The sequence below is a fragment of the Pseudomonas sp. HMSC076A11 genome (assembly GCF_001810205.1).
Lineage (GTDB): Bacteria > Pseudomonadota > Gammaproteobacteria > Pseudomonadales > Pseudomonadaceae > Pseudomonas > Pseudomonas aeruginosa.
On sequence record NZ_KV800315.1, the window covers coordinates 151,635 to 204,217 of the forward strand.

Sequence of the window (52,583 nt, forward strand, 5' to 3'; positions counted from 1 at the left end):
GAGCACCTGCCCGAGCAGGTGCTCGCCGACCGCCACGCGATGCATGCCGCCGGTAGGGCTGACTTCGGTGTTGGAGGAAACCCCGAGCATCTCGCCGAGCGGGGTGAGCAGCGCCTGGTGCTGCTGGAAGCCGATGACCTCGGCGAGCAGCGCCAGGCTCTGGTCGGGATTGCGCAACTGGCAGAGTTCGCCGATGCGCACGCCGGGCACCACGGCCTTGAGCAGGGTTCCGGTGACCTGGGTGACCCGCCCGCGGATCTGGATCGGCCGGCAGCCTTCGATGGCGTGGCGCATCCGGACGATGAGAGGAGAGAGAGGCGCGGGCATGGCGGATCGGTTCGGCTGGAGTCGGCGCGCACTATAGAGAAAGCCTCGCGCGACGAATTTCAGTGCCAGCCGGGAGTTTTTAGAAATCGGTTGCCGCCGCGGCTAAAAAAAACCGGCCGATATTGGCATCGGCGCCGCCGGGCCGGTTCCTATACTGCGCCGCCTTTGCAGACCAGGAGCCACAGCCACGATGGACATCCTCCAGAGTTCCTCCGCCGCGCCCCTCGCGCCGCGGGAAGCGGCCAACGCCCCCGCGCAGCAGGCTGGCGGCAGCTTTCAGGGCGAGCGCGTCCACTACGTTTCCGTTTCGCAGTCGCTGGCCGATGCCGCGGAAGAGCTGACCTTCGCCTTTTCCGAGCGCGCCGAGAAATCCCTGGCCAAGCGCCGCCTGAGCGACGCCCATGCGCGCCTGAGCGAAGTCCAGGCCATGCTGCAGGAGTACTGGAAGCGCATTCCGGACCTGGAAAGCCAGCAGAAGCTCGAGGCGCTGATCGCCCACCTGGGCAGCGGCCAACTGAGCAGCCTGGCGCAGCTCAGTGCTTACCTGGAGGGCTTCTCCAGCGAGATCAGCCAGCGCTTCCTGGCGCTGTCGCGGGCGCGCGACGTCCTGGCCGGGCGGCCGGAGGCGCGGGCGATGCTGGCGCTGGTCGACCAGGCGTTGCTGCGGATGGCCGACGAGCAGGGCCTGGAGATCGAACTCGGCCTGCGCATCGAGCCGCTGGCCGCCGAGGCTTCCGCCGCCGGTGTCGGCGATATCCAGGCGCTGCGCGATACCTACCGTGACGCGGTACTCGACTACCGGGGCCTGTCGGCGGCCTGGCAGGACATCCAGGCGCGCTTCGCCGCGACGCCGCTGGAGCGGGTCGTGGCCTTCCTGCAGAAAGCCCTGAGCGCCGACCTGGACAGTCAGTCGAGCCGGCTCGATCCGGTGAAGCTGGAGCGGGTCATGAGCGACATGCACAAGCTGCGCGTGCTCGGCGGCCTGGCGGAGCAGGTGGGGGCGCTCTGGCAGGTGCTGGTGACGGGGGAGCGGGGCCATGGCATACGGGCCTTCTGAATTGACCGGCGCAGTCATCGCCTTGCTCGAGAAGCGCTGGGTCGGCGTCGCCGAGGTGCAGGCGTTGCTCGAGCCGTTGCCGCTGGCCGACGTCGCCCGGCAGATCCATTTCTTCCGCGAACTGAAGCGTCTCTACCGCCTGTTGCCGGTCGAAGTGTTCGGCGACGACGAGCAGCGCCAGAATCTTTTGAATGCCTGCCAGATGGCACTCGACCTGGCGATCGAGCGCGAAGAGGAGCAGCAGCATGGACTGGGTTGAGCTGGCCGTCGCGCAGTTCTGCCAGGACCTGCGGGTGAGCGTACCGGCGCCGCTGGCGCGCGTGGTGCAACTGGATTTCGAGGACAGCGGCACCTTGCAGCTGGAACGCCATGGCGAACAGTTGTCGCTCTGGCTGGCCTGTGACCTGGCCTGGCATCAGGCCTATCGCGGCACCCTGCGGGCGTTGCGCCTGTGCCATGCGCGCGCGGCCGGGAGCCTGCCGCTGCGTTGCGCCTGGAGCGGCGAATCGCGCCTGCTGCTGTGCATCACCCTGGAAGCCCGGCAGGTCGGCATCCCGACGTTGCACCAGGCCTTGCAGGCGCTGCGCTCGGCGCGCAGCGAAGTGCTCGCCGCATGAGCCGGGTCGGTGCCTGGCACATCGGCATCGAACGACTCGACCTGGCGCATGCCGAGCCGTTCGCGCCGCCCCTGCCGGAGCGCCATCTGCTGGCGCCCGACGGCCGGCCGGTGGAGACCCACGTCGCCAGCCTGTATCCCGCGCAGCAGGCGCAACAGCGCCTGTTCGACTACGCCCGGCCCCAGCTGGAGTTCCACGGCCTGCTGCGCCCCGGCGACTTCCGCCAGGCGCTGCGCGATCTCCGCCTGGCCCTCACGCTGCCCCGCCAGCCGGCCCTGCAGGCCGCGGCCTGCCTGCTCGGCGAGCGCGATGAAGACGAGCGACTGCTGCAAATGGCCCTGAACCTGTTGCACAAGGTATGAATCGATGACGTTGAAACCGACGCAACAGCGCCTGTTGCTGATGCTGGGCTGGTTGCACCTGCAATGCGGCCAGCCGCGACGCGCCCAGGTGTTGCTGGAGGCCTTGCTGAGCGTTGCGCCGGAGCGCCGCGACGGGCGCCGCGCCTTGCTCCTGGCGTTGCTCCAGCAAGGCCTCGGCGAGCCCGCCGTGCGCCTGTGCCGGCAGTTGCAGGAGGATGGCGAGGAGGAGCCCGGTCTGTGGCTTTGCCTGAGCCGTGCCGAACAGCTCGCCGGGCGTCTCGACGCGGCGCGTGCCGCGCACGCCCGGGCGCTGGAGCTGGAGGCGCGGGAATGAACGACCTGAGCGGGCTTCTCGGCCGGGTCGGCGAGCGCAAGGACATCCTGCTGGTGGTGTTGCTGCTGGCGGTGGTGTTCATGATGGTGCTGCCGCTGCCACCGCTGCTGCTGGACATCCTCATCGCCGTCAACATCACCATCTCCGTGGTCCTGCTGATGATGTCGGTGTACATCGGCTCGCCGTTGCAGTTCTCGGTGTTCCCGGCGGTGCTGCTGATCACCACGCTGTTCCGCCTGGCGCTGTCGGTGAGCACCACGCGGATGATCCTGCTGCAGGCCGACGCGGGGCAGATCGTCAACACCTTCGGCAGCTTCGTGGTCGGCGGCAACCTGGTGGTGGGCATCATCATCTTCCTGATCATCACCATCGTGCAGTTCCTGGTGATCACTAAGGGTGCCGAGCGGGTCGCCGAGGTCAGCGCGCGCTTTTCCCTGGATGCCATGCCAGGCAAGCAGATGAGCATCGACGGCGACATGCGTGCCGGCGTGATCGATGTCAACGAGGCGCGGGCGCGGCGCGCGGTGATCGAAAAGGAAAGCCAGATGTTCGGCTCCATGGACGGCGCGATGAAGTTCGTCAAGGGCGACGCCATCGCCGGGCTGATCATCATCGTCGTCAACATCCTCGGCGGCATCGCCATCGGCGTCACGCAGAAGGGCCTGAGCACCGCCGACGCGCTGCAACTGTACGCGGTGCTGACCGTCGGCGATGGCATGGTCTCGCAGGTGCCGGCGTTGCTGATCGCCATCACCGCCGGGATCATCGTCACCCGGGTGTCTTCCGACGAATCGGCGGACCTCGGCAGCGACATCGGCGAACAGGTGGTGGCGCAGCCCAAGGCGCTGCTGATCGGCGGCCTGTTGCTGGTGCTGTTCGGCCTGATTCCCGGTTTCCCGACCCTGACCTTCCTGGCTCTCGCGCTGCTGGTTGGCGGCGGCGGCTACTTCATGCTCTGGCGCCAGCGGGCCCAGGCCAGCGCCGGTTCCCGCGACCTGCCGGCGCTGCTCGCGCAGGGCGCCGGAGCGCCATCGGCCAAGGCGCGTGGCAAGGCTGGCGGCGGCAAGCCGAAGGCCGGGCGTCTCGCCGAGCAGGAAGAATTCGCCCTCACCGTGCCGTTGCTGATCGACGTCGATGCCAGCCTCCAGGAACGTCTCGAGGCGATGTCGCTGAACGAGGAGCTGGTGCGGGTACGACGCGCGTTGTACCTGGATTTCGGCGTGCCGTTCCCGGGTATCCACTTGCGCTTCAACGAAGCGATGGGCGATGGCGAATACCTGGTGCAGCTACAGGAGGTCCCGGTCGCGCGCGGATGCCTGCGGCCGGGCTGGTTGCTGGTGCGCGAACGCGCCGCGCAGCTGGAACTGCTCGCGGTCCCCCACGAGCCGGCAGAGCTGCAGGTGCCGGGAGAAGAGGCGAGCTGGGTGGAGCAGGCGCATCAGGATCGCCTGGAGCGTTCCGGCTGTGCCTGCCTGGGCCTGGAGCAGGTGCTCACCTGGCACCTGTCCCATGTGCTGCGGGAGTACGCCGAGGATTTCATCGGCATCCAGGAGACGCGCTACCTGCTGGAGCAGATGGAGCAGGGTTACGGCGAGCTGGTGAAGGAGGCGCAGCGGATCGTTCCCCTGCAGCGGATGACCGAGATTCTCCAGCGCCTGGTCGGCGAGGACATCTCGATCCGCAACATGCGGGCGATCCTCGAGGCGATGGTGGAGTGGGGGCAGAAGGAGAAGGACGTGGTGCAGCTCACCGAGTACATCCGCAGCAGCCTCAAGCGCTACATCTGCTACAAGTACTCCAGCGGCAACAATATCCTTCCCGCCTATCTGCTGGACCAGGCGGTGGAGGAGCAGATCCGCGGTGGCATCCGCCAGACCAGCGCCGGCAGCTACCTGGCCCTCGACCCGGCGATAACCCAGGCCTTCCTCGAGCGCGTGCGGCAGACCGTCGGCGATCTCGCGCAGATGCAGAACCGGCCGGTGCTGATCGTTTCCATGGATATCCGCCGCTACGTGCGCAAGCTGGTGGAGAGCGACTATGCCGGGCTGCCGGTGCTGTCCTACCAGGAGCTGACCCAGCAGATCAACATCCAGCCGCTTGGCAGGATCGTGTTGTGAGCGCCGATCCGCTGATTCCCTGGTTTCTCGCCCGCGGCCTGGCGGTGCGTCCGCATTGCCTGCGCGACACCTCGATCGCGCTCGGCTGGCAGGTCCTGGCCCATGGCTGCGAACTGGCCTGGCGCTGCGACGGCGAGCGGGTCTGGATCGTGATGTTGCGTCGGCGGCAGGCGCGCAGCGGATTGGCCAATCCATTCGCCGCGCTGTACCTGCTGGCGGAGGCCACGCTCGATACGCTGGGGCCGCGCCAGCGTCTCTACGGCAAGGTCCTGGCGCTGGCCGGCAGCCCACTGCCTGGCGAGCGCATGGCGCGCTTCTATCGCCGCTGGACCGGCGCCGCCGAGCCCGCCGACGGCTGGTTCGAGCTGGAGGCCGGGCGGGTGGTGACGCAGCGAAGCCTGCGAAAACGACAAAAACCCGACCGTGCCTGACAGGCTCCGGCAACGTCGATCCCTACCATGGGCGACATGAACGAATACACCGAAGACACCCTGCGGGCGACCGTCCAGGCCGCCGAACTGGCGATTCGCGACAGCGAGGAACGCGGCCGCCTGCTGGCGGAAATGTGGCAAGGCCTGGGGCTTGCCGCGGACGCCGGCGAGCTGCTGTTCCAGGCGCCGGAGCGAGAGCTGGCGCGAGCTGCCGAAGAGGAGCTGCTGGCCGAACTGCGGCGCATGCGCAGTTCCCAGCCGACGCAGGGCGAGCAGGGTACCCGGCCGCGGCGTCCGACGCCGATGCGTGGCTTGTTGATCTGAGGAATCACGATGGAAGTCAGAAACCTTAATGCCGCTCGCGAGCTGTTCCTGGACGAGCTCCTGGCCGCGTCGGCGGCGCCTGCCAGTGCCGAGCAGGAGGAACTGCTGGCCCTGTTGCGCAGCGAGCGGATCGTGCTGGCCCACGCCGGCCAGCCGCTGAGCGAGGCGCAAGTGCTCAAGGCGCTCGCCTGGTTGCTCGCGGCCAATCCGTCCGCGCCTCCGGGGCAGGGCCTCGAGGTACTCCGCGAAGTCCTGCAGGCACGTCGGCAGCCCGGTGCGCAGTGGGATCTGCGCGAGTTCCTGGTGTCGGCCTATTTCAGCCTGCACGGCCGTCTCGACGAGGATGTCATCGGTGTCTACAAGGATGTCCTGCAGACCCAGGACGGCAAGCGCAAGGCGCTGCTCGACGAGCTCAAGGCGCTGACCGCGGAGTTGAAGGTCTACAGCGTGATCCAGTCGCAGATCAACGCCGCGCTGTCGGCCAAGCAGGGCATCAGGATCGACGCTGGCGGTATCGATCTGGTCGACCCCACGCTCTATGGCTATGCCGTCGGCGATCCCAGGTGGAAGGACAGCCCCGAGTATGCGCTGCTGAGCAATCTGGATACCTTCAGCGGCAAGCTGTCGATCAAGGATTTTCTCAGCGGCTCGCCGAAGCAGAGCGGGGAACTCAAGGGCCTCAGCGATGAGTACCCCTTCGAGAAGGACAACAACCCGGTCGGCAATTTCGCCACCACGGTGAGCGACCGCTCGCGTCCGCTGAACGACAAGGTCAACGAGAAGACCACCCTCCTCAACGACACCAGCTCCCGCTACAACTCGGCGGTCGAGGCGCTCAACCGCTTCATCCAGAAATACGACAGCGTCCTGCGCGACATTCTCAGCGCGATCTAGAGGTATCCATGAACCAGCAAGCGACCCCTTCCGACACCGACCAGCAACAGGCGCTGGAGGCCTTCCTGCGCGACGGCGGCACCCTGGCGATGCTTCGCGGACTCAGCGAGGACACCCTGGAGCAGCTCTATGCGCTGGGCTTCAACCAGTACCAGGCGGGCAAGTGGGACGACGCGCAGAAGATCTTCCAGGCACTGTGCATGCTCGACCACTACGACGCCCGCTACTTTCTCGGCCTGGGCGCCTGCCGCCAGTCCCTCGGTCTCTATGAGCAGGCCCTGCAGAGCTACAGCTACGGCGCGCTGATGGACATCAACGAGCCGCGCTTTCCCTTCCATGCCGCCGAGTGCCACCTGCAACTGGGTGATCTCGACGGAGCCGAGAGTGGCTTCTACTCGGCCCGGGCCCTGGCCGCGGCACAGCCGGCGCACGAGGCCCTGGCCGCGCGTGCCGGCGCCATGTTGGAAGCCGTAACCGCGAGAAAGGATCGAACATATGAATCCGATAACGCTTGAACGCGCCGGACTGCCCTACGGGGTGGCCGACGCCGGGGATATCCCGGCGCTCGGCAGGCCGGTCGCGAGGGATGTCGAGAGTCTGCGGGTGGAGCGCCTGGCGGCGCCGGCCGCGGCTTCCGCGAGCGGCACGGGGGTGGCGCTGACGCCGCCGTCCGCAGCCAGCCAGCAGCGCCTGGAGGTCGCCAATCGTGCGGAGATCGCCAGCCTGGTGCAAGCAGTGGGCGAGGATGTCGGACTGGCGCGGCAGGTTGTGCTGGCCGGCGCTTCGACGCTGTTGTCCGCCGGCCTGATGTCGCCGCAGGCGTTCGAGATCGAGCTGGCGAAAATCACCGGCGAAGTCGAGAACCAGCAGAAGAAACTCAAGCTGACCGAAATCGAGCAGGCGCGAAAGCAGAACCTGCAGAAGATGGAGGACAACCAGCAGAAGATCAGGGAGTCGGAAGAAGCCGCGAAAGAAGCCCAGAAGTCCGGTCTGGCAGCCAAAATCTTTGGTTGGATCAGTGCAATAGCTTCGATCATCGTCGGCGCAATCATGGTGGCAACCGGCGTCGGCGCGGCCGCGGGTGCACTGATGATCGCGGGCGGTGTCATGGGAGTGGTCTCCCAGTCGGTACAGCAGGCAGCCGCGGACGGATTGATCAGCAAGGAAGTGATGGAAAAGCTCGGCCCGGCACTGATGGGTATCGAGATCGCCGTCGCGCTGCTGGCGGCGGTGGTCAGCTTCGGCGGCTCAGCGGTCGGCGGGCTGGCCAGGCTGGGCGCGAAGATCGGCGGCAAGGCGGCCGAGATGACCGCCAGCCTGGCGAGCAAGGTCGCCGACCTGGGCGGCAAGTTCGGCAGTTTGGCCGGCCAATCGCTGTCGCACTCGCTGAAACTCGGCGTGCAGGTTTCCGACCTGACCCTGGACGTCGCCAACGGCGCGGCCCAGGCCACTCATTCGGGATTCCAGGCGAAGGCCGCGAACCGCCAGGCCGACGTGCAGGAATCGCGTGCCGACCTGACCACCCTGCAGGGCGTGATCGAGCGCCTGAAGGAAGAGCTGAGCCGCATGCTGGAAGCATTCCAGGAAATCATGGAGCGGATCTTCGCCATGCTCCAGGCCAAGGGTGAAACCCTGCACAACCTGTCCAGCCGACCGGCAGCGATCTGAGGAGACGTCACATGATCGACACGCAATATTCCCTGGCGGCTACCCAGGCCGCGATCCCCTCCGAGCCGATCGCTCCCGGCGCCGCCGGGCGTTCCGTCGGCACGCCGCAAGCGGCTGCGGACCTGCCGCAGGTGCCGGCCGCGCGGGCCGACCGGGTCGAACTGAACGCTCCGCGCCAGGTGCTCGACCCGGTGCGCATGGAAGCGGCCGGCAGCGAGCTGGACAGCAGCGTCGAGCTTCTGCTGATTCTCTTCCGCATCGCGCAGAAAGCGCGCGAGCTGGGCGTGCTCCAGCGCGACAACGAGAACCAGTCGATCATCCACGCGCAGAAGGCGCAGGTGGACGAGATGCGCAGCGGCGCCACGCTGATGATCGCCATGGCGGTGATCGCTGGCGTCGGCGCATTGGCCTCGGCGGTGGTCGGCAGCCTCGGCGCGTTGAAGAACGGCAAGGCCATCAGTCAGGAGAAGACCCTGCAGAAGAACATCGATGGGCGCAACGAACTGATCGACGCGAAGATGCAGGCGCTTGGCAAGACCTCCGACGAGGATCGCAAGATCGTCGGCAAGGTCTGGGCGGCGGACCAGGTGCAGGACAGTGTGGCGTTGCGTGCGGCGGGCCGTGCCTTCGAGAGCCGCAACGGCGCCCTGCAGGTGGCCAACACGGTGATCCAGTCCTTCGTCCAGATGGCCAACGCCTCGGTCCAGGTGCGCCAGGGCGAGTCGCAGGCGAGCGCCCGGGAAGGAGAGGTCAACGCCACCATCGGGCAGAGCCAGAAGCAGAAGGTCGAGGACCAGATGAGCTTCGATGCCGGCTTCATGAAGGACGTCCTGCAGCTCATCCAGCAGTACACCCAGAGCCATAACCAGGCCTGGCGTGCGGCGGCCGGAGTGGTCTGAGCCGTCTCCGCGCGGGAGGAAAAGGCCACAGCGATGTGGCTTTTTTCTTAAAAGAAAAGTCTCTCAGTGACAAAAGCGATGCATAGCCCGGTGCTAGCATGCGCTGAGCTTTAGGAGGCGCCCCCATGGATTTAACGAGCAAGGTCAACCGACTGCTTGCCGAGTTCGCAGGCCGTATCGGTTTGCCTTCCCTGTCCCTCGACGAGGAGGGCATGGCGAGCCTCCTGTTCGACGAACAGGTGGGCGTCACCCTGTTGCTGCTCGCCGAGCGCGAGCGTCTGTTGCTGGAGGCCGATGTGGTGGGCATCGATGTGCTGGGCGAGGGGATCTTTCGCCAGCTCGCCAGCTTCAACCGCCATTGGCACCGTTTCGATCTGCATTTCGGCTTCGACGAGCTGACCGGCAAGGTCCAGTTGTATGCGCAGATTCTCGCAGCGCAACTGACCCTCGAATGCTTCGAGGCGACCTTGGCCAACCTGCTCGATCACGCCGAGTTCTGGCAGCGCCTGCTGCCGTGCGACAGTGATCGCGAGGCGGTCGCTGCGGTCGGCATGAGGGTTTGAGCGGCCCCATGAAAATCGAATCGATTTCGCCGGTGCAGCCGTCCCAAGACGCTGGAGCTGAGGCGGTGGGGCATTTCGAGGGGCGTTCGGTGACCCGCGCGGCCGTTCGCGGCGAGGACCGTTCCAGCGTGGCCGGGCTGGCGCGCTGGCTGGCGCGCAACGTGGCTGGCGATCCGCGTAGTGAGCAGGCCTTGCAGCGTCTCGCCGACGGTGACGGCACGCCGCTGGAGGCGCGCACGGTCCGGCGCAGGTGAGGTGCTGGATGCTGTTGCCGCTGGCGTTGCTGCTCGGCGGTTGCGTCAGCCAGCCCGCGCCGATGTCGCCGAAGGTGACGGTGGGTGGTTCGGTGGGCGGCGTTTCCCTGCAGGCGCGCCAGGCGCAACTCAGGCTGCGCCTGTATGCCGTCGTTCAGGGAAGGATGCAAACGATTGCCGAGCGGCGCTACCGGGTGTCCGGGTTGCCGTTGCGCTATGCCTTCGATCTGGAGGTCGACAGGTTGGAGGGCGAGGCATTGTACCTGCGTACCGAGCTTTCCTGGGTGGGCGTCGCGGCGGTCCAGGCGAGTGCCTGGCAACAGGTGGCGGCGGGCGTCGATGAGCGGGTCCGGCTGGTTCGGCGCGACTGTTTTCCGAATTGTACGGCCGCTCGCCCGGAAGAAAGATCTGGCAACGATTGATACATTGCCTGCTGTTTCGGAAAGTGCGTATGGAGATTAAAGAAGTGCAAGTCTCGTTCGTTTTCAGGGAAGGCCTCGAATAATAAAACTGGTACTTTTGTTCCGCTTCTAAAGAAGGCTGGATTAATTGGCGGAAGCCGACTCGCTCTGCGAATCAGCGCACGTCGGATAATCCTGATTATTATAAAATCGACTCCGTGCTCATGGCTTTGAAAATCAATAAAACGGAGCGTATTCATGCCTCTCCGCTCGGTGGGGCATTCAAGGTACGACGGGAAGTGTTGGGGTTCTTATAATATGCAAGGAGCCAAATCTCTTGGCCGAAAGCAGATAACGTCTTGTCATTGGAACATTCCAACTTTCGAATACAGGGTAAACAAGGAAGAGGGCGTATATGTTCTGCTCGAGGGCGAACTGACCGTCCAGGACATCGATTCCACTTTTTGCCTGGCGCCTGGCGAGTTGCTTTTCGTCCGCCGCGGAAGCTATGTCGTAAGTACCAAGGGAAAGGACAGCCGAATACTCTGGATTCCATTATCTGCCCAGTTTCTACAAGGCTTCGTCCAGCGCTTCGGCGCGCTGTTGAGTGAAGTCGAGCGTTGCGACGAGCCCGTGCCGGGCATCATCGCGTTCGCTGCCACGCCTCTGCTGGCCGGTTGCGTCAAGGGGTTGAAGGAATTGCTTGTGCATGAGCATCCGCCGATGCTCGCCTGCCTGAAGATCGAGGAGTTGCTGATGCTCTTCGCGTTCAGTCCGCAGGGGCCGCTGCTGATGTCGGTCCTGCGGCAACTGAGCAACCGGCATGTCGAGCGTCTGCAGCTATTCATGGAGAAGCACTACCTCAACGAGTGGAAGCTGTCCGACTTCTCCCGCGAGTTCGGCATGGGGCTGACCACCTTCAAGGAGCTGTTCGGCAGTGTCTATGGGGTTTCGCCGCGCGCCTGGATCAGCGAGCGGAGAATCCTCTATGCCCATCAGTTGCTGCTCAACAGCGACATGAGCATCGTCGACATCGCCATGGAGGCGGGCTTTTCCAGTCAGTCCTATTTCACCCAGAGCTATCGCCGCCGTTTCGGCTGCACACCGAGCCGCTCGCGGCAGGGGAAGGACGAATGCCGGGCTAAAAATAACTGACGTTTTTTGAAAGCCCGGTAGCGGCTGCATGAGTAGAATCGGCCCAAATTGCAGGCTCTGACGAGCGCGCAATGTAGTGAGGAAGCCAAGGCAGAGAATGGAGCAGGAAGACGATAAGCAGTACTCCCGAGAAGCGGTGTTCGCCGGCAGGCGGGTATCCGTGGTGGGCTCGGACGCCCGCTCGCGGGGTCGGGTGCCGGGTTACGCATCGAGCAGTTTGTATCGTGAGTCCGGAATCATCAGTGCGCGGCAACTGGCGTTGCTGCAGCGGATGCTGCCGCGCCTGCGGCTGGAGCAACTGTTCCGCTGCGAGTGGTTGCAGCAGCGCCTGGCGCGCGGCCTGGCGCTGGGGCGCGAAGAGGTGCGGCAGATTCTCCTCTGCGCGGCGCAGGACGACGACGGCTGGTGCTCCGAACTGGGCGACCGGGTCAACCTCGCCGTGCCGCAGTCGATGATCGACTGGGTCCTGCTGCCGGTCTATGGCTGGTGGGAAAGCCTGCTCGACCAGGCGATCCCCGGCTGGCGCCTGTCGCTGGTGGAGCTGGAGACCCAGTCCCGGCAACTGCGAGTCAAGTCCGAATTCTGGTCCCGCGTGGCCGAGCTGGAGCCGGAGCAGGCCCGCGAGGAACTGGCCAGGGTCGCCAAGTGCCAGGCGCGCACCCAGGAACAGGTGGCCGAACTGGCCGGCAAGCTGGAGACGGCTTCGGCACTGGCGAAGAGCGCCTGGCCGAACTGGCAGCGGGGCATGGCGACGCTGCTCGCCAGCGGCGGGCTGGCCGGCTTCGAGCCGATCCCCGAGGTCCTCGAATGCCTCTGGCAACCTCTCTGCCGGCTGGACGACGACGTCGGCGCGGCGGACGCCGTCAAGGCCTGGCTGCACGAACGCAACCTGTGCCAGGCACAGGATCACTTCTACTGGCAGAGCTGAGCGGCCGGCGAAAGCCGGCCCTACCGAGGAATCATGGATCATCTGTTGAGCGGATTGGCCACTCGCCTGGGCCAAGGGCCCTTTGTTGCCGATCGGACGGGTTCGTACCACCTGCGCATCGACGGACAGAGCGTCCTGTTGCTGCGCCAGGGCGACGACCTGCTGCTGGAAAGCCCGCTGGAGCACGCCCCCCTGGACCCGCAGCGCGACCAGCAGGGGTTGCTGCGGGCGCTGTTGTCGCGGGTCGCCAGTTGGAGCCGGCGCTATCCCCAGGCCATCGTCCTGGACGCGGACGGGCGCCTGCTGTTGCAGGCGCGGCTGGGCCTCGACGGCCTCGATCCCGAGCGACTCGAACGGGCCCTGGCCGCCCAGGTGGGGCTGCTCGAGGCGCTGGCGCCGGAGCTGGAGCCGCTGCCCCGCGGGTTGCCGCCGCAGGCTCCGGTGTGGCGTCCCTGATGCGCCGCCTGCTGATCGGCGGACTGCTGGCGCTGCTGCCTGGCGCGGTCTTGCGCGCGCAGCCGCTGGACTGGCCCAGCCTGCCTTACGACTATGTGGCGCAGGGCGAAAGCCTGCGCGACGTGCTGGCCAACTTCGGCGCCAACTACGATGCCTCGGTGATCGTCAGCGACAAGGTCAACGACCAGGTCAGCGGTCGCTTCGACCTGGAAAGCCCGCAGGCCTTCCTGCAGTTGATGGCCTCCCTCTACAACCTCGGCTGGTACTACGACGGCACCGTGCTGTACGTATTCAAGACCACCGAGATGCAATCGCGGCTGGTGAGGCTGGAGCAGGTCGGCGAGGCCGAGCTGAAGCGCGCGCTGACCGCCGCCGGCATCTGGGAACCGCGCTTCGGCTGGCGTGCCGACCCTTCCGGGCGGCTGGTGCACGTGTCCGGTCCGGGGCGCTATCTCGAACTGGTCGAGCAGACCGCCCAGGTGCTGGAGCAGCAATACACCCTGCGCAGCGAAAAGACCGGCGACCTCAGCGTGGAGATCTTCCCGCTGCGCTATGCGGTCGCCGAGGACCGCAAGATCGAGTACCGCGACGACGAGATCGAGGCGCCGGGCATCGCCAGCATCCTCTCGCGGGTGCTCAGCGATGCCAACGTGGTTGCGGTGGGCGACGAGCCGGGCAAGCTGCGCCCGGGACCGCAATCGAGCCATGCGGTGGTCCAGGCGGAACCGTCGCTGAATGCGGTGGTGGTGCGCGACCACAAGGACCGGTTGCCCATGTATCGCCGCCTGATCGAAGCCCTCGACCGGCCCTCGGCGCGGATCGAGGTCGGCTTGTCGATCATCGACATCAATGCCGAGAACCTCGCCCAGCTGGGCGTCGACTGGAGCGCCGGGATTCGCCTGGGCAACAACAAGTCGATCCAGATCCGCACCACCGGCCAGGATAGCGAGGAGGGCGGCGGCGCCGGTAGCGGGGCGGTCGGCAGCCTGGTGGACAGTCGCGGGCTGGATTTCCTGCTGGCCAAGGTCACCCTGTTGCAGAGCCAGGGACAGGCGCAGATCGGATCCCGGCCGACCCTGCTGACCCAGGAGAATACCCAGGCGGTGCTCGACCAGAGCGAAACCTACTATGTGCGGGTCACGGGCGAGCGGGTGGCCGAGCTGAAGGCGATCACCTACGGCACCATGCTGAAAATGACGCCGCGAGTGGTGACTCTCGGCGATACGCCGGAGATCAGCCTCAGCCTGCACATCGAGGACGGCAGCCAGAAACCCAATAGCGCCGGCCTGGACAAGATCCCCACGATCAACCGCACGGTGATCGATACCATCGCCCGCGTGGGCCATGGCCAGAGCCTGCTGATCGGCGGCATCTACCGCGACGAACTGAGCCAGAGCCAGCGCAAGGTACCCTGGCTCGGCGACATTCCCTATCTCGGCGCGCTGTTCCGCACTACCGCGGACACCGTGCGCCGCTCGGTGCGGCTGTTCCTCATCGAGCCGCGGCTGATCGACGATGGCGTCGGCCATTACCTGGCGCTGAACAACCGTCGCGACCTGCGCGGCGGCCTGCTTGAAATCGACGAGTTGTCGAACCAGAGCCTGTCGTTGCGCAAGCTGCTCGGTAGCGCCCGCTGCCAGGCGCTGGCGCCGGCCAGGGCCGAACAGGAGCGCTTGCGCCAGGCCGGCCAGGGATCGTTCCTCACGCCCTGCCGGATGGGTGCGCAGGAGGGCTGGCGGGTGACCGACGGCGCCTGTCCCAAGGACGGCGCCTGGTGCGTCGGCGCGGAGCGCGGGAATTAGCATGGCCTGGAAGATCCGCTTCTACAGCGGGCTGAACCAGGGCGCCGAAGTCTCGCTCGGAGAGGGCCGGGTGGCGCTTGGCAGCGATCCGTTGCAGGCCGACCTGGTGTTGCTCGACGAGGGCATCGCGGCAATCCACCTGGTGCTCGAGGTCGATGCCCAGGGCGTGCGCCTGCTGGAGTGGGCGGAGGGCTGCGAGCCTCGCCAGGACGGCCAGGCGCAAGTCGCCGGAGCGATCCTGCAGGCGCTTGCCGGGCAGACCTGCGGCCCGCTGCGCTGGGCATTCTGCGACCCGCAGCGGAGTTTTCCCGAGCGTTTCCCCGAAGCCGAGGTGCAGACCGCGCCAGTGCGCCGCAAGTCGTCCGCCCGTGCCGGCGGGGCCTGGCTGCTCGGCGTCAGCCTGGCGCTGGCGCTGTGTCTGCTGGGCATGCTCGTCGAACCCTGGTCGGCCCGCCAGCACGGCATGGCCGGCGAGGAGCCCCTGGCGAAGGTGCGCGCCTACCTGCGCGAGCAGGGCATGAGCGAGGTGGATGTGCAGCGCCAGGGCGACAGTCTCCTGCTCGGCGGCTACCTGGAGGACAACGCCCGGCGCCTGGCGCTACAGCGCTACCTCGATGGCAGCGGCGTGGACTACCGACTGGAAGCACGGAGCATGGAAGACATTCGCCAGGGCGTGGATTTCATCCTGCAGAAATTCGGCTATCGGCAGATCCTCAGCAGCAACGCGGACAAGCCTGGCTGGGTCCGGCTCAACGGCGAACTGGCGGAACAGGACGAACGCTGGGCGCGGATCGACGCATTGCTGGAGTCCGAGGTGCCGGGCCTGCTCGGGGTGGAAAACCAGGTCCGGGTGGCCGGCTCGCACCTGCGCCGCCTCGAGCGCCTGCTGGCGGACGCCGGCCTCGACCGGCAACTGAGTTTCCGCGAGCGCGGCGAGCGCATCGAGTTGAGCGGTACGCTCGACGAGGTCCAGCTCAGCGCCTTCTACCGCCTGCAGCGCGAGTTCCAGCAGGAGTTCGGCAACCGCCCGAGCCTGGAGCTGCTCAGTCGCGGCAAGCGCGCCAGCGGCGACGAACTGGAGTTCACGATTCGCTCGGTGTCGCTGGGGCGGGTGCCCTATGTAGTGCTCGGCGACGGCCAGAAATACCCGGTGGGCGCCTCGACATCCCGCGGTGTGCGAATCCTCGCCATCGAGCCGGAGTCGATCCTGGTGGCCCGCGGCAAGCAGCGTTTCATCATCAATCTCAAAGGGGAGGTGCTCCATGATGACAGCCTTGGAAACGCGACTGTCGGTCGCTGACGGCACGCATGCCGCAGCGCTCCGGCAGCGTCTGCAGGCGGCGCTGGCGGAGTGTCGCCGGGAACTGGCCAGAGGCGCTGGCCCGGAGCGCTTCCAGTTCCTGCAACAGCAGGCCCGGGCCCTCGAAGGCGGTCTCGGCATTCTTTCGCAGCTCACAGAGGACTAAGCATGGCGCAGATATTCAACCCCAACCCGGGGAATACCCTCGATACCGTGGCCAATGCCCTGAAGGAGCAGGCCAACGCAGCGAACAAGGACGTCAACGACGCGATCAAGGCCTTGCAGGGGACCGACAATGCCGACAACCCGGCGCTGCTGGCCGAGCTGCAACACAAGATCAACAAGTGGTCGGTCATCTACAACATCAACTCGACGGTGACCCGTGCGCTGCGCGACCTGATGCAAGGCATCCTGCAGAAGATCTGAACATGGACACTTCACTGATACGCGAATTGGCGGAACTGGCGCTGGCCGGCAGCGGGCAGCACTGCCACGAAGAGGCGCTGTGCATCGCCGAGTGGCTGGAGCGCCTCGGACAGGACGAAGCGGCGCGGCTGATCCGGATTTCCAGCCTGGCCAACCAGGGGCGCTATCAGGAAGCCCTGGCCTTCGCCCATGGCAATCCCTGGCCGGCGCTGGAGCCCTGGTTCGCCTTGTGCGAGTGGCACCTGGGGCTGGGCGCCGCGCTGGACCGCAGGCTGGCCGGGCTGGGCGGCAGCAGCGATCCTGCCCTGGCCGACTTCGCCGCCGGCATGCGCGCCCAGGTGCGGACATGAGCCGCATCGACACGCCGCCGGGATTCGCCGTCTATCCGTCGGCCAGTCCAAAGGCGGCGAACCTGCCGGCTGTCGATCAGGTGCTGGCTTTCGAGCAGGCCCTCGGCGGCGAGCCGCCGGCGGCCGGACGCCGCCTGGCCGGGTTGGAGAACGGCGCTCTCGGCGAGCGCCTGCTGCAGCGCTTTGCCCAGCCGCTGCAAGGGTTGGAGGCGGACCGCCTGGAGCTGAAGGCGATGCTCCGTGCGGAACTGCCGCTGGGACGCCAGCAGCAAACCTTTCTCCTCCAGTTGCTCGGTGCAGTCGAGCATGCGCCGGGCGGCGAATACCTGGCGCAACTGGCGCGTCGAGAATTGCAGGTGCTGATCCCGCTCAACGGCATGCTCGACAACCTCGTGCGCAACAGCCACAAACTCGACCTGGAGTCATGATGGATATCTCTCGGATGGGCGCCCAGGCGCAGATCACCAGTCTCGAAGAACTCTCCGGCGGCCCGGCCGGCGCGGCCCACGTCGCCGAGTTCGAACGGGCGATGGGCGGTGCCGGCAGCCTGGGAGGCGACCTGCTCAGCGAACTGGGGCAGATCAGGGAGCGTTTCAGCCAGGCCAAGCAGGAGTTGCAGGTGGAGCTGTCGACGCCCGGCGACGATCCCAACAGCCTGATGCAGATGCAGTGGTCGCTGATGCGCATCACCATGCAGGAAGAGCTGATCGCCAAGACCGTCGGGCGCATGAGCCAGAACGTCGAAACCCTGATGAAGACCCAATGAGGCGAACGGTGAAAGGTCTGTCGCGCATGGCGCTCCTGGCGCTGGTCCTGGCGTTGGGCGGGTGCAAGGTCGAACTCTATACCGGGATCAGCCAGAAGGAAGGTAACGAGATGCTGGCGCTGTTGCGTTCGGAGGGTGTTTCCGCGGACAAACAGGCGGACAAGGATGGCACCGTGCGCCTGCTGGTGGAGGAATCGGATATCGCCGAGGCGGTGGAGGTGCTCAAGCGCAAGGGCTATCCGCGGGAGAACTTCTCCACACTGAAGGATGTGTTTCCCAAGGACGGGCTGATTTCCTCGCCCATCGAAGAGCGCGCGCGGCTCAACTACGCCAAGGCCCAGGAGATTTCCCATACCCTTTCCGAGATCGATGGCGTGCTGGTGGCGCGGGTCCATGTGGTGCTGCCCGAGGAGCGCGACGGACTGGGCAGGAAGTCCTCGCCGGCATCGGCCTCGGTGTTCATCAAGCACGCCGCCGACGTGCAACTGGATGCCTACGTGCCGCAGATCAAGCAACTGGTGAACAACGGCATCGAAGGACTCAGCTACGACCGCATCAGCGTGGTCCTGGTGCCGTCGGACGGGGTCCGCCAGGTCCCGCTGGCGCCACGCTTCGAGAGTGTCTTCTCGATCCAGGTGGCGGAGCACTCGCGCGGACGCCTGCTCGGTCTGTTCGGCCTGCTGCTGGCGTTGCTGCTGGCGAGCAACCTGGCGCAGTTCTTCTGGCACCGGCAACGGGGCTGAGCGGCGCGATGCCATTGACGGCCTACCAGTTGCGCTTCTGCCCGGCCCGCTACATCCACGAGTCGCACCTGCCCGCGGTATTGCTGCGGTTGCTGCCGGCGCTGCCGGACTGGCGGCGACAGAGCGTTCTCAACGCCTGGCTGCTGGAGCAACTGGAATTGGACTGCGCGTTCCGCATGCCCGCGCAACTGGGCGGGCTGGCCCTTTACCCGCAGGCGGCGCTGGAACGGACCCTGGGCTGGCTCGGCGCGTTGCTGCACGGCCAGGCCTTGCGGCAGGTGCTGGACGGTGCGCGGGTACGGCGCATCCGCGCGCAGATCGGCGAACAGGGCCAGCGTTTCTGCCTGGAGCAGCTCGACCTGCTCATCGGTCGCTGGCCACCCGGCTGGCAGCGGGCCTTGCCGGAAAACCCGGAAGAAGGCTATTTCCGGCGCTGCGGCCTGGCTTTCTGGCTGGCCGCCTGTAGCGATGCCGACTGCGGTTTCTCGCGGCGCCTGCGCCTGCGCCTGGAGGCCATGTCGGCCCCGGCGGACTGGACCTTCGACGAACAACGGCGATCCCTGGCGCGGACCCTGTGCCTGAAGGTCGCCCGACAAGCGAGCGATGAATGCTTCCATTTGTTGAACTAGACGCCAGTCGCGTACGGCTGGCCCCTGGGCAGGCCCTGTTGCGCGCCCGCGACTACCAGGACTACCTCAGCGCCAACCGCCTGGTGGAAGCGGCCCGCGAGCGTGCCGCCGAAATCGAGCGCGAGGCCCACGAGGTTTACCAGGAGCAGAAGCGCCTGGGCTGGGAGGCCGGACTGGAGGAGGCGCGTCTGCGCCAGGCCGGGCTGATCCAGGAAACGCTACTGCGCTGCAATCGCTACTACCGGCAGGTCGATCGCCAGCTTGGCGAGGTGGTGCTGCAGGCGGTGCGCAAGGTGTTGCGCCACTACGACGCTGTCGAGCTGACCCTGGCGGCCACGCGCGAGGCACTGGCATTGGTGAGCAACCAGAAGCAGGTGATCCTGCACGTCCAGCCGGAACAACTGGCCGCGGTGCGCGAGCAGGTCGCCCGGGTGCTCAAGGATTTCCCCGAGGTGGGCTACCTGGAAGTGGTCGGCGATGCCCGGCTGGACCAGGGCGGTTGCATCCTGGAAACCGAGATCGGGATCATCGACGCTTCGCTCGACAGCCAGTTGGCGGCGTTGCAGGCCGCATTGACGGAGAGCGTGGCGCGGAGCGGCGAGGAGGAAGGGGACGCCGGTTGAGGGAACCAGGCGCCGCCCCCGGCCCGGGCGTTGGCTCCGGGCCGAGGGCTGAGACGCTGCCGTTCGCCCGCGGCGGCGACGCTGGCGGTGCGGTCGGCGCCTTCAGAGCAGGGTGAAGCTGCGGCTTTCGGTTTGCGCCGAATCCAGGCCGACGAAGACCTTGAACTCGCCCGGCTCGGCCGTGTGCCTGAGCTGACTGTCGTAGAACTTCAGGTCTGCCTCGCCGAGGCGGAAGACGATCTCCCGCGATTCGCCGGGCTCCAGCATCACCTTGCGGAACCCGCGCAGTTCCTTCACCGGACGGCTGAGGCTGGCGACCGGGTCCTGCAGATAAAGCTGGACCACCGTGGCGCCGGCGCGCTTGCCGCTGTTATTGAGCGTGACCCGCGCTTCCAGGGTAGCGCCGCGGGCCAGCCGTTCGCTGGACAGGCGCAGGGGCGAGAGACTGAACTCGGTGTAGCTGAGGCCGTAGCCGAACGGGTAGAGCGGGCCGTTGGCTTCGTCGAAATAGCGCGAGGTGTATTTGCCGGGGTTGTCGTGGTCCATCGGCCGGCCGGTGTTCAGGTGGTTGTAGTAGACCGGAACCTGGCCCACCGAGCGCGGGAAGGACATGGTCAGCTTGCCGCTGGGGTTGTGCTCGCCGAACAGCACGTCGGCGATGGCGTTGCCGCCTTCGGTGCCACTGAACCAGGTTTCCAGGATCGCGTCGGCGTTTTCCTGCTCCCAGCCCAGCGACAGCGGTCGGCCGTTCATCAGCACCAGCACCAGCGGCTTGCCGGTGGCCTTCAGTGCCTTCAGCAGCCGCCGCTGGCTGGCCGGGATGCGCAGGTCGGTGCGACTGGAGGCCTCGTGGGCCATGCCCTGCGATTCGCCGACCACGGCGACCACCAGGTCGGCGTCGCGCGCGGTGCGCAAGGCCTCCTCGAGCATCGCCTCGGCGGAGCGCGGATCGACCTCGACTTCCGGGTTGTAGCTGTTCAGGTAGTCGAGGATCGCCTGGTCGCCACTGACGTTGGCACCCTTGGCGTAGAGCAGGGTGGCACGCTCGCCGACGGCATTGGCCAGGCCCTGGTAGACGGTTACCGCCTGGCGTGGCACGCCGGCTGCCGACCAACTGCCGATGACGTCGCGCTGGCTCTTGGCCAGGGGGCCGATCACGGCGATCCGCCCCTGTTTCTTCAGCGGCAGCAGACCGTCGCGGTTCTTCAGCAGGACCAGTCCTTCGCGAGCCACCTCGCGGGCGGCCTGGCGGTGCAGGCGGCTCTCGGCGTTGGTGTCGAACGGCGGGTCGTCCGGCTTGCCCAGGCGCCGGTAGGGATCGGCGAACAGGCCGAGGTCGTACTTCGCCGCCAGCACGTCGCGGCAGGCGCGATCGATGTCGGCCTGGTCGATCTCGCCGGCCGCCAGCAGCTTCGGTAGCCAGGTCGAGTAGAGATCGTCGTTCATGTTCATGTCGACACCGGCCTGGATCGCCAGGCGCGTGGCGTCCCGCTCGTTGCCGGCGAGGCCGTGCTTGATCAGTTCCTTCACCGCGCCGTGGTCACTGATGGTCAGCCCCTTGAAGCCCCACTGCTGGCGCAACAGGTCGGTCAGCAGCCAGCGGTTGGCGGTGGCGGGCACGCCGTTGATGGTGTTCAGCGAGACCATCACCGCGCCGGCGCCGGCGTCCACCGCGGCCTTGTAGGGCGGCAGGTAGTCCTGGAACATGCGCGGCAGGCTCATGTCCACGGTGTTGTAGTCGCGGCCGCCTTCGGCCGCGCCGTACAGGGCGAAGTGCTTGACCGCCGCCATGATGCTGTCCGGGGCGGCCAGGTTGGAGCCCTGGTAGGCACGGACCATCACGCCGGACAGCAGCGAGGTCAGGTAGGTGTCTTCGCCGAAGCCTTCCGAGACCCGCCCCCAGCGCGCGTCGCGGGTGATGTCGACCATCGGCGAGAAGCTCATGTCGAGCCCGTCGGCGCTGGCTTCGAGGGCGGAGATCCGCGCGCTGCGGGCGACCACCTCGGGGTCCCAGCTGGCGGCGAGGCCGAGGCTGATGGGGAAGATGGTGCGGTGGCCGTGGGCCACATCGTAGGCATGGAACAGCGGGATCTTCAGGCGGCTATGGCGGACCTGATCCTGCATGGCGCGAATGTCCGGGCGGGTCACGGTATTGAAGATGGCGCCGACCTTGCCGGCGCGGATGTCCGCCATCAGCGCTTCCTTGGGATGGTCGGCGCCGACGCTGACCAGGCGTAGCTGGCCGATCTTTTCCGCGTTGCTCATGCGAGCCATCAGGCTGGCGATGAAACGCTCCTTGTCGGTAGCCGGCGGATTGCCGGATTCGCCCTGGCCAGCCGCCAGTGCCGGGCTCCCGCTCAGCCCGATGAGAAGCCCCAGTACACACAGCCTGTTCATGCATGTTTTCTCGTTATTGGATAGACGCTCGTCGTGGCGGCGTGACATGTCGCGGCATGCCGCCCGGCGGGCGCGACATAAGGTGTTCGCAGCGCGGGCGGAAGTCAACGAGACGGCGATGGGCGAATCTGCCGCTTCTGACAGGTCACGTGGCGCGCCGCTGGCGGCGCTCAGGCGACGCTGGCGAGCAACTGCTCGGCCGGCATCGGCCTGCCGAGCAGGAAGCCTTGCAGCGAATTGCAGCCGAGGCGGGTCAGGAACTCCTGCTGGGCCTCGGTTTCCACGCCCTCGGCGACGATCTTCAGGTTCAGCGTGCGGCCGAGGGCGACGATCGCCGAGACGATTGCGGCGTCGTCGCTGTCGTGGGCCAGCTCGTTGATGAAGCCACGGTCGATCTTCAGTTCGCTCGCCGGCAGGCGCTTGAGATAGAGCAGGCTGGAGTAGCCGGTGCCGAAGTCGTCGATGGAGATGCCGACGCCCATCGCCGACAACTGCTCGAGGATCACCAGGCTGGCATCGGCATCGCGCATGGCGGTCGATTCGGTCACCTCGAGGATCAGGTGGCTGGGCTCCAGGCTGTGGCGCAGGAGTGCGTTGCGCACCGAGTCGACCAGGCCGGCATGGGCGAACTGCAGGGCCGAAAGGTTCACCGCGATGTTCCACTCCGCATGCCCGCCGTCCAGCCAGAGGCGCATCTGCCGGCAGGCTTCGTCGAGCACCCACTCGCCGATCTGCACGATCAGGCCGGTCTTTTCCGCCAGCGGCAGGAACTGGCCGGGGGTGATCAGCCCGTGTTGCGGATGCTCCCAGCGCAGCAGCGCTTCCACGCCGATCATCGGTCCGTTCGGCGCCAGTACCTTGGGCTGGTAGTGCAAGACCAGTTGCCGGCGCTCCAGGGCCTGGCGCAGGTCATGCAGTAGTTGCAACTGTTCCTGGGCGTTGGCGTTCATCGAACTCTCGAAGAAGCAGTAGCCGTTCCGTCCCTGGTCCTTGGCGTGATACATCGCCGCGTCGGCATTGATCATCAGCTCGTGGCGGGTCTGCCCGTCGCCGGGGTAGAGCGCGATGCCGATGCTCGCCGAGATCCGCACCTCGTGGCGGGATATCTGGTACGGCTGGCTGATCCGCTTCACCAGCTTCTCGGCCAGGGTCGCGGCGTCGGCGGGCTCTCGGGCCTCGATCAGCAGGACGAACTCGTCGCCGCCGAGGCGGGCGATGGTGTCCTGGGCGCGGACGTTGGCGCGGATACGCTCGGCGACTTCGATCAGCAACAGGTCGCCGAGGTGATGGCCGTAGGCATCGTTGACCGCCTTGAAGCCGTCCAGGTCCATGAACAGCACGGCGAACCGGCGATCGTCGCGGATCGCCTGCTGGATCGCCTGCTCCAGGCGGTCGTCGAGGAGCATGCGGTTGGGCAGCTTGGTCAGGTTGTCGTGCAGGGCCAACTGGATCAGCTCGCGGTTGGCTCGTGCGAGGGAGGTGGCGAGCACCGAGGTACGTGCCTCCAGGCGCGAGTCCAGCACCGAGACGATCAGGGCGATGGCGATCACCGCCAGGGTGATCACGATGACCAGCACCGCCAGCCAGCCGTTGTCGATGCCTCGGCCGGCGGCGCCGCAGAAGCTGCCCAGGGGGAACTGCGCGGCGGCCATCCCGGTGTAGTGCATGCCGACGATGGCGCAGCCCATCACCAGGGCGGCGCCGGCGCGGACCAGGACGATGCGCCGGCTGCCATGGCGCAGGCGGAAGGCGATCCACAGCGCGGCGCCGGAGGCGATCACCGCGATCAGGATGGAGAGGCCGAGCCACAGCGGGTCGTAGACGATCCCCGGCATCATCAGCAGAGCGGCCATCCCGGTGTAGTGCATGGCGGCGATGCCGCTGCCCATCAGCAGGGCGCCCAGCGCCAGGCGTTGCCAGGGGAGTTCCGCCTGGCACACCAGCCAGAGGGCGAAGGCCGAACTGCCGACGGCCAGCAGCAGCGACAGCAGGGTCAGGCCCAGGTCGTAGCCGAGCGGGATCGGCAGGCTGAAGGCGAGCATTCCGACGAAATGCATCGACCAGATGCCGAAGCCCATGGCGAAAGCGCCGCCGATCAGCCAGGAGAGCGCCTCGCGGCCTTTCGCCAGGGTCACCCGGCCGGCCATGTCGAGAGCGGTGTAGGACGCCAGGATGGCCACAATCAGGGAAAAGGCGACAAGAACCTGGTTGTAGCTGCTGATAAGCATGAAAGCGTCCGAACGGGATAGCGGGAGAGAAGCGGTTGATATCAACCTGATATTATTGCACGAGTCGCTTTCGCCAATGCCATCGGGCAGGACCAACGGTCGCCGGCGCAGGCGGAATCTTGCTCAACGGCCGGGCCTTTTGTACAGCGCTTTGTCTGCCGCCGGTCGCCGCCCGCCGGGGCAGGCGGCGGAAAGCTCGGCAGCGCTGGCAGGTTGACGCTACCCTGAAAGAAGCCATGGTCGTCCGATCTTCCTCTGGCTTGATCAAAAAACTCTCATGATCGCCGACGATGGCTTCAGCTGAATGGGGAATCGGTGAACTTTCTGAATGTCTCGACAGGAGGTGCGTCTCATGGAAAAGCCCTTCTCGGATGATGTCAGCGTGAATGTCCTGCGTCGCATGAAAGAAGGCGGCTTCGACTTCGCGCGCATCCATCCCATCGACTTCTTCGCCATCTTTCCCAGTGAGCGGGAGGCCCGCCAGGCCGCGGGCCAGTTTCGCGGCGAGTCGCTCAGGGCCCAGGTCGTCGCTCGCGACGATGGCTCCTGGAACCTGCAGGTCAGCAAGGTGATGTACGCCACCCATGCCGCCATCGGTGCCTTCGAACACGACCTGGAGGAAGTCGTGGTGCCGCTGGGCGGCGTGCTGGACGGGTGGGGCGTGACCCAGGAGGTCACTTCGCTGCGTCCGTGACGGCGGCGGGACCCCGGCCGCGATCCCGGGCCGGGGCTCCTGCGTCGGGCTTTCCTTCCTCGAAGGCTTTCCTGCAGACTGGGGAAGGAGGTAAGCCATGAGCGATATTCTGATCCTGACCCATGCCGAGTTCTGTCCGCCAGGCCATCTGGGTGCCGTGCTGGCGGAGCGCGGCCTGGACTTCCGCGTGATCCGCGCCGATCTCGGCGAACTCGCCGGTCTCGACGCCGAACGCCCGCGAGCGGTGGCGATCATGGGTGGGCCGATGAGCGTCAACGACGACCTGCCCTGGTTGCGCGACGAACTGGCGCTGCTGCGTCGCTTCATCGAGCGGCGCATCCCGCTGATCGGCCATTGCCTCGGCGGCCAGTTGCTGGCCCGCGCCCTGGGCGCGACGGTGCGGCAACAGCCCTACACCGAAATGGGCTGGCAGCCCATGCAGCGGGAAAGCCGCGACAGTCCATGGCTGGCCGGGCTGCCGGAGCGCTTCTCGATCTTCCAGTGGCACGGCGATGCCTTCGACCTGCCGCAGGGCGCCGAGCGCCTGCTGTCCAGCCCCTGGTGCGAGAACCAGGGGTTTTCCTGGGGTGGTCACGTACTCGGCCTGCAAGGCCATCCGGAAATGACCGAGGAACTGGTGCGGCGCTGGATCGCCGGCTGGCCGCACCTGCTCGATCCCTCCCAGCCCAGCCAGCAATCCGCCGAGGACATGCTGGCCGGGTTGCCTGCCAGGATTGCCGGGCTGAATCGGGTGGCCGAGGGTTTCTACCGTCATTGGCTGTCGCTGATCGATTGACCTTCCCGGCCGCGGGCGCCCCCCTGGCACTACCGCCGGTCCGCTTTATCGCTCGTTCGAGCGAGACGGCTGTCTGCATGGAAGGGAGGGGATAAGCCGTCTCCCTTCCGGGTCTGTTCTAGACTTATCGGTCCCACAGGTCGCTTCGCGATCGGCAGGTCGATGCCGGTCCGTGGCCGCGGGGCGCGCATGCCGTCGAACGGGGCGCCCTTCCTCTCCCTGTGGGCAGGATGCACCAGACTGGGGCGAACCCGCCGCGCCGACCCTGCGAATCGCCGACGAGCCGTGATCCGCGCGCTGGCACGGGCTTTGCGAGTTCCCCATCGTTCGTGACGACAAGGAGTCCGGCATGGCACGCATGTTTTACGACGAGATGCACGATGCTGGCGGCGAATGCCGCTCGCATTATCGGGAATTCGCTCGCTGGCTGGCCGACACCCCTGAAGAGCAACTGCTGCAACGCCGGCGTGAAGCCGACCTGCTGTTCCACCGCGCCGGCATCACCTTCACCCTGTACGGCGACGAGCAGGGCACCGAGCGCCTGATCCCCTTCGACACCATCCCGCGCAGCATTCCCGCGGCGGAGTGGGCGCACATCGAGGCCGGCTGCATCCAGCGCGTCCAGGCGCTGAACCTGTTCCTCGCCGACCTCTACCACGAACAGCGCATTCTCAAGGCCGGGGTGATTCCTGCCGAGCAGGTCCTGGCCAACGACCAGTACCAACTGGCGATGCAGGGACTGGACCTGCCGGGCAACGTCTACGCGCACATTGCCGGGGTCGACCTGGTCCGCGACGGCAGCGGCAACTACTACGTGCTGGAGGACAACCTGCGCACGCCCAGCGGTGTTTCCTACATGCTGGAAAATCGCAAGATGATGATGCGCCTGTTCCCCGAGCTGTTCGTCCGCCAGCGCGTGGCGCCGATCGACCACTACCCGGACCTGCTGCTCGACACCCTAAAGCGGGCCAGTGACGTCGAATCGCCGAGCGTGGTGGTATTGACGCCGGGACGTTTCAACAGCGCCTACTTCGAACACGCCTTCCTCGCCCGCGAGATGGGCGTGGAACTGGTCGAAGGCGCCGATCTGTTCGTCCGCGACGAGCGGGTCTACATGCGCACGACGGCCGGACCGCAACCGGTGGACGTGATCTACCGAAGGATCGACGACGCCTTCCTCGACCCGCTGGCGTTCAACCCGGATTCGCTGCTCGGCGTGCCCGGCCTGCTGGCCGCCTACCGGGCCGGCAACCTGGTGCTGGCCAACGCGATCGGTACCGGGGTGGCCGACGACAAGTCGATCTATCCCTACGTGCCGGACATGATCCGCTTCTACCTCGGCGAAGACCCGCTACTGCACAACGTGCCGACCTGGCAATGTCGCAAGCCGAAGGAACTGGCGCACGTCCTGGCGCACCTGCCGGAGCTGGTGGTGAAGGAGACCCAGGGTTCCGGCGGCTACGGCATGCTGGTCGGACCGGCGGCCAGCCGGGAGGAAATCGAGCTGTTCCGCGAGCGCCTGAAGGCTCGCCCGGAGGCCTATATCGCGCAACCGACGCTGTCCCTGTCGACCTGTCCGACCTTCGTCGAGAGCGGCGTCGCGCCGCGCCATATCGACCTGCGGCCGTTCGTCCTGTCGGCGCCGGATCGGGTTCGCCTGGTGCCTGGCGGGCTGACCCGGGTGGCGTTGCGCGAAGGCTCGCTGGTGGTCAACTCGTCCCAGGGCGGCGGCACCAAGGACACCTGGGTGGTGGAGGAATAAGCATGCTCAGCCGGACCGCTTCCGACCTGTACTGGATGTCGCGCTACCTGGAACGCGCGGAGAACCTCGCCCGCATGCTCGACGTCAGCTACTCGCTGTCGCTGTTGCCGCAGGACCGCAACGGTGGCGGCCTGGACGAACTGGCCATGCCGCTGCTGATCACCGGCACCCTCGACGCCTACCTGGAGCGCCACGGCGAACTGGCCGCCGAGCGCCTGCTGAGTTTCTTCGCCCTCGACCCGGACAACCCGGCGAGCATCTACAGCTGCCTGGCCGCAGCGCGCGCCAGTGCCCATGCGGTACGCGGGCGGATCACCCTGGACATGTGGGAGAACATCAACGCCACCTGGCTGGAAATGCGCGGCATCGCCGCCGAGGGCATCCTGCGCTATGGCATCAGTCGTTTCTGCGAATGGGTGAAGGACCGCTCGCACCTGTTCCGCGGCGCGACCTTCGCCACCAGCATGCGCAACGATGCGTTCCGCTTCATCCGTCTCGGAACCTTCATCGAACGCGCCGACAATACCTTGCGCCTGCTCGATGCGCGCTACCAGACCCAGGGCGAAGCGGCGCTCGCCGGGGCGGACGAGGGCACCGCGCGCGGCTACTACCAGTGGAGCGCGCTGCTGCGGGCGCTATCCGCCTTCGAGGGCTACACCGAGCTGTACCGCGCCTCGCCCAACGCGCGCAACATCGCCGAATTGCTGCTGTTGCGCGAGGACGTGCCACGTTCGCTGCTGTCCTGCATCGAGGAACTGAGCGAGATCCTTTCCGGCCTGCCCGGCGTCAACGGCCGGCCGGCGCAGCGCCTGGCCGCCGAGCTGGAGGCGCGGGTGCGCTACACCGGCATCGACGAGGTGCTGGAACAGGGCCTGCATACCTGGATCACCGACTACATCCTGCTGGTTCGCCAGTTGGCCAACGCCATTCACAGCTCCTACCTGGAGGCCGCATGAGACTCTCGATCACCCACGACACCACCTATCGCTACGAAGACCGGGTGCGCGCCAGCATCCAGTACCTGCGCCTGACCCCGCAGGACAGCGAGCGCCAGCACGTGGTCGATTGGCGCCTGGACCTGCCGCGCCCGGCGCGGCCGCTGCGCGATCCGTACGGCAACATCCTGCACGTCCTGACCCTGGACGAACCGCATGAGTCGGTCCTGATCGCCGCCCACGGCCTGGTCGAGATCGACGAGGAGCGCGAGGTGGAGCACGATCGCCAGTCGCCGTTGCCGTTCCTGCGCAGCACCCGCCTGACCGGCGCCGATGCCGAGATGCGCGCCTTCGCCGAACGCGCCATGGGCGGCCGCAAGGACCGCGGCGGCCTGCTCGACCTGATGCATGCGCTGCACGAGCATATCCTCTACCAGCCGGGGGCGACCCGCGTCGACAGCACCGCCATCGAGGCTTTCGGCGCACGCGCCGGGGTCTGCCAGGACCATGCGCATGCCTTCCTCGCCTGCGTCCGCAGCCAGGGCGTGCCGGGGCGCTACGTCTCCGGCTACCTCTACACCGAGGACGATACGCACCTGGCCAGCCATGCCTGGGCCGAGGCCTGGCTCGGCGACGGCTGGTACAGCTTCGACGTGACCAACCGGCTCGGCCGTCCGGAGCGCCATCTCAAGCTGGCCGTCGGCCTCGACTACCTGGATGCCTGCCCGGTGCGCGGCTTGCGCCGTGGCGGCGGTTGCGAGCAGATGCATGCGAGGGTGCTGGTCAGCGCGCCGCTGCTGCAGGTGCAGCAACAGTGACGATCCATTGCGCGCCTGGCGTTATCGGCGATTGCCTTTACGCTTGAGGGGCGGGGACGGACGGAATAAGGAAGATTCGAGATGACCTACTGTGTCGCGATGCACCTGGCCGATGGGTTGGTGTTCGCCTCCGATTCGCGGACCAACGCCGGGATCGACCATATCGCCACCTTCCGCAAGCTGTTCACCTTCGGCACGCCTGGCGAGCGCCTGCTGGTGGTGCAGACGGCCGGCAACCTGGCGACCTCGCAATCGGTGATCAACCTGTTGCAGCAGCGCATCCGCCGGGACGGCGCCAGCCTGCTCAACGTGCCCTCGGTCTACGACGCCACGGCGCTGGTCGCCGAGACCACCCGCGAGGTGCTGGCCCGCGACGGCGGCAATCTGGCCGGCAATACCGACCTGAGCTGTTCCTTCCTGGTCGGCGGGCAGATCGCCGGCGGACCGCCGGCGCTGTACAGCATCTATCCCCAGGGCAACTTCATCCAGGCCACGCCGGACACGCCTTTCCTGCAACTGGGCGAAAGCAAGTACGGCAAGCCGATCCTCGACCGCAACCTGACTTTCGACACGCCGCTGGAGCAGGCCCTGCGCTGCGCGCTGGTGTCGTTCGACTCGACCATCCGCAGCAACCTCTCGGTGGGCATGCCGCTGGACCTGCTGGTCTACCACCGCGACAGCCTGATCCTGCCGGAGGGCTACCGGGTCACCGAGGACGACGCCTATTTCAGCGCCATCCGCCGCCAGTGGAGCGCCGGCCTGCACGACTTGCTGGAGCGCCTGCCGTCGCCGCCCTCGGCGTACAACATCTGACGCCGCTTCAGCCGGCCGCGCCCGCCTTGCGGCCGGCCATGTGGCGCAGGTAGCCGATCAGCTGGCGCAACTCCTGGTCGTCGATCACCCGTTCCGGGAACGCCGGCATCTTCGCCTGCGGCCATTGCCGCAGCGCCTGCGGGTCGCGGATGTAGCGGGCGAGGAATTGCGGCTGGAAGTACTCGGTGGGGTTGTACGGCAGGTTCAGGTCCGGGCCGAACTGGGCGTCGCCGGCACCGTTGAGACGGTGGCAGGCCAGGCAGTTCTTCTGGAACACGGCGAAGCCGGCGCGCACCTCCGCGCTGGCGTCGGCGGCCGGCAGCAGGGCCGGGAAGCGTTCGGCCAGAGGGGACTGGTAGCGGATGCGGACGACCTGGAAGGGCCATTGCTCCGGACCGATGCGTTTTTCCTCGGGTTTGCTCCAGACCAGATAGAACGGCCCGGCGGACGGCTTGCCGGCGCCCAGCGGCGGCCAGGGGCGCTGCGGATCCTCTATCGCCAGCCAGGCTTGCGAGCCCTGTTCGGCGAGCAGCGGGGCGGCCGGCAACTCGGCGGCGAAGCCGTCGCTGGCCACGGCCTGCAAATGGTCTTCGGGATGCACGCCTTTCAACAACGCCGCCAGTGGCACGGCGCGGTAGCGCATGTTCCGGCGGTAGGCGACGTCGGCCGGGATGTCCAGGTCGCGGGCCTGCGGATGCCTGAGCAGTTCTTCGCTGCTCCAGGTCTGCGTGCCCCCCGGCAGTTCCAGGCGGAGCTCGGCGGCCCAGGCGGCAGCCACAGGGAAGAGCAGGGCACCTAGCAACGCCAGGCGCGGGAGAGTGACAGGCATGCGGGTTCCTCGTGCATCCGCCGGTTATGGCATGGAGCGAGAGATTGGCACGGAACGGGGGCCTCGCGGTAGCATGCGGGCCATTGCATAGCTGGCTAACCAAGGGGTTCCCGTGCTCGCCGAGTTGTTCGCCGTGATGGCGCCCGTGCTGTTCGGCGCCGGTGTCGGTTACGTCTGGGTCCGTCTCGGACACGCCTATCCGACCGAGTTCGTTTCGCGCATCGTGTTCAACATCGGTTCGCCATGCCTGATCCTCGCCACCCTGGCGCATACCCGGGTGGACCTGCACAGTTTCGGCCGGATGGCCCTGGCCAGCGCGCTGATCTGCGTCTGCATGGCTGCGCTGGGCTGGGCGGCGGCGCGCCTCGGGCGCCAGGAGTGGCAGGTGCTGGTGCCGGCCTACAGCTTCCCGAATGTCGGCAACATGGGCCTGCCGGTGTGCCTGTATGCGTTCGGCGAGGCGGGGATGACCCTGGCGGTGGCGTTCTACCTGATCATGTCGATCGGCAACTTCAGCCTCGGCGTGTTCTGGATGAGCGGCGAGCGCTCCTGGCGTTCGCTGCTGGGCAATCCGATCCTGCTCAGCGTGCTGCTGGCCTTGTTGTTGATGGGGCTCGACCTGCAACTGCCACGCTGGATGGCGAATACCGTCGACCTGATGGCCGGGCTGACCATTCCGCTGATGCTGATCACCCTCGGCGTGTCCCTGGCCAGCATCCGCCCGCGGCAACTGGGCAATGGCTTTTTCTATGGCGGCTTGCGTCTTCTGCTGGGGGCGCTGGTGGGCTGGTCGGTGGCGCTGGCGTTGCAATTGCCGCCGCTGGCGCAGGGGGTGCTGGTGGTGCAGTCGTCGATGCCGGTGGCGGTGTTCAACTATCTCTACGCCTTGCGCGGCAATCGTTCGCCGGATCAGGTCGCCAGCCTGGTGCTGTGTTCGACCCTGCTGTCGTTCGCCTTCATTCCGCTGCTGCTGACCTGGTGGCTGCCTGCGCTGCGCTGACCGCGAGGCGGTGCGCAGCGTGCAGGCAGCAGGTGCCCTAACGGATCAGACTGTTAAGGTTGGGAAGGATCAGGATGACTGTGGTGGCGAAGACGATGAGGCTCGCTTGCCGCCATCTTTTTGGCTGCTCGTTCAACATGGCCTGTCTGCCTTTCTTGTTGTCGGGTGGCTGCCTGCTCCGCGCTACGGCCCGGCGGAACGGCTTGCCACGCAGTGGCGTACTCTTCGGTCGGCCCGGCATCCCCGGCGTCGACCTCCCTTTCGAACGCTTGCATGAATCAGTCTAAGCCCCGGCCTGCGCGGGCTTAGACCACTTGGATACAAGCTGCTGCGGTCTAGACATATTCCCTCTATATGACAGCGTGGTGACGGCTCTGGCGTGCGTCTCGACCGTTCGTCCGGTGTCCGGGTTTCCGGTCGAAAGATGGCATGGTGCTATCTTCCCGGCGTTGCAGGCTGAGCTGGGCGGTCAATCAGCCTGAGCGGTTCGGTCATTGTCCCGCCGGCGAGCCTGTTTAAGGTAGGCGGAGGCCCGCTCGGCCGGACGAGAACAGGATAAGAGAGACCGCCATGACCGACGCATTCATTTACGACGCCGTGCGTACTCCCCGCGGCAAGGGCAAGAAGGATGGCGCGCTGCACAGCGTCAAGCCGGTGAACCTGATGGCCGGGCTGTTGCGCGCGGTCCAGCGGCGCAACGACCTGGATACCGCCCAGGTCGACGATATCGTGCTCGGCTGCGTGACGCCGGTGGGCGACCAGGGCGCCGATATCGCCAAGACCGCGGCGCTGGTGGCCGACTGGGACGAACAGGTTGCCGGCGTGCAGATCAACCGTTTCTGCGCCTCCGGCCTGGAGGCGGTGAACCTGGGGGCGATGAAGGTACGCTCCGGTTTCGAGGACCTGGTCCTGGTCGGCGGCGTCGAGTCCATGTCACGCGTGCCGATGGGCTCCGACGGCGGCGCCTGGGCACTGGATCCGGAAACCAACCTGCACACCAGCTTCGTCCCGCAAGGGATCGGCGCCGACCTGATCGCCACCCTGGAAGGCTTCAGTCGCGCCGATGTCGATGCCTTCGCCCTGCGCTCCCAGCAGAAGGCCGCCAAGGCCCGCGCCGAAGGGCTGTTCGGCAAGTCGCTGGTGCCGGTCGCCGACCAGAATGGCATCGTCCTGCTCGACCACGATGAGTTCATTCGCGCCGACTCCACCCTGGAAGGGCTCGCCGCGCTCAAACCGAGTTTCGAGATGATGGGGCAGATGGGCTTCGACGCCACCGCGCTGCGCAAGTACAGCCAGGTCGAGCGCATCGAGCACGTGCATACGCCGGGCAACAGCTCGGGGATCGTCGACGGCGCCAGCGCCATGCTCATCGGCTCCGAGGCCAAGGGCCGCGAACTGGGCCTGAAGGCGCGGGCGCGGATCGTCGCTACCGCGGTGACCTCCACCGACCCCACCATCATGCTTACCGGCCCCGCGCCGGCGACCCGCAAGGCCCTGGCCAAGGCCGGCCTGAAGGTGGAAGACATCGACCTGTTCGAAGTCAACGAGGCGTTCGCTTCGGTGGTGATGAAGTTCATGAAGGACATGGGCGTGGCGGAAAGCAAGGTCAACGTCAACGGCGGCGCCATCGCCATGGGCCACCCGCTCGGCGCCACCGGCTGCATCATCCTCGGCACGCTGCTCGACGAACTGGAGCGGCGCAACCTGCGCTACGGCCTGGCCACCCTCTGCGTAGGCGGCGGCATGGGCATCGCCACCATCATCGAGCGCGTGTGAAGGGAGAACCGGAATGACTGACGCTATCCGTTACGAAAAAGGCCAGGACAACGTCGTCGTCCTGACCATGGACATGCCCGGGCAGAGCGCCAACACCATGAACGGTGTCTACCGCGAGGCGATGGCGAAGACCATCGCACGGCTGGAGGCGGAGAAAGAGGGGATCGCCGGCGTGGTGCTGACCTCGGCGAAGAAGACCTTCTTCGCCGGCGGCGATCTCAACGAGCTGATCAAGGTCACCAAGGCCGACGCCCCGGCCTTCTACCAGGGCATCCTCGAACTCAAGGGCCAACTGCGGCGCCTGGAGACCCTCGGCAAGCCGGTGGTCGCCGCGATCAACGGCGCTGCGCTGGGCGGCGGCTGGGAGATCTGCCTGGCCTGCCACCACCGCATCGCCCTGGACAATCCCGGCGTGCAGCTCGGCCTGCCGGAGGTGACTCTCGGCCTGTTGCCGGGCGGCGGCGGGATCGTGCGCATGGTGCGCCTGCTTGGCCTGGAGAAAGCCCTGCCGTACCTCGCCGAAGGCAAGAAGGTGCGTCCGGCGGAAGCGCTCAAGGCCGGGCTGATCCACGAACTGGCCGACAGCCCCGAGGAAATGCTGGAGAAGGCCCGCGCCTGGATCCTCGCCAACCCGGCGGCGAAGCAGCCCTGGGACAGCGCCGGCTACAAGATTCCCGGCGGTACGCCTGCCAGTCCCAACGTGGCGCAGATGCTGGCCATCGCACCGTCGGTGCTGCGCGACAAGACCAAGGGTTGCTTCCCGGCGCCCGAGAAGATCATGTGCGCGGCAGTGGAGGGCGCCCAGGTCGATTTCGACACCGCGCAACTGATCGAGGCGCGCTATTTCACCGAGCTGACCACCGGCCAGGTGGCGAAGAACATGATCGGCACCTTCTGGTTCCAGCTCAACGAGATCAACGCCGGCAAGTCGCGGCCGCAGGGGTATCCGGTGCGGGCGACGAAAAAGGTCGGCGTGCTCGGCGCCGGGATGATGGGCGCGGGCATCGCCTACGTATCGGCGGCGGCCGGCATCGAGGTGGTGCTCAAGGACGTCTCGCTGGAAGCGGCGGAGAAGGGCAAGGCTTATTCGGCCAGGCTGCTGGACAAGAAAGTTGCGCGCGGGCACCTGTCCGCCGAGAAGCGCGACGCCTTCCTCGCGCGGATCGTGCCGAGCGTCAGCGAAGCCGACTTCGAAGGCTGCGACCTGATCATCGAGGCGGTCTTCGAGGACCGCGCGCTGAAAGGCAAGGTCACCGCCGAGGCCGAGAAGCATGCCCTGGCCGATGCGGTAGTGGCGTCCAATACCTCGACCCTGCCGATCACCGGTCTGGCCCAGGCGGTGGCGCGGCCGGAGAAGTTCATCGGCCTGCACTTCTTCAGCCCGGTGGACAAGATGCCGCTGGTGGAGATCATCCGCGGCGAAAAGACCAGCGACGAAACCCTGGCGCGCGGTTTCGACTACGTACTGCAGATCAAGAAAACGCCGATCGTGGTCAACGACAGCCGCGGCTTCTTCACCTCGCGGGTATTCGGCACCTTCACCAACGAAGGCATCGCCATGCTCGGCGAAGGCGTGAGCGCCGCGATGATCGACAACCAGGCGCGCCAGGCCGGTATGCCGGTGGGGCCGCTGGCGATTTCCGACGAAGTCTCCCTGAGCCTGATGACCCACATCCGCAACCAGACCGCCCGCGACCTCGAGGCCGAGGGCAAGGCTCTGCCGACGCACCCTGCGTTCGCCGTGATCGACCTGATGGTCAATGAGTACAAGCGCCCGGGCAAGGCGGCCGGCGCCGGCTTCTACGACTACCCGGCGAACGGCAGGAAACATCTCTGGGCGGAACTCAAGAGCCGCTTCGAGAAGCCCGATGCGCAAATATCCGCCGAGGACGTACGCGACCGCCTGCTGTTCATCCAGGCCATCGAGACCGTGCGTTGCGTGGAGGAGGGGGTATTGCACTCCACCGCCGACGCGAACATCGGCTCGATCTTCGGTATCGGTTTCGCCGCCTGGAGCGGGGGCGCCTTGCAGTTCATCAACCAGTACGGCCTGAAGGACTTCATCGCCCGCGCCCAATACCTGGTCGAACAGTACGGCGAGCGCTTCGAGCCGCCGGCGCTGTTGCTGGAGAAGGCGGCGAAGGGCGAGCTGTTCTGAGTCCTGGCGTCGCATGGAGAGCCGGCCTTCGGGCCGGCTTTCTCGTGGTCGCGTACCGCGGCGGATGACGCCACCCCGGTATCCCCTGGTTCTTGCCAGCCAGGCCGCCACGGGTAGGGCGAATAGCGCCATGGGCGCTATCCGCCGATATGCCGAGGTTCGGCGGATAACCGCGATGCGGCTATCCGCCCTACGCCGCGCGTCGGTACAGGCCCTTGCCTCCAGCCTCCATTGGTAGGGCGAATAGCGCCACAGGCGCTATCCGCCGATATACCGAGATTCGGCGGATAACCGCGATGCGGTTATCCGCCCTACGCCGTGCGTCGATACAGGCCAGCCTCCATGCTTGCCTCCAGGCCGCCACGGGCGCTTCCGCCGTGTGCCTACGCGGGACCTGGGTGTTCCTCGCCGGGGTAGCGCAGCAGGTCGATCACGGCGCTCAACGCCGCCGGGTGGTTGCGGCGGTTCGGATAATAGAGATGGAAACCGGGAAAGGGAGCGCACCAATCCGCCAGGACCCGTTCCAGGCGGCCGGCGGCGAGGTGCTCGGCGACTTCCTCCTCGATGGCGAAGGCAATCCCGACATCGGCCAGCGCCGCCTGTAGCATCAGGCGCGGGTCGTCGAGGACCAGCGGTCCGCTCACGGCCACCGAAAGCGTTTTCGCACCCTTGCTGAATTGCCATTTGTACAGCTCTCCGGAAGACACCTTGCGCCAGCCGATGCAACGGTGGCCGAGCAATTCCTCCGGGCTACCCGGCCTGCCTTGCCGTCGGAAGTAGGCCGGGGTCGCGACGATGGCCAAGCGCAGGTCCGGGCCGACCCGCACGGCGCGCATGCCGTGCTGGAGGTCTTCGCCGAGGCGGATGCCGGCGTCGAAACCGGCTTCGACGATATTGGCGAAACCCTCGTCCGCCACCACTTCCAGGGTGATGCCGGGATAGTCGCGGGCCAGTTCGCCGAAACGTGGCGCGAGGACGAGACCGATGGCGTTTCGCGGTGCGTTGATTCGTACCAGGCCGTGAGGCGTTTCGCGAAAGCGGTTAAGGCTGTCCAGCGCGGCGGCGATGTCTTCGAACGCCGGGTCCAGGTGTGCCAGCAGGTGCTCGCCGGCCTCGGTCGGCGAGACGTTGCGAGTGGTGCGGTTGAGCAGGCGGATACCGAGCTGGGTTTCCAGTTCGCGCAGGGTGTGGCTGAGCGTCGGCGAGGTTACGCCGAGGGTGGCGGCGGCGCGGCGGAAACTGCGTTCGCGAGCGATGGCGACGAAGGCGGCGAGACCGGCGAGATCGGGCTTTTTCATTGGATTATTAAAATAACTCGATCAGTGAAAGAGATTTTTCCAGGATAGTTAGCTATTCGGCAGCAATATAGCATCGTCGGGAAACCTGGCTCATGAACAGGGTGGACCGGGGAAACCGCTCTTTTCAGAGCCTTCCGACGAGGTCGTACGATGCAGCATGTCCGTCTTGGCAATAGCGGCCTGAAAGTCTCCCGGCTCTGCCTGGGGTGCATGACCTATGGCGATCCGGCGTGGCGTCCATGGGTGCTGGACGAGGAACGGGCGCGTCCGTTCATTCGCGAGGCGCTGGAAGCCGGGATCGACTTCTTCGACAGTGCCGATATCTATTCCACCGGCGAGAGCGAGCGGATCCTCGGGCGCGCGCTCAGGGACTTCGCGCAGCGCGAGGACCTGGTAATCGCCACCAAGGCGTTCTTTCCCATGAGCGACAGGCCCAACGCCTGCGGCTTGTCGCGCAAGCACCTGCTTGCCAGCGTGGATGCCTCGCTGCGGCGGTTGGGTACGGACTACCTGGATCTCTTCGTGATCCATCGCTTCGATCCGGACACCCCGATCGAGGAAACCTGCGAAACCCTCGACAGCCTGGTGCGCGTCGGCAAGGTCCGTTACCTCGGCGCCTCGTCGATGCCGGCCTGGCGCTTCATGAAGATGCTCGCCTTCCAGCGCCACCACGGCCTGGCGCAATTCATCTCGATGCAGAGCCAGTACAACCTGATCGTTCGCGAGGACGAGGAGGACCTCGTGCCGCTGTGCCGGGAAGAGGGGATCGCGTTGACGCCCTGGTCGCCGCTGGCGCGTGGGCTGCTGGCCGGAGCGCGAAGCGCCGGCACGCTGCGGACCCGGACGGACGAACAGGCCCCGCGCTGGTACGGCGGCAGGGAGGAAGTCGAGTCGACCCTCGGCGCGTTGGAGAAACTCGCCGCTGCCCGCGGGCTTCCACCGGCGCAACTCGCCCTGGCCTGGCTGCTTGGCCGGAACGGTGTCGCCGCGCCGATCGTCGGCCTGTCCAGGCCGCATCACCTCGAGGATGCCCTCGCGGCGCTGACGCTGGACCTCGCCGAAGAGGAGTGCGCCACGCTGGAGGCGCCGCTCACGGTGCGCGCCCGGACCCCGCGCTGGTAGGGCGCACATCGACGGAGAAAGCATGATGAGACGACAGGCTTCCGTGTTGCTGCTGGTATCCATGGTATCGGCGACCGTCTTGCCGGTTTTCGCCCGTGCGCCGGGCGAGCGCGAGCCGTCCTGCGCCGCGACGAGCATCGTCCTGCCAGCGGGGGCCCGGTATCCCAACGGCATCGCCCATGCCGCCGATGGAACGCTGTACGTCGGCCTGGTCACCAGCGGGCGCATCCTGCGCAAGCCTCCCGGGGGCGAGTGGGAAACCTTCTTCGCCGGCAGCCCGGCGATCTTCGCTGCCACCGCGCTGCGGCTGGACGAGCCGCGTGGCCTGCTCTGGGGCAATTCGCCGGACTTCCTACCCGCTGGCCGGCGCCGGCCGCATGGGGTGTTCGCCCTGGATCTCGCGACCGGTGCCGTGCGCCGATATCTGACCCTGCCCGGCGACGGGATGGGCAACGATCTCGCGGTGGCGCCGGACGGAACGGTCTACCTGAGCGAAACCCGGGATGGCAGCCTGATGCGGCTGCGGCCCGGGGAACCGGCGTTCCAGGTGTTGCTGCGCGACAGCCGCCTGGCCGGCCCCGGCGGCCTGGGCGCGGCGGGCATCGTCCGGGTGGACGACGACACCCTGCTGGTCGGCAACTTCGGTAGCGGGGCGATCCATGTCGTCGAAGGGGTCGCCTCGCATCCGCGGCTGCGCGAGATGGAGCTGCCCCGAACGCTGGAGAATCCGGACGGCATGGCGCTGGCTCCGGACGGCTCGCTGATCGTGCTGGAGAACGCCATCCGCAGCGGTGCCGGCAAGGTGCTGCGGATCGCCGAGCCGCTCGCTCCAGGGCGGCGCGGCATCGAAGTGATACGCGAGGGCCTGGAGTCGCCGGTCAACCTGACCGTCACCGGACAGGGTTGCGCCTATGTCAGCGAGTCACGCATTCGCCACCGCCTGTTGCCGGGGCGCGAGGGCGAGGTGCCGGCGCGTTTCCTGATCCACCGGCTGCCCCTGGACGCGGCCGGGGGCGGTTGATCGGCCGCTCAGGCGTTGGCGAAACGACCTTCCAGATAGGCGATGATCTCGCTGGATTCGTACATCCAGCGCACCTGGCCGTTTTCCTCGATGCGCAGGCACGGCACCTTGACCTTCCCGCCGCCTTCCAGCAAAGCCTGGCGGGCCTGCGGATCGTTCATGGCGTCCTTGAGTTGCATCGGCAGGTTCAGCCGGTGCATGGCGCGGCGTGTCTTCACGCAGAACGGACAGGCGCGGAACTGGTAGAGCGACAGGTTCCGCAGCGCCCGCTCGACCTCGGCCTGGGCCTCGGCGCTGCGCTGCAGCTTGCGGGGGCGGCTGACGAAGTCGGCGAGGATAATCGCCTGACCCAGTCCGTTACGTACTGCCTTGAGCAACATGGCGTGTGCCTCGCGGGAAAACCGCCAGTTTACGTGGCGGTTCCGGGCATGGGGAGTCCTTCCGTCTCCTGTGCAGATTTCTTTACGGCTGGGCGTCTCGGGAATCTTTCTGCCGCCTGCTTGTTTTTTGGCGAATCGTCCGGATATTCCTTTCGAGGCCAGGGCGACGGTTCCCTTGCCCGCGCTCCTGTGTTAATTAAATCAAACGAAAACGACAATAACCCCACTTCTTCAGAGAGTCTTTATGTCGCTCCGCATCTGTATCCTGGAAACCGATATCCTTCGTCCCGAGCTGATCGAGCGCTACGAAGGCTACGGCCGGATGTTCCAGCAACTGTTCGCCAAGCAACCGATCGCCGCCGAATTCGTCATCTACAACGTGGTGGAGGGGCGCTATCCGGCGGACGACGAGCGCTTCGACGCCTACCTGGTGACCGGCAGCAAGGCCGACTCCTTCGGTCCCGACCCGTGGATCCAGACCCTGAAGACCTTCCTCCTGGACCGCTACGAGCGCGGCGACAAGCTCCTCGGCGTGTGTTTCGGCCACCAGTTGCTGGCCCTGCTGCTCGGTGGCAAGGCCGAGCGCGCCAGCCAGGGCTGGGGCATGGGCATCCACCAGTACCAGTTGAACGAACGGGCCGACTGGATGAGCCCGGCGCTGCCGGACCTGACCCTGTTGATCAGCCACCAGGACCAGGTCACCCGGCTGCCGGAAAACGCGCGGGTGATCGCTTCCAGCGACTTCTGTCCCTATGCCGCCTACGCCATCGGCGACCAGGTGCTGTGCTTCCAGGGGCATCCCGAGTTCGTCCACGACTACTCCCGCGAACTGCTCGAACTGCGCCAGCAGCACCTGGGCGAGGAACTCTATCGCAAGGGGGTCGATAGCCTGGCGGGGGACCACCAGGGCACCGTTGTCGCCGAATGGATGATGCGTTTCGTCGCGCGCCAGCCGACCGGCGCCTGAGCCGGCTCCGCGCCATGCGAGCGCCGCCAGCCTCCCGGGGTTGGCGGCGTTTTCGTTTCAGGCCGGGCAGTCGAGGATGAAGCGCTCCGGGATCCAGCGCTGCGGGCGTGCCGGCGGGGTGCCGCTCTGCAGCTTCAGCGCCAGGTTGGCCGCCAGCGCGCGGACCATCGCCTGGTTGCATTCGATGGTGCGCGCCAGTGCGCCTGCCGAGCCTTGGGCGAGGCCGAGTAGCGAGTAGCCATTGGTCAATATCGCCAGGGCGGCGACGATCCAGAATTTCCGTGTTTGCCTTCTCATGCTGTTTCCCGGGAAAGAAGCCGGCGTTCAACCGGCGCGTCGACTGTTCAACCCCGAGAGCAGGCCTGGCAGGGCCTGGCCGATCTGGTTGGAGAAGGTCGTGGCGGTGTCGTTGTCCGGTGTGGCGTTCCTGGCGCTTTCGGCGCCGGCGACGAGGCTCAGCACGACCAGCATGAGGATGGCGTACAGACCCAGGGTGGCCAGGGCGGTGTTGCGGGCGTAATGGCGTGGGCTGCGACGTTTCATGGCGGCTTCCGTGATCGATACCTCGGATGGGCATAGGATCGCGGAGAAGAATTCGATTGGATAACGAATTTTAGCGCTATTAACTATCGACAGAAATGATGCTTTGGCCGAACGACCGGTACGGGTTGCGGGGCCCGGGTTCGGGCCCGATGGATCAGGACGAAGTCGGCGCGAGCAGGCGATCGACCACCTGCCGGGCTCGCTCGAAGGAGGGGTAGCCGCTGCGCGCGACCGGCAGCTCGGCGTAGGCCTGGCGATAGGTCTCGGCCTTGGGAATGTCGGCGCGCGGCAACAGGAAGGGCTCGGCGTAGATCTTGTAGAGCATCGCGTTGGCCAGCGGGTAGCCTCGCTCGGCGGAACGTTCGAGGAGGCGGGTGATGCGCTCGCAATCGCTGGCCTGGCCGTCGCGGCGAGCGATCAGCACGGCCTGGTAGAAGTCCGCCTCGCCGCTGCGGTCGTCGCGCGCCGCGCGCTCCAGCAGGGCCTGGGCCAGCGGCAGGCGATCGCGGTCGTTGGCGACGATGATCAGTTTCGCCTGCAGCATGTCGTTCTCGTACAGCAGTTTTTCCCTGTCGCTGTCCTGGCGGCAGGTGGCGCAGCTTGCCAACAGCGGGATCAGGCAAAGTGCAATCCATTTCGGCATGGCGGTTGTTTCCTTGTCATGGATGAGACGGCACGAGGCTGGAATCCAATGGAGAGGCGAGGCGCCTCCAAGGTTCCCTCGCATGCAGTCTAGTCGGCCTGTAGCGGATGGGACCGGCCGTCTTTGATACGCATCAACTGGCGCCGGCGGGCAAGGCGTACGGTGAAAGATGCAGGGCGGCGCACGAAGCGCCTGTCCCGAAGCCAAGAAGGAAACGCTCATGATTCGTGAAGTTGAAGGTGACATTCTGCTTTCCGGGGCCCAGGTGATCGCCCACGGCATCGCGCCCCAGGACCATTTCGACAGCGGCCTGGCCCTCGCCTTGCGCGAACGCTGGCCGTCGATGGTTCGCGACTACCGGCATGCCGCCCATGCCAGGGCGCCCGAGCCGGGCGGCATCTGGGTCTGGGCCGGGGTCGACGAGCAGGGCAAGACCCAGTGCATCGTCAACCTGATCACCCAGGGCATGCTGCACAGCGGTCGCAGCGCCAAGCCGGGCAAGGCGAGCCTGGAGGATGTCGGCCATGCCCTGCGCGAGCTGGCCCGCTATGTGCGCAGCGAAGGGGTGAGCAGCCTGGCTCTGCCCTGCGTGGCGACGGGAGTGGGCGGGCTGGACTGGTCCGAGGTCAAGCCGCTGGTGGTTCGCCACCTGGGCGACCTGGAGATCCCGGTGATTCTCTACGAGGTCTATCGCAAGGGCGTGGCGGCCGAGGAAAAGCTGGCCTGAACGAAAAGCCCGGCGTGAGCCGGGCTTTTCAGGGTTGCGGGGAAAAGAAAAACGTTCCTGGCAGGCGGCGTTCAACCCTGCGCATCGGTGTCGCTCGCGGTTGGCGCCGTGGCCTGTTGCTGCTGGGCCTGCTCGATGGCGTGCTGGTTCAGTTGGACCATGCGGTTTTCCATCAGGCTGGATTCGTCGGCGAAGCTGGCTTGCACTGCGAGGGTGGTAGCCATGCCGAGGAGAATGGCGGCGAAGACGTTGCGTTTCATGATGACCTCCGGTTTTCCTTGGGAATGTCACCAGGATAATCCGTAATAATTTTTTAAAAATAGCAGTTAGGGAGAGTTACCTTTGCGTAATAAGTAATTATTGGGCGCAAAAAAGCCCGGTACCAACCGGGCTTTCGCTGGCGCGGGCCTTAGCCCAGGTGCTTCTTGTCCAGCTCGATCGCCTGGTCGAGGGTTTCCAGCAGTGCCTTGCGCACCTTGAGCTTGGTATTGCGATGCGCGGTCATGTTGAGTTTCTTCAACTGCTGGGCCGCTGCACGCGCGCTTTCCTGCAACTGGTCGGCGCTGACCAGGGTGTCGAGGAAGCCGGCATCCACCGCAGCGGCCGGACTGAACATCTCGGCATTGATGACCGAGCGGGTGAACGCCGACTTGCGCAGGCGATCGCGGGCCAGTTCGATGCCGACATGGTGCATGGTCATGCCGATGGCGACTTCGTTCAGGCCGATCTGGAACGGCCCGTCGACGCCGATCCGGTAGTCGGCCGAGAGCAGCAGGAAGGCGCCCTTGGCTACCGCGTGCCCGGGGCAGGCGACGATCACCGGATAGGGATGGGAGAGCAGGCGGCGAGCCAGGGTCGAGCCGGCGGCGACCAGGTTGACGGCATTCTCCGGGCCGGAGGTCATGACCTTCAGGTCGTAGCCACCGGAGAGGATGCCCGGCTGGCCGGTGACGATGACCACGGCCTTGTCCTGCAGGGCCTGGTCGAGAGCCTGGTTGAAGGCGTCGATCACCGCCGGGGAGATGGCGTTCACCTTGCCGTTGTTGAGGGTCAGGGTGGCGATGCCGTCTTCGAACTGGTAGCTGATCAACTCGCTCATGGCAGGATTCCTTTTGGTGGAGTGGCGCAGACCTTACTGATGGGCGTCGTCGGCGTAAAGCGCTTTGGCTGACCCGCGGGTCATGCGCGATTGTGCTTGCGCGGGCCTCCCGAGCAGGGCTCCAGTGACGCCTGCGCGTTCCTGGCAGAAGAAACGGTTGAGTCTGGCCGGGGAAGACAGCAATATGGGCCCTATCGTTAGTCCGGCCTTGCATGCGGTGCAGGTCACCCGTTTCGAGGATGTCCGCCAGGCGCGCTCAGCCGCCGGGACGAGAACGGACGAAGTTATCCGGCGGCCTGCTGAAGGCCGGTACGCGGGGGCATCCTCGCGAGGAACCCTATCAATCAGGCGCGGGTCGGGTTACGAACCCGTTGAGGAGATCCAAAGTGAGCGAGTCCCTGTCCATCCATCATGACGTGGGCGGCCATCAGTTCGAGACGACGGTGGATGGCCATCGTGCCTATCTGGCGTATATGGACCTGGGCAAGCAGACGCTGGACATCTACCGGACCTTCGTACCGGATTCGCTGCGGGGTCGCGGTATCGCCGCCGCGCTGACCGAACACGCCCTGCAGTACGCCGACCGCATGGGCTACAGCGTGATCCCGTCCTGCTCCTACGTGGAGCGTTACATCGAGCGTCGCCAGCGTCAGGCCGATCCGGCCGCCTGAGCAGGTGCGCAATGAAAAACGCCGGGCATCAGCCCGGCGTTTTCGTTTCCGCCTCGCTCAGCCGCGCTGGCGTTTCGGCAGCACGTCCTTGAGCTTGGCGTGCATGCTGCGGATGCTCTTCTCGGTGGTCGCCCAGTCGATGCATGCATCGGTGATGGAGACGCCGTACTGAAGTTGGTCGAGATCCTTCGGAATCGGCTGGCTGCCCCAGCCCAGGTGGCTTTCCACCATCAGGCCGACGATCGAGTTGTTGCCTTCGACGATCTGGTTGCTGACGTTGTCCATCACCAGCGGTTGCAGGGCCGGGTCCTTGTTGGAGTTGGCGTGGCTGCAGTCGACCATGATGTTCAGCGGGATTTTCGCCTTGTTCAGGTCCTGCTCGCAGAGCGCGACGCTGACCGAATCGTAGTTCGGCTTGCCGTTGCCGCCGCGCAACACCACGTGACCATAGCGGTTGCCCTTGGTGGTGACGATGGATACGCCGCCCTGCTGGTTGATGCCGAGGAAGCGATGCGGGCTGGAGACCGACTGCAGGGCATTGATCGCCACGGTCAGGCTGCCATCGGTGCCGTTCTTGAAGCCGACCGCGGAAGACAGGCCGGAGGCCATCTCGCGGTGGGTCTGCGATTCGGTGGTACGGGCGCCGATCGCCGACCAGCTGATCAGGTCCTGCAGGTACTGCGGGGAAATCGGGTCGAGCGCTTCGGTGGCGGTGGGCAAGCCTTTCTCGGCGAGGTCGCGGAGCAGTTGGCGACCGATGTGCAGGCCATCCTGGATCTTGAACGAGTCGTCCAGGTACGGATCGTTGATCAGGCCTTTCCAGCCCACCGTGGTACGCGGCTTCTCGAAGTACACGCGCATCACCAGGAACAGCGTATCCGCCACTTCGGCCGCGAGCGCCTTGAGGCGGTCGGCGTATTCGTGGGCGGCCTTGATGTCGTGGATGGAGCAGGGGCCGATCACCACGAACAGACGGTGGTCCTTGCCATCCAGGATGTCGCGCACCACCTGGCGACCATGGGCCACGGTCTGCAGGGCCTTGTCGGTCAGGGGAATTTCACGCTTGAGCTGCTCCGGCGTGATCAGGGTCTCGTTGGAGGCAACGTTAAGGTCGTCGATCTGTAAATCAGCCATCGTGGTACTCAATCAGGTCACGGGCGCCGGCCGCCGGGAGGCCCCCTGCGAAAGGGCGCAGGCATGAAGTTCGCAAACGGGGAGACGAACCTTAACGTGTCGGGCCGGGCCTAGACAATGGGCGGGACGCGGTTCGCCGGTGTTTTCCCCGCTCTGCGCACGTTTTCTTCGTTGCTCCGGGCCAAGGCTGCCAGCGGAGTTGCAGGTGAGGCCGCCGCGGACGATATTGTGCAGGTGCTGCGGAGGGGCGCGCCTTGCGCGTATCCGCTGGCCGAGGAGGGCGCCAGCGCTATCGCAGGAGCCGAAGCCTACGGATGATGGTCGGGCCCCATTTCTTCCTTTCTATCGAGGTCAGCAGCGTGCCGTCCCTGGAACTCACCGATCTGGACGCCGACCGGCAGTTGCTTGCCCTGGAAGGGGTTTCGCTGTTGGTATTCACCAGCGAAGGCTGCGCGTCGTGCCGCTGGGCCCGGCGCCATCTCCCCGCGATGGACCTGCCCATCGAGCGCCTGTGCTGGGTGGACGCCGGCCGCAATGGCGGCCTGGTGGAACGCTACGGCGTCTTTCACCTGCCGGCCCTGTTCATGGTCCGCGACGGCCGCTTCCATGGCGCACTGAACGTTCCGCTGCACCAGGAAGCCTTGCGGGGTGCGGTGCTGGCGGGGTCGACCGCTTTACCTGAGGAGTTGCCCTGATGGATTCAAAGCAGCAACGGATCGGCGTCATCGGTACGGGAGCCATCGGCGGCTTCTATGGATTGATGCTGGCGCATGCCGGTCACGACGTGCATTTTCTCCTGCGCAGCGAGTTCGAGGCGGTCAATCGCGCCGGACTCAGCCTGAATAGTGCGGTGCATGGCTTCCGGCGCCTGGCGCCGGTCCAGGCCTACCATTCGGCGCAGGACATGCCGCCCTGCGACTGGTTGCTGGTGGGCGCCAAGACCACCGGCAATCACGAACTGGCACCCCTGATCCGCGCAGCGGCGGCGCCGGGAGCCAAGGTTCTGCTGCTGCAGAACGGTCTGGGCGTGGAGGAGCGGCTGCGGCCGCTGCTGCCGGAAAGCCTGCATCTGCTGGGCGGCCTCTGCTTCATCTGTGTGCATCGCGGCGAACCGGGCGTGATCGAGCACCAGGCCTACGGCGGAGTGAATCTCGGCTATCATTCCGGACCGGCCGACGAGCGACGCCGGCGCGAGATCGTCGAGGAGGGTGCCGCGCTGTTCCGCGAGTCCGGGCTGGAGTCCACGGCGATGCCCGACCTGGAGCAGGCGCGCTGGCAGAAGCTGGTCTGGAACATCCCCTACAACGGGCTGTCGGTATTGCTGAAGAGCAGCACCGCGCCGCTGATGGCCAACGCGGACAGTCGGTCGCTGATCGAGGCGATCATGGAGGAAGTCATCGGTGCTGCCGGCGCCTGCGGCTTCATCCTGCCTGAGGGCTATGCGGACCAACTGCTGGCGGCGACCGAGCGGATGCCCGACTATCGGCCGAGCATGTACCACGACTTCGCCCATGGGCGGCCACTGGAGCTGGCGGCGATCTATGCCGCGCCCCTGGCCCGCGCTGCTGCTGCGGGCTACCGGATGCCCAGGGTCGAGGCGCTGTACCAGGCGTTGCGCTTCCTCGAAGCACAACCGCGCTGAAGGGCCGAGCGCGGCGACCAGCCGGCGCCGCGCTCGCAGGGAGAAAAGGGATTTACCCCAACGGGCCGGAAAAAGCCCGAAACAGCAGGGAACGCTAGGAGAATGGATGCTTGCTGCTAATCTGCTAACGAGGCCCGCCGCGCAGGCTGTCGAGGAGGCCGCATGATTCGTTCGATTCTCTACGCCACCGATCTGGGGCTCTATGCTCCCTATGTCCTGCAACACGCCCTGTCGCTGACCCGCGCCTACAACGCCGAGCTCTATGTCGTCCATGTGGTGGAGCCCCTCGGGCTGTTCGCCGAGTCGGTCCTGCAGACCTACCTTGACACCGAGCGTCTCCAGGACCTGCGGGCGCAAGGGCTGGACAACGTCATGGAAAGCATCGAGAAGCGGGTCCTGGAAGGGTTTCGCGATGAACTCGGCGAGTTGCCCCAGGATGCGGCGCTGGTCAAGAGCGTGCGGGTGGTGCAGGGCGACCCGCCGCAGATGATCCTCGATGAGGCGGAAAAGCTGGCCGTGGACCTGATCGTCGCCGGCAGCCATAGCCACGGCACTCAACTCGACACGCCGCTGGGCCGGACTGCCGCGCGTCTGGTGCAACTGGCGGAGGTACCGGTGTACCTGGTGCCGATGTTGCAGCACCGTAGTCGCGACCTGTAGGCCAGCGGTCGGCTGGTGAAAAAGCGTGCAAAATCAAAAAAAACGTCTAATTTTATTCCTCAAACCATTAATATGGTTATATACCTTCGGTTCTTGATCGCCGGTCGCGACAACCTTTTCGAGGAATCTCCATGAAGCTTCAGCAATTGCGCTATATCTGGGAGGTTGCGCACCACGACCTCAACGTCTCCGCCACGGCGCAGAGCCTCTATACTTCGCAGCCGGGCATCAGCAAGCAGATCCGCCTGCTGGAGGACGAACTGGGCGTCGAGGTGTTCGCTCGCAGCGGCAAGCACCTGACCCGTGTGACGCCGGCGGGGGAGCGGATCATCCATACCGCCGGCGAGATCCTGCGCAAGGTCGAGAGCATCAAGCAGATCGCCCAGGAATTCTCCAACGAGAAGAAGGGCACGCTGTCCATCGCCACTACCCACACCCAGGCGCGCTATGCGCTGCCCAACGTGATCAGCGGCTTCATCAAGCAGTACCCGGACGTCTCCCTGCACATGCACCAGGGCACGCCGATGCAGATCGCCGAAATGGCCGCCGACGGCACCGTCGACTTCGCCATCGCCACCGAGGCGCTGGAGTTGTTCGGCGACCTGATCATGATGCCCTGCTACCGCTGGAATCGCTGCGTCATCGTGCCCCACGGGCATCCGCTGACCAAGCTGCCGAAACTGACCCTGGAAGCCCTGGCCGAGCAGCCGATCGTCACCTACGTGTTCGGCTTCACCGGCCGCTCCAAGCTCGACGAAGCCTTCAGCCAGCGCGGCCTGGTGCCCAAGGTGGTATTCACCGCGGCCGATGCCGACGTGATCAAGACCTACGTGCGGTTGGGCCTGGGGGTCGGCATCGTGGCGCACATGGCGGTCGATCCGAAGCTCGACAACGACCTGGTGATCCTCGACGCCAGCCACCTGTTCGAGTCCAGCGTGACCAAGATCGGCTTCCGCCGCGGCACCTTCCTGCGCGGCTTCATGTGCGACTTCATCGAGAAATTCGCTCCGCACCTGACCCGCGAGCTGCTGGCCAAGGCCGTGCAATGCCACAACAAGGCCGAGCTGGACGAGTTGTTCGACGGCATCGAACTGCCGGTCTACTGATCGCCTCGGCCCATGAAAAAGCCCGGCCTGGTGCCGGGCTTTTTCATGGCTGGCCCTCAGAGCATGTCGAGATTGTCGCGACCGGCCAGCCTGGCCAGCGCTTCGCGATCAGCGTCCGCGGACTGCTCGGCTCGCGGTTCGAGGACTTCATGGAGGAAGCTCATGAACACGGTGTAGACCTGTTCGCGCCCGTCGTCGTGGCGAACCACGAAGAACGGCGCGGTCTCTACGCCATATTGGGCGGCGACCATCCAGCCTGCGCTGTTCGGGTCGCGTTCGTCGGCCACCAGGGTGCGATGGATGCGCGGCAGGTAGCCGCCTTGTTCCAGGCGTTGCCGGACTTCCTTGCACTTGCGGCAGTCCTCGCCGTTGGCGAGGACTTTCTTGACCATGGTGATGCGCATGCTGGGTCTCCGCTCGGGGTTCGACCTGCACTTTACCCCGATTGCATACGCTCTATCGACGGTTTCAGGCCTTGCTGATCAGGTTGCCGGCGTGCAGCCCGCACTCCTTGTGGGTGGCTTCCTCCCACCACCAGCGGCCCTCGCGCTCGTGCTGGTTGGGCAGCACCGGACGGGTGCAGGGTTCGCAGCCGATGCTGATATAGCCGCGTTCGTGCAGGCTGTTGTAGGGCAGTTCGAGCATGCGGATATAGCCCCAGACCTCCTCGCTGGTCATGGACGACAGCGGGTTGAATTTGTACAGCGGCTTTTCCGGCGTGGAAAAGGCACCGTCGATTTCCAGCACCGCCACCTGGCTGCGCGTGCCGGGGCTCTGGTCGCGGCGTTGGCCGGTGGCCCAGGCGCGCACGCCGGCGAGCTTGCGCTTGAGCGGTTCGATCTTGCGGATGCCGCAGCACTCACCGTGGCCGTCCCGATAAAAGCTGAACAGGCCCTTTTCCTTCACCAGGGGTTCGAGCAGGCGCGGGTCGGGGGAAAGCACGTCGATGGCGATGCCGTAGTGTTCGCGGACCTGGTCGATGAAACGATAGGTTTCCGGGTGCAGGCGACCGGTGTCGAGGCTGAACACCTTCACGTTGCGGTTGAGCTTCCAGGCCATGTCTACCAGGACGACGTCCTCGGCGCCGCTGAAGGAGATCCACAGCTCGTCGCCGAAGTGCTCGAAGGCGGCTTTCAGGATGTCCTGGGGGGATTTGTCGGCAAGGCTGGAGGCGAGGGCGGGAAGGTCGAAAGGCTGGCTCATCGGGCTGGGGTCCTGGTGCTGGGCGGCGCTGTTGCGCTCTGTGGCGGGAATGGTAGCAAAGGGCGGCATATGGCCCTAAATAACCATTTACCCCTGTCGACCTTGATTCCAGGAATAAGCCGGCGTTGCCTTGCCCTCGGCGAGGGGCTAGAGTGCCGCGTCCGTCGTCACCCCATCGTTCAGAGAATTTCGAGGAGAGTCCTGTGGAAATTGCCTGTCTTGACCTGGAAGGCGTGCTGGTTCCGGAAATCTGGATCGCGTTCGCGGAAAAAACCGGTATCGACGCCTTGAAGGCGACCACCCGGGACATTCCGGACTACGACGTGCTGATGAAGCAGCGCCTGCGCATCCTCGACGAACATGGCCTGAAGCTGGGCGACATCCAGGAGGTGATCGCCACCCTGAAGCCGCTGGAGGGGGCGGTGGAATTCGTCGACTGGCTGCGCGAGCGCTTCCAGGTGGTGATCCTCTCCGACACCTTCTACGAGTTCTCCCAGCCGCTGATGCGCCAGCTGGGCTTCCCGACCCTGTTGTGCCACAAGCTGGAGATCGACGACAGCGACCGGGTGGTCGGCTATCAATTGCGCCAGAAGGATCCCAAGCGGCAGTCGGTGATCGCCTTCAAGAGCCTCTACTACCGGGTGATCGCCGCAGGCGACTCCTACAACGACACCACCATGCTTTCCGAGGCCCACGCCGGCATCCTGTTCCATGCCCCGGAAAACGTGATCCGCGAGTTTCCCCAGTTCCCCGCGGTGCATACCTACGAAGACCTCAAGCGCGAGTTCCTCAAGGCTTCCAGCCGTTCGCTGAGTCTGTAGCCGCGCCGCCGATGAAAGAGCCCGCGGAACGCGGGCTCTTTTCTATTCCGGGGACGCTGTCCCGGCCATCCCTTCCAGGGTTTCCAGCAGCACCCGGACCTTGTCCAGGGTTTCCTGGTACTCGTCCTCCCAGTGCGAGTCGGCGACGATGCCGCCGCCGCCCCAGCAACTGACCTGGCCGTTCCTGACCAGCAGGGTGCGGATGGCGATCGAGCTGTCCATCTCGCCGCGCACGTCGAGGTAGAACAGGCTGCCGCAGTAGATGCCGCGTCGGCTCGGTTCCAGTTCGTCGATGATCTGCATGGCGCGAATCTTCGGCGCGCCGGTGATCGAGCCGCCGGGGAAGCTGCCTTCCAGCAGGTCGAGGGCGTCCTTGCCCGGCGCCAGTTCGCCGGTGACGCTGCTCACCAGGTGATGCACGTTGGGATAGCTTTCCAGGGCGAACAGCTCCGGTACCCGTACGCTGCCAGGTTGGCAACTGCGTCCGATGTCGTTGCGCAGCAGGTCGACGATCATCAGGTTTTCCGCGCGGTCCTTGGGGCTGGCCAGCAGCGACGCCGCCAGCGCCATGTCCTCCTCGGGGGTCTTGCCGCGCGGGCGGGTGCCCTTGATCGGCCGGGTTTCCACCTTGCCCTTGCCGAGCTTGAGGAAGCGCTCCGGCGACAGGCTGAGGATCGCGCCGTCGGCCAGTCGCAGGTAGCCGGAGAACGGCGTCGGGCAGGCCTCGCGCAGGGCGCGATAGGCCGGCCACGGCGAGCCGCTGCAAGCGGCCTGGAAGCGCTGGCTATAGTTCACCTGGTAGCAGTCGCCTGCCTGGATGTAGTCCTGGATGCGGCGGATCGCCTGCCGATAGTCGGATGCGCTGATGCTCCGTCGGAATTTTCCCAGAAGCTTGAAGTTGCCGGCCGCGCCTTGCGTTTCCTCGCTGAACAGGGCGATCAGGCGCTGGCGTTCGCGCTCGTCCAATCGCGGGTGGAATACCAGTTGGCTGGTGCCGGCCTGGTGGTCGCTGATCAGCGCCCAGGCATACAGGCCGACGGAGGCCAGCGGCAGGCCCAGGTCATCGCGGGCGTGTTCGCCGATGCGCTCGATGCGCCGACCCAGGTCGTAGGATAAATAGCCCAGCAGACCGCCGGCGAAGGGCAGTTCGTACGGCGCTGGCAGCTGCGCGGGGCCCAGGCTTCCGGCCGCTTCGCGTAGGCGGGCGAAGAAGCGGTTGGCCGATTCGTCGGGCAGCGGCGCCAGTTCTGCCAATGGCCAGGCGCTCATAAGGTCATAGCGTCCACGGGTAGCGATGGGGCGACCCGAATCGAGCATCACCGCACCGGGCGCCTCATGGATGATGGCAAAGAGACAGCTTGGGTCGCTATGGTAGGGCAGGGGGTGAACATGACAACTGGGCATGGAAAGTGGGGGTAGTGGGACAGTCAGGAATTCTAGTTCGCCGGAATCGTCGATCCTAGAGCCATTTCTTCAGTTTACGTAAGAAGGGTGATCTGCTAATTATGGAAATATCCCACGGAGATTTGGCTCCGTACCACAATGATAATGACACAGGGATACAGGCCGTGGATGCAGTACAGAATCCAGCAGCCGGCAGCCTTTCGCGCTCCAGAATAGTGCCGCCTCAGGTGCCAGCCGAATATTCTCTTCGCCCCGCGATCCGCAACCTGCTGGATCGCAATCCCCATTCACGCGTTCTGATGTTTTCCGCACCTGCCGGCTTCGGCAAGACCTGCGCGCTCGCCGCCCTGGCCAGGGAGCGCACTGTAGCAGACCAGGCGGTGGCCTGGCTCTCGCTTGCCGAAGAAGACGACGACCCCGCCCGTTTCTGCCGGCAGCTGATCGAGGCGCTGGGCGAAGCCGTGCCGCAGCTTGGCGACGACGCCCAGACCTACCTGCAGAACACCATGC

62 protein-coding genes and 1 pseudogene (1 of these 63 only partly in view) are annotated in these 52,583 nt (G+C 66.1%); 48 read left to right on the plus strand and 15 right to left on the minus strand.

The genetic code is table 11. From position 1 onward, the window contains the following. Positions 1-327: pseudogene (locus tag HMPREF2716_RS21365) on the minus strand (EscN/YscN/HrcN family type III secretion system ATPase); the annotation flags it as partial. 190 nt (positions 328-517) lie between these two features. Between HMPREF2716_RS21365 and popN the strand changes: the two are divergent. From popN to pscL, 28 genes are all read left to right on the plus strand, one after another. Next, positions 518-1,384 (plus strand): SctW family type III secretion system gatekeeper subunit PopN, encoded by an 867-nt coding sequence (popN, locus tag HMPREF2716_RS21370; RefSeq protein WP_003087692.1) that lies wholly within the window; start codon positions 518-520, stop codon positions 1,382-1,384. After that, on the plus strand, positions 1,365-1,643 hold the full coding sequence (gene pcr1 / locus HMPREF2716_RS21375) for an Acr1 family type III secretion system gatekeeper subunit Pcr1 (RefSeq protein ID WP_003087693.1): 279 nt from the start codon (positions 1,365-1,367) through the stop codon (positions 1,641-1,643). The genes popN and pcr1 overlap by 20 nt, the downstream gene beginning before the upstream one ends. Then, positions 1,630-2,001, plus strand: a complete 372-nt coding sequence (sycN, locus tag HMPREF2716_RS21380) for a type III secretion chaperone SycN (protein ID WP_003087694.1) — start codon at positions 1,630-1,632, stop codon at positions 1,999-2,001. Before pcr1 ends, sycN begins: the two co-directional genes overlap by 14 nt. Then, positions 1,998-2,363, plus strand: coding sequence for a type III secretion system protein PscX (pscX, locus tag HMPREF2716_RS21385; RefSeq protein ID WP_003100794.1), 366 nt, complete (start codon positions 1,998-2,000; stop codon positions 2,361-2,363). Before sycN ends, pscX begins: the two co-directional genes overlap by 4 nt. A gap of 4 nt (positions 2,364-2,367) precedes the next feature. Beyond that, positions 2,368-2,697, plus strand: coding sequence for a type III secretion system chaperone PscY (gene pscY / locus HMPREF2716_RS21390; RefSeq protein ID WP_003087695.1), 330 nt, complete (start codon positions 2,368-2,370; stop codon positions 2,695-2,697). Continuing rightward, positions 2,694-4,814: a SctV family type III secretion system export apparatus subunit PcrD gene (gene pcrD, locus HMPREF2716_RS21395; protein WP_003100792.1), complete on the plus strand. Its 2,121-nt coding sequence runs from the start codon at positions 2,694-2,696 to the stop codon at positions 4,812-4,814. The genes pscY and pcrD overlap by 4 nt, the downstream gene beginning before the upstream one ends. Further along, positions 4,811-5,245, plus strand: coding sequence for an LcrR family type III secretion system chaperone PcrR (gene pcrR, locus HMPREF2716_RS21400; RefSeq protein WP_003100791.1), 435 nt, complete (start codon positions 4,811-4,813; stop codon positions 5,243-5,245). Before pcrD ends, pcrR begins: the two co-directional genes overlap by 4 nt. 27 nt (positions 5,246-5,272) lie before the next feature. Continuing rightward, positions 5,273-5,569 (plus strand): LcrG family type III secretion system chaperone PcrG, encoded by a 297-nt coding sequence (gene pcrG / locus HMPREF2716_RS21405; protein WP_003100790.1) that lies wholly within the window; start codon positions 5,273-5,275, stop codon positions 5,567-5,569. A 9-nt stretch (positions 5,570-5,578) separates the two neighbouring features. Then, positions 5,579-6,463 carry a type III secretion system needle tip protein PcrV gene (pcrV, locus tag HMPREF2716_RS21410; protein ID WP_003100789.1) on the plus strand — a complete coding sequence of 295 codons (885 nt, stop codon included), beginning with the start codon at positions 5,579-5,581 and terminating at the stop codon, positions 6,461-6,463. Positions 6,464-6,471: 8 nt separating this feature from the next. After that, complete coding sequence (gene pcrH, locus HMPREF2716_RS21415) at positions 6,472-6,978, plus strand: SycD/LcrH family type III secretion system chaperone PcrH (protein WP_003087708.1); 507 nt, start codon at positions 6,472-6,474, stop codon at positions 6,976-6,978. Next, complete coding sequence (gene popB / locus HMPREF2716_RS21420) at positions 6,959-8,131, plus strand: type III secretion system translocon subunit PopB (RefSeq protein ID WP_004342870.1); 1,173 nt, start codon at positions 6,959-6,961, stop codon at positions 8,129-8,131. Before pcrH ends, popB begins: the two co-directional genes overlap by 20 nt. An 11-nt stretch (positions 8,132-8,142) precedes the next feature. After that, positions 8,143-9,030, plus strand: coding sequence for a type III secretion system translocon subunit PopD (gene popD / locus HMPREF2716_RS21425; protein ID WP_003113550.1), 888 nt, complete (start codon positions 8,143-8,145; stop codon positions 9,028-9,030). Between the two features lie 125 nt (positions 9,031-9,155). Further along, positions 9,156-9,593 carry a type III secretion system regulatory chaperone ExsC gene (gene exsC / locus HMPREF2716_RS21430; RefSeq protein WP_009876222.1) on the plus strand — a complete coding sequence of 146 codons (438 nt, stop codon included), beginning with the start codon at positions 9,156-9,158 and terminating at the stop codon, positions 9,591-9,593. 8 nt (positions 9,594-9,601) lie between these two features. Further along, entirely contained in the window at positions 9,602-9,847 is a 246-nt protein-coding gene (exsE, locus tag HMPREF2716_RS21435) for a T3SS regulon translocated regulator ExsE (protein ID WP_003100766.1), read from the plus strand. Positions 9,848-9,855: 8 nt separating this feature from the next. Further along, positions 9,856-10,269, plus strand: a complete 414-nt coding sequence (gene exsB / locus HMPREF2716_RS21440; protein WP_003100765.1) for a YscW family type III secretion system pilotin ExsB — start codon at positions 9,856-9,858, stop codon at positions 10,267-10,269. 297 nt (positions 10,270-10,566) lie between these two features. Continuing rightward, positions 10,567-11,403 carry a T3SS regulon transcriptional activator ExsA gene (gene exsA, locus HMPREF2716_RS21445; RefSeq protein WP_003120334.1) on the plus strand — a complete coding sequence of 279 codons (837 nt, stop codon included), beginning with the start codon at positions 10,567-10,569 and terminating at the stop codon, positions 11,401-11,403. A gap of 97 nt (positions 11,404-11,500) precedes the next feature. Then, positions 11,501-12,331, plus strand: a complete 831-nt coding sequence (exsD, locus tag HMPREF2716_RS21450; RefSeq protein WP_031629798.1) for a T3SS regulon anti-activator ExsD — start codon at positions 11,501-11,503, stop codon at positions 12,329-12,331. A gap of 33 nt (positions 12,332-12,364) precedes the next feature. Beyond that, positions 12,365-12,787, plus strand: coding sequence for a YscB family type III secretion system chaperone PscB (gene pscB, locus HMPREF2716_RS21455; protein WP_003113551.1), 423 nt, complete (start codon positions 12,365-12,367; stop codon positions 12,785-12,787). After that, on the plus strand, positions 12,787-14,589 hold the full coding sequence (pscC, locus tag HMPREF2716_RS21460) for a SctC family type III secretion system outer membrane ring subunit PscC (RefSeq protein ID WP_015503124.1): 1,803 nt from the start codon (positions 12,787-12,789) through the stop codon (positions 14,587-14,589). The genes pscB and pscC overlap by 1 nt, the downstream gene beginning before the upstream one ends. Position 14,590: 1 nt before the next feature. After that, positions 14,591-15,889, plus strand: coding sequence for a SctD family type III secretion system inner membrane ring subunit PscD (gene pscD / locus HMPREF2716_RS21465; RefSeq protein ID WP_023105410.1), 1,299 nt, complete (start codon positions 14,591-14,593; stop codon positions 15,887-15,889). Next, complete coding sequence (gene pscE, locus HMPREF2716_RS21470; protein ID WP_003100751.1) at positions 15,852-16,055, plus strand: YscE family type III secretion system co-chaperone PscE; 204 nt, start codon at positions 15,852-15,854, stop codon at positions 16,053-16,055. The genes pscD and pscE overlap by 38 nt, the downstream gene beginning before the upstream one ends. A 2-nt stretch (positions 16,056-16,057) precedes the next feature. Then, complete coding sequence (gene pscF / locus HMPREF2716_RS21475) at positions 16,058-16,315, plus strand: type III secretion system needle filament protein PscF (RefSeq protein WP_003087729.1); 258 nt, start codon at positions 16,058-16,060, stop codon at positions 16,313-16,315. Positions 16,316-16,317: 2 nt separating this feature from the next. Further along, positions 16,318-16,665: a YscG family type III secretion system chaperone PscG gene (gene pscG, locus HMPREF2716_RS21480; protein WP_003100735.1), complete on the plus strand. Its 348-nt coding sequence runs from the start codon at positions 16,318-16,320 to the stop codon at positions 16,663-16,665. Continuing rightward, on the plus strand, positions 16,662-17,093 hold the full coding sequence (gene pscH / locus HMPREF2716_RS21485; RefSeq protein WP_003100725.1) for a YopR family T3SS polymerization control protein PscH: 432 nt from the start codon (positions 16,662-16,664) through the stop codon (positions 17,091-17,093). The genes pscG and pscH overlap by 4 nt, the downstream gene beginning before the upstream one ends. Continuing rightward, positions 17,093-17,431 carry a SctI family type III secretion system inner rod subunit PscI gene (gene pscI / locus HMPREF2716_RS21490; protein ID WP_003120330.1) on the plus strand — a complete coding sequence of 113 codons (339 nt, stop codon included), beginning with the start codon at positions 17,093-17,095 and terminating at the stop codon, positions 17,429-17,431. Before pscH ends, pscI begins: the two co-directional genes overlap by 1 nt. Continuing rightward, positions 17,428-18,174, plus strand: a complete 747-nt coding sequence (gene pscJ / locus HMPREF2716_RS21495; protein ID WP_031801305.1) for a SctJ family type III secretion inner membrane ring lipoprotein Psc — start codon at positions 17,428-17,430, stop codon at positions 18,172-18,174. Before pscI ends, pscJ begins: the two co-directional genes overlap by 4 nt. 8 nt (positions 18,175-18,182) lie before the next feature. After that, the gene (gene pscK / locus HMPREF2716_RS21500) at positions 18,183-18,803 is read left to right on the plus strand and encodes a SctK family type III secretion system sorting platform protein PscK (RefSeq protein WP_031801304.1); all 621 of its coding nucleotides are present in this window, start codon (positions 18,183-18,185) and stop codon (positions 18,801-18,803) included. After that, positions 18,782-19,426, plus strand: coding sequence for a SctL family type III secretion system stator protein PscL (pscL, locus tag HMPREF2716_RS21505; protein WP_003120328.1), 645 nt, complete (start codon positions 18,782-18,784; stop codon positions 19,424-19,426). The genes pscK and pscL overlap by 22 nt, the downstream gene beginning before the upstream one ends. Before the next feature lie 102 nt (positions 19,427-19,528). On the opposite strand, the gene bglX is transcribed toward pscL, so the two are convergent. After that, positions 19,529-21,823 (minus strand): beta-glucosidase BglX, encoded by a 2,295-nt coding sequence (gene bglX / locus HMPREF2716_RS21510; RefSeq protein WP_031801303.1) that lies wholly within the window; start codon positions 21,821-21,823, stop codon positions 19,529-19,531. 170 nt (positions 21,824-21,993) lie between these two features. Next, positions 21,994-24,051 carry a putative bifunctional diguanylate cyclase/phosphodiesterase gene (locus HMPREF2716_RS21515; RefSeq protein WP_009876228.1) on the minus strand — a complete coding sequence of 686 codons (2,058 nt, stop codon included), beginning with the start codon at positions 24,049-24,051 and terminating at the stop codon, positions 21,994-21,996. Positions 24,052-24,403: 352 nt separating this feature from the next. Between HMPREF2716_RS21515 and HMPREF2716_RS21520 the strand changes: the two genes are divergently transcribed. The 6 genes from HMPREF2716_RS21520 (at position 24,404) to HMPREF2716_RS21545 (ending at position 29,869) form a co-directional block, all read left to right on the plus strand. Continuing rightward, positions 24,404-24,745 carry a ribonuclease E inhibitor RraB gene (locus tag HMPREF2716_RS21520; RefSeq protein WP_003087738.1) on the plus strand — a complete coding sequence of 114 codons (342 nt, stop codon included), beginning with the start codon at positions 24,404-24,406 and terminating at the stop codon, positions 24,743-24,745. Positions 24,746-24,842: 97 nt separating this feature from the next. Then, complete coding sequence (locus HMPREF2716_RS21525) at positions 24,843-25,541, plus strand: type 1 glutamine amidotransferase (protein WP_003100718.1); 699 nt, start codon at positions 24,843-24,845, stop codon at positions 25,539-25,541. 349 nt (positions 25,542-25,890) lie between these two features. Further along, a complete protein-coding gene (locus HMPREF2716_RS21530) occupies positions 25,891-27,303 on the plus strand; it encodes a circularly permuted type 2 ATP-grasp protein (protein WP_003087741.1) in 1,413 nt (470 codons plus the stop codon). Positions 27,304-27,305: 2 nt separating this feature from the next. Next, the gene (locus HMPREF2716_RS21535) at positions 27,306-28,259 is read left to right on the plus strand and encodes an alpha-E domain-containing protein (protein ID WP_003087742.1); all 954 of its coding nucleotides are present in this window, start codon (positions 27,306-27,308) and stop codon (positions 28,257-28,259) included. After that, positions 28,256-29,056: a transglutaminase family protein gene (locus tag HMPREF2716_RS21540; protein WP_003100717.1), complete on the plus strand. Its 801-nt coding sequence runs from the start codon at positions 28,256-28,258 to the stop codon at positions 29,054-29,056. The genes HMPREF2716_RS21535 and HMPREF2716_RS21540 overlap by 4 nt, the downstream gene beginning before the upstream one ends. Positions 29,057-29,137: 81 nt before the next feature. After that, a complete protein-coding gene (locus HMPREF2716_RS21545; protein WP_003120324.1) occupies positions 29,138-29,869 on the plus strand; it encodes a proteasome-type protease in 732 nt (243 codons plus the stop codon). Between the two features lie 7 nt (positions 29,870-29,876). Here the strand turns inward: HMPREF2716_RS21545 and HMPREF2716_RS21550 are convergent, their stop codons facing one another. Further along, entirely contained in the window at positions 29,877-30,698 is an 822-nt protein-coding gene (locus tag HMPREF2716_RS21550) for a cytochrome c (protein WP_003100707.1), read from the minus strand. Positions 30,699-30,810: 112 nt separating this feature from the next. Between HMPREF2716_RS21550 and HMPREF2716_RS21555 the strand changes: the two genes are divergently transcribed. The 3 genes from HMPREF2716_RS21555 to HMPREF2716_RS21570 all read left to right on the plus strand — a co-directional run bounded on the left by HMPREF2716_RS21555 (position 30,811) and on the right by HMPREF2716_RS21570 (position 35,632). Further along, positions 30,811-31,698 (plus strand): AEC family transporter, encoded by an 888-nt coding sequence (locus tag HMPREF2716_RS21555; RefSeq protein ID WP_003087746.1) that lies wholly within the window; start codon positions 30,811-30,813, stop codon positions 31,696-31,698. Positions 31,699-32,268: 570 nt separating this feature from the next. Next, positions 32,269-33,474, plus strand: coding sequence for an acetyl-CoA C-acetyltransferase (locus HMPREF2716_RS21565; RefSeq protein ID WP_003087747.1), 1,206 nt, complete (start codon positions 32,269-32,271; stop codon positions 33,472-33,474). A gap of 13 nt (positions 33,475-33,487) precedes the next feature. Next, the gene (locus tag HMPREF2716_RS21570) at positions 33,488-35,632 is read left to right on the plus strand and encodes a 3-hydroxyacyl-CoA dehydrogenase NAD-binding domain-containing protein (RefSeq protein ID WP_003100703.1); all 2,145 of its coding nucleotides are present in this window, start codon (positions 33,488-33,490) and stop codon (positions 35,630-35,632) included. Positions 35,633-36,015: 383 nt separating this feature from the next. Here HMPREF2716_RS21570 and HMPREF2716_RS21575 read toward each other — a convergent pair whose 3' ends face one another. Continuing rightward, on the minus strand, positions 36,016-36,930 hold the full coding sequence (locus HMPREF2716_RS21575; protein WP_023518558.1) for a LysR family transcriptional regulator: 915 nt from the start codon (positions 36,928-36,930) through the stop codon (positions 36,016-36,018). A 150-nt stretch (positions 36,931-37,080) separates the two neighbouring features. On the opposite strand from HMPREF2716_RS21575, the gene HMPREF2716_RS21580 reads away from it, so the two are divergent. Then, positions 37,081-38,052: an aldo/keto reductase gene (locus HMPREF2716_RS21580; RefSeq protein ID WP_023085095.1), complete on the plus strand. Its 972-nt coding sequence runs from the start codon at positions 37,081-37,083 to the stop codon at positions 38,050-38,052. A gap of 22 nt (positions 38,053-38,074) precedes the next feature. Beyond that, on the plus strand, positions 38,075-39,073 hold the full coding sequence (locus tag HMPREF2716_RS21585; RefSeq protein ID WP_023518560.1) for a Vgb family protein: 999 nt from the start codon (positions 38,075-38,077) through the stop codon (positions 39,071-39,073). An 8-nt stretch (positions 39,074-39,081) separates the two neighbouring features. Here the strand turns inward: HMPREF2716_RS21585 and HMPREF2716_RS21590 are convergent, their stop codons facing one another. Beyond that, positions 39,082-39,453: a glutaredoxin family protein gene (locus HMPREF2716_RS21590; protein ID WP_003087752.1), complete on the minus strand. Its 372-nt coding sequence runs from the start codon at positions 39,451-39,453 to the stop codon at positions 39,082-39,084. 244 nt (positions 39,454-39,697) lie between these two features. Between HMPREF2716_RS21590 and HMPREF2716_RS21595 the strand changes: the two genes are divergently transcribed. Next, entirely contained in the window at positions 39,698-40,420 is a 723-nt protein-coding gene (locus HMPREF2716_RS21595; protein ID WP_003098093.1) for an amidotransferase, read from the plus strand. Between the two features lie 57 nt (positions 40,421-40,477). Here HMPREF2716_RS21595 and HMPREF2716_RS21600 read toward each other — a convergent pair whose 3' ends face one another. The 3 genes from HMPREF2716_RS21600 to HMPREF2716_RS21610 all read right to left on the minus strand — a co-directional run bounded on the left by HMPREF2716_RS21600 (position 40,478) and on the right by HMPREF2716_RS21610 (position 41,606). Next, complete coding sequence (locus HMPREF2716_RS21600; RefSeq protein WP_003087754.1) at positions 40,478-40,717, minus strand: hypothetical protein; 240 nt, start codon at positions 40,715-40,717, stop codon at positions 40,478-40,480. A 27-nt stretch (positions 40,718-40,744) separates the two neighbouring features. After that, positions 40,745-40,963, minus strand: a complete 219-nt coding sequence (locus tag HMPREF2716_RS21605; protein WP_003098091.1) for a hypothetical protein — start codon at positions 40,961-40,963, stop codon at positions 40,745-40,747. 154 nt (positions 40,964-41,117) lie between these two features. Further along, positions 41,118-41,606, minus strand: a complete 489-nt coding sequence (locus tag HMPREF2716_RS21610; protein WP_003117708.1) for a hypothetical protein — start codon at positions 41,604-41,606, stop codon at positions 41,118-41,120. 220 nt (positions 41,607-41,826) lie between these two features. Here HMPREF2716_RS21610 and HMPREF2716_RS21615 point away from each other — a divergent pair, with 220 nt between their 5' ends. After that, positions 41,827-42,333, plus strand: coding sequence for a macro domain-containing protein (locus HMPREF2716_RS21615; RefSeq protein ID WP_003087757.1), 507 nt, complete (start codon positions 41,827-41,829; stop codon positions 42,331-42,333). A 71-nt stretch (positions 42,334-42,404) separates the two neighbouring features. Here HMPREF2716_RS21615 and HMPREF2716_RS21620 read toward each other — a convergent pair whose 3' ends face one another. Beyond that, positions 42,405-42,593: a hypothetical protein gene (locus HMPREF2716_RS21620; RefSeq protein WP_003087758.1), complete on the minus strand. Its 189-nt coding sequence runs from the start codon at positions 42,591-42,593 to the stop codon at positions 42,405-42,407. A gap of 149 nt (positions 42,594-42,742) precedes the next feature. Further along, positions 42,743-43,432: a crotonase/enoyl-CoA hydratase family protein gene (locus HMPREF2716_RS21625; protein ID WP_003087759.1), complete on the minus strand. Its 690-nt coding sequence runs from the start codon at positions 43,430-43,432 to the stop codon at positions 42,743-42,745. 386 nt (positions 43,433-43,818) lie between these two features. Between HMPREF2716_RS21625 and HMPREF2716_RS21630 the strand changes: the two genes are divergently transcribed. Next, positions 43,819-44,103, plus strand: a complete 285-nt coding sequence (locus HMPREF2716_RS21630; protein WP_003087762.1) for a GNAT family N-acetyltransferase — start codon at positions 43,819-43,821, stop codon at positions 44,101-44,103. Positions 44,104-44,160: 57 nt separating this feature from the next. On the opposite strand, the gene HMPREF2716_RS21635 is transcribed toward HMPREF2716_RS21630, so the two are convergent. Beyond that, positions 44,161-45,237, minus strand: coding sequence for a 3-deoxy-7-phosphoheptulonate synthase (locus tag HMPREF2716_RS21635; RefSeq protein WP_003087765.1), 1,077 nt, complete (start codon positions 45,235-45,237; stop codon positions 44,161-44,163). Between the two features lie 317 nt (positions 45,238-45,554). On the opposite strand from HMPREF2716_RS21635, the gene HMPREF2716_RS21645 reads away from it, so the two are divergent. The 4 genes from HMPREF2716_RS21645 (at position 45,555) to cysB (ending at position 48,645) form a co-directional block, all read left to right on the plus strand. After that, entirely contained in the window at positions 45,555-45,932 is a 378-nt protein-coding gene (locus tag HMPREF2716_RS21645) for a thioredoxin family protein (RefSeq protein ID WP_003120319.1), read from the plus strand. After that, positions 45,932-46,879, plus strand: coding sequence for a putative 2-dehydropantoate 2-reductase (locus HMPREF2716_RS21650; RefSeq protein WP_003117707.1), 948 nt, complete (start codon positions 45,932-45,934; stop codon positions 46,877-46,879). Before HMPREF2716_RS21645 ends, HMPREF2716_RS21650 begins: the two co-directional genes overlap by 1 nt. Before the next feature lie 162 nt (positions 46,880-47,041). Continuing rightward, the gene (locus HMPREF2716_RS21655; protein WP_003087770.1) at positions 47,042-47,539 is read left to right on the plus strand and encodes a universal stress protein; all 498 of its coding nucleotides are present in this window, start codon (positions 47,042-47,044) and stop codon (positions 47,537-47,539) included. A 131-nt stretch (positions 47,540-47,670) separates the two neighbouring features. Beyond that, complete coding sequence (gene cysB / locus HMPREF2716_RS21660) at positions 47,671-48,645, plus strand: HTH-type transcriptional regulator CysB (RefSeq protein WP_003087775.1); 975 nt, start codon at positions 47,671-47,673, stop codon at positions 48,643-48,645. A 56-nt stretch (positions 48,646-48,701) separates the two neighbouring features. On the opposite strand, the gene HMPREF2716_RS21665 is transcribed toward cysB, so the two are convergent. Further along, positions 48,702-49,049, minus strand: coding sequence for a hypothetical protein (locus HMPREF2716_RS21665; protein WP_003098081.1), 348 nt, complete (start codon positions 49,047-49,049; stop codon positions 48,702-48,704). Positions 49,050-49,113: 64 nt separating this feature from the next. Continuing rightward, on the minus strand, positions 49,114-49,917 hold the full coding sequence (locus HMPREF2716_RS21670) for a phosphoadenylyl-sulfate reductase (RefSeq protein WP_003120317.1): 804 nt from the start codon (positions 49,915-49,917) through the stop codon (positions 49,114-49,116). A 134-nt stretch (positions 49,918-50,051) separates the two neighbouring features. On the opposite strand from HMPREF2716_RS21670, the gene thrH reads away from it, so the two are divergent. Then, positions 50,052-50,669, plus strand: coding sequence for a bifunctional phosphoserine phosphatase/homoserine phosphotransferase ThrH (gene thrH, locus HMPREF2716_RS21675; RefSeq protein ID WP_003098078.1), 618 nt, complete (start codon positions 50,052-50,054; stop codon positions 50,667-50,669). Between the two features lie 42 nt (positions 50,670-50,711). Here thrH and pabB read toward each other — a convergent pair whose 3' ends face one another. Beyond that, the gene (gene pabB, locus HMPREF2716_RS21680; RefSeq protein WP_004349129.1) at positions 50,712-52,073 is read right to left on the minus strand and encodes an aminodeoxychorismate synthase component I; all 1,362 of its coding nucleotides are present in this window, start codon (positions 52,071-52,073) and stop codon (positions 50,712-50,714) included. Positions 52,074-52,237: 164 nt separating this feature from the next. On the opposite strand from pabB, the gene HMPREF2716_RS21685 reads away from it, so the two are divergent. After that, positions 52,238-52,583, plus strand: partial view of a winged helix-turn-helix domain-containing protein gene (locus tag HMPREF2716_RS21685; protein ID WP_017002214.1) — the 5' end (the start) only. Its footprint extends 2,360 nt past the window's final position; the window shows 346 of its 2,706 coding nt (coding positions 1-346); its start codon is at positions 52,238-52,240; its stop codon lies beyond the right edge, outside the window.

Excerpts from the sequence above, each read along its gene's own strand:
- HMPREF2716_RS21655 (WP_003087770.1), top strand. The coding sequence starts at position 47,042 with ATGATTCGTTCGATTCTCTACGCCACCGATCTGGGGCTCTATGCTCCC.
- HMPREF2716_RS21605 (WP_003098091.1), bottom strand. The coding sequence starts at position 40,963 with ATGAAACGTCGCAGCCCACGCCATTACGCCCGCAACACCGCCCTGGCC.
- pscI (WP_003120330.1), top strand. The coding sequence starts at position 17,093 with ATGGATATCTCTCGGATGGGCGCCCAGGCGCAGATCACCAGTCTCGAA.
- HMPREF2716_RS21620 (WP_003087758.1), bottom strand. The coding sequence starts at position 42,593 with ATGAAACGCAACGTCTTCGCCGCCATTCTCCTCGGCATGGCTACCACC.
- pscG (WP_003100735.1), top strand. The coding sequence starts at position 16,318 with ATGGACACTTCACTGATACGCGAATTGGCGGAACTGGCGCTGGCCGGC.
- HMPREF2716_RS21580 (WP_023085095.1), top strand. The coding sequence starts at position 37,081 with ATGCAGCATGTCCGTCTTGGCAATAGCGGCCTGAAAGTCTCCCGGCTC.
- HMPREF2716_RS21590 (WP_003087752.1), bottom strand. The coding sequence starts at position 39,453 with ATGTTGCTCAAGGCAGTACGTAACGGACTGGGTCAGGCGATTATCCTC.
- pscK (WP_031801304.1), top strand. The coding sequence starts at position 18,183 with ATGCCATTGACGGCCTACCAGTTGCGCTTCTGCCCGGCCCGCTACATC.
- sycN (WP_003087694.1), top strand. The coding sequence starts at position 1,630 with ATGGACTGGGTTGAGCTGGCCGTCGCGCAGTTCTGCCAGGACCTGCGG.
- HMPREF2716_RS21600 (WP_003087754.1), bottom strand. The coding sequence starts at position 40,717 with ATGAGAAGGCAAACACGGAAATTCTGGATCGTCGCCGCCCTGGCGATA.
- HMPREF2716_RS21610 (WP_003117708.1), bottom strand. The coding sequence starts at position 41,606 with ATGCCGAAATGGATTGCACTTTGCCTGATCCCGCTGTTGGCAAGCTGC.
- HMPREF2716_RS21565 (WP_003087747.1), top strand. The coding sequence starts at position 32,269 with ATGACCGACGCATTCATTTACGACGCCGTGCGTACTCCCCGCGGCAAG.
- pscF (WP_003087729.1), top strand. The coding sequence starts at position 16,058 with ATGGCGCAGATATTCAACCCCAACCCGGGGAATACCCTCGATACCGTG.
- HMPREF2716_RS21545 (WP_003120324.1), top strand. The coding sequence starts at position 29,138 with ATGACCTACTGTGTCGCGATGCACCTGGCCGATGGGTTGGTGTTCGCC.
- HMPREF2716_RS21650 (WP_003117707.1), top strand. The coding sequence starts at position 45,932 with ATGGATTCAAAGCAGCAACGGATCGGCGTCATCGGTACGGGAGCCATC.
- HMPREF2716_RS21635 (WP_003087765.1), bottom strand. The coding sequence starts at position 45,237 with ATGGCTGATTTACAGATCGACGACCTTAACGTTGCCTCCAACGAGACC.
- HMPREF2716_RS21585 (WP_023518560.1), top strand. The coding sequence starts at position 38,075 with ATGATGAGACGACAGGCTTCCGTGTTGCTGCTGGTATCCATGGTATCG.
- exsA (WP_003120334.1), top strand. The coding sequence starts at position 10,567 with ATGCAAGGAGCCAAATCTCTTGGCCGAAAGCAGATAACGTCTTGTCAT.
- exsC (WP_009876222.1), top strand. The coding sequence starts at position 9,156 with ATGGATTTAACGAGCAAGGTCAACCGACTGCTTGCCGAGTTCGCAGGC.
- HMPREF2716_RS21530 (WP_003087741.1), top strand. The coding sequence starts at position 25,891 with ATGGCACGCATGTTTTACGACGAGATGCACGATGCTGGCGGCGAATGC.
- pscE (WP_003100751.1), top strand. The coding sequence starts at position 15,852 with ATGATGACAGCCTTGGAAACGCGACTGTCGGTCGCTGACGGCACGCAT.
- HMPREF2716_RS21615 (WP_003087757.1), top strand. The coding sequence starts at position 41,827 with ATGATTCGTGAAGTTGAAGGTGACATTCTGCTTTCCGGGGCCCAGGTG.
- pcrD (WP_003100792.1), top strand. The coding sequence starts at position 2,694 with ATGAACGACCTGAGCGGGCTTCTCGGCCGGGTCGGCGAGCGCAAGGAC.
- HMPREF2716_RS21570 (WP_003100703.1), top strand. The coding sequence starts at position 33,488 with ATGACTGACGCTATCCGTTACGAAAAAGGCCAGGACAACGTCGTCGTC.
- pscJ (WP_031801305.1), top strand. The coding sequence starts at position 17,428 with ATGAGGCGAACGGTGAAAGGTCTGTCGCGCATGGCGCTCCTGGCGCTG.
- popN (WP_003087692.1), top strand. The coding sequence starts at position 518 with ATGGACATCCTCCAGAGTTCCTCCGCCGCGCCCCTCGCGCCGCGGGAA.
- pscD (WP_023105410.1), top strand. The coding sequence starts at position 14,591 with ATGGCCTGGAAGATCCGCTTCTACAGCGGGCTGAACCAGGGCGCCGAA.
- exsD (WP_031629798.1), top strand. The coding sequence starts at position 11,501 with ATGGAGCAGGAAGACGATAAGCAGTACTCCCGAGAAGCGGTGTTCGCC.
- HMPREF2716_RS21575 (WP_023518558.1), bottom strand. The coding sequence starts at position 36,930 with ATGAAAAAGCCCGATCTCGCCGGTCTCGCCGCCTTCGTCGCCATCGCT.
- HMPREF2716_RS21670 (WP_003120317.1), bottom strand. The coding sequence starts at position 49,917 with ATGCCGCCCTTTGCTACCATTCCCGCCACAGAGCGCAACAGCGCCGCC.
- popB (WP_004342870.1), top strand. The coding sequence starts at position 6,959 with ATGAATCCGATAACGCTTGAACGCGCCGGACTGCCCTACGGGGTGGCC.
- pcr1 (WP_003087693.1), top strand. The coding sequence starts at position 1,365 with ATGGCATACGGGCCTTCTGAATTGACCGGCGCAGTCATCGCCTTGCTC.
- HMPREF2716_RS21625 (WP_003087759.1), bottom strand. The coding sequence starts at position 43,432 with ATGAGCGAGTTGATCAGCTACCAGTTCGAAGACGGCATCGCCACCCTG.
- HMPREF2716_RS21535 (WP_003087742.1), top strand. The coding sequence starts at position 27,306 with ATGCTCAGCCGGACCGCTTCCGACCTGTACTGGATGTCGCGCTACCTG.
- pscB (WP_003113551.1), top strand. The coding sequence starts at position 12,365 with ATGGATCATCTGTTGAGCGGATTGGCCACTCGCCTGGGCCAAGGGCCC.
- HMPREF2716_RS21595 (WP_003098093.1), top strand. The coding sequence starts at position 39,698 with ATGTCGCTCCGCATCTGTATCCTGGAAACCGATATCCTTCGTCCCGAG.
- HMPREF2716_RS21665 (WP_003098081.1), bottom strand. The coding sequence starts at position 49,049 with ATGCGCATCACCATGGTCAAGAAAGTCCTCGCCAACGGCGAGGACTGC.
- bglX (WP_031801303.1), bottom strand. The coding sequence starts at position 21,823 with ATGAACAGGCTGTGTGTACTGGGGCTTCTCATCGGGCTGAGCGGGAGC.
- HMPREF2716_RS21520 (WP_003087738.1), top strand. The coding sequence starts at position 24,404 with ATGGAAAAGCCCTTCTCGGATGATGTCAGCGTGAATGTCCTGCGTCGC.
- pscL (WP_003120328.1), top strand. The coding sequence starts at position 18,782 with ATGCTTCCATTTGTTGAACTAGACGCCAGTCGCGTACGGCTGGCCCCT.
- pscC (WP_015503124.1), top strand. The coding sequence starts at position 12,787 with ATGCGCCGCCTGCTGATCGGCGGACTGCTGGCGCTGCTGCCTGGCGCG.
- HMPREF2716_RS21550 (WP_003100707.1), bottom strand. The coding sequence starts at position 30,698 with ATGCCTGTCACTCTCCCGCGCCTGGCGTTGCTAGGTGCCCTGCTCTTC.
- pcrG (WP_003100790.1), top strand. The coding sequence starts at position 5,273 with ATGGGCGACATGAACGAATACACCGAAGACACCCTGCGGGCGACCGTC.
- cysB (WP_003087775.1), top strand. The coding sequence starts at position 47,671 with ATGAAGCTTCAGCAATTGCGCTATATCTGGGAGGTTGCGCACCACGAC.
- pscY (WP_003087695.1), top strand. The coding sequence starts at position 2,368 with ATGACGTTGAAACCGACGCAACAGCGCCTGTTGCTGATGCTGGGCTGG.
- pcrV (WP_003100789.1), top strand. The coding sequence starts at position 5,579 with ATGGAAGTCAGAAACCTTAATGCCGCTCGCGAGCTGTTCCTGGACGAG.
- pscH (WP_003100725.1), top strand. The coding sequence starts at position 16,662 with ATGAGCCGCATCGACACGCCGCCGGGATTCGCCGTCTATCCGTCGGCC.
- popD (WP_003113550.1), top strand. The coding sequence starts at position 8,143 with ATGATCGACACGCAATATTCCCTGGCGGCTACCCAGGCCGCGATCCCC.
- pcrH (WP_003087708.1), top strand. The coding sequence starts at position 6,472 with ATGAACCAGCAAGCGACCCCTTCCGACACCGACCAGCAACAGGCGCTG.
- pscX (WP_003100794.1), top strand. The coding sequence starts at position 1,998 with ATGAGCCGGGTCGGTGCCTGGCACATCGGCATCGAACGACTCGACCTG.
- HMPREF2716_RS21540 (WP_003100717.1), top strand. The coding sequence starts at position 28,256 with ATGAGACTCTCGATCACCCACGACACCACCTATCGCTACGAAGACCGG.
- HMPREF2716_RS21515 (WP_009876228.1), bottom strand. The coding sequence starts at position 24,051 with ATGCTTATCAGCAGCTACAACCAGGTTCTTGTCGCCTTTTCCCTGATT.
- HMPREF2716_RS21645 (WP_003120319.1), top strand. The coding sequence starts at position 45,555 with ATGGTCGGGCCCCATTTCTTCCTTTCTATCGAGGTCAGCAGCGTGCCG.
- HMPREF2716_RS21525 (WP_003100718.1), top strand. The coding sequence starts at position 24,843 with ATGAGCGATATTCTGATCCTGACCCATGCCGAGTTCTGTCCGCCAGGC.
- pabB (WP_004349129.1), bottom strand. The coding sequence starts at position 52,073 with ATGCCCAGTTGTCATGTTCACCCCCTGCCCTACCATAGCGACCCAAGC.
- exsB (WP_003100765.1), top strand. The coding sequence starts at position 9,856 with ATGCTGTTGCCGCTGGCGTTGCTGCTCGGCGGTTGCGTCAGCCAGCCC.
- exsE (WP_003100766.1), top strand. The coding sequence starts at position 9,602 with ATGAAAATCGAATCGATTTCGCCGGTGCAGCCGTCCCAAGACGCTGGA.